This is a genomic window from Bowmanella denitrificans, assembly GCF_039522935.1.
Classification (GTDB): Bacteria; Pseudomonadota; Gammaproteobacteria; order Enterobacterales; family Alteromonadaceae; genus Bowmanella; species Bowmanella denitrificans.
Genome location: NZ_BAAAEI010000031.1, coordinates 287676 through 345132 on the forward strand (window position 1 = coordinate 287676; position 57457 = coordinate 345132).

57 protein-coding genes (2 of these 57 only partly in view) are annotated in these 57457 nt (G+C 50.9%); 43 read left to right on the forward strand and 14 right to left on the reverse strand.

Going from position 1 to position 57457, the window contains the following annotated elements; all coding sequences use genetic code 11:
• The 7 genes from argC to ABD028_RS22585 all read left to right on the forward strand — a co-directional run.
• Positions 1 to 683, forward strand: partial view of an N-acetyl-gamma-glutamyl-phosphate reductase gene (argC, locus tag ABD028_RS22555; protein ID WP_343847591.1) — the 3' portion only. 343 nt of this gene lie to the left of the window's left edge; only the last 683 of its 1026 coding nucleotides appear in the window; its start codon lies off the left edge, out of view; its stop codon occupies positions 681 to 683.
• Entirely contained in the window at positions 680 to 1450 is a 771-nt protein-coding gene (gene argB, locus ABD028_RS22560; RefSeq protein WP_343847593.1) for an acetylglutamate kinase, read from the forward strand. Before argC ends, argB begins: the two co-directional genes overlap by 4 nt.
• Before the next feature lie 32 nt (positions 1451 to 1482).
• Complete coding sequence (locus tag ABD028_RS22565) at positions 1483 to 2397, forward strand: ornithine carbamoyltransferase (RefSeq protein WP_343847594.1); 915 nt, start codon at positions 1483 to 1485, stop codon at positions 2395 to 2397.
• 144 nt (positions 2398 to 2541) lie between these two features.
• The gene (locus ABD028_RS22570; RefSeq protein ID WP_343847595.1) at positions 2542 to 3759 is read left to right on the forward strand and encodes an argininosuccinate synthase; all 1218 of its coding nucleotides are present in this window, start codon (positions 2542 to 2544) and stop codon (positions 3757 to 3759) included.
• On the forward strand, positions 3759 to 5144 hold the full coding sequence (gene argH, locus ABD028_RS22575) for an argininosuccinate lyase (protein WP_343847596.1): 1386 nt from the start codon (positions 3759 to 3761) through the stop codon (positions 5142 to 5144). The genes ABD028_RS22570 and argH overlap by 1 nt, the downstream gene beginning before the upstream one ends.
• A gap of 13 nt (positions 5145 to 5157) precedes the next feature.
• On the forward strand, positions 5158 to 6468 hold the full coding sequence (gene argA, locus ABD028_RS22580; RefSeq protein ID WP_102794839.1) for an amino-acid N-acetyltransferase: 1311 nt from the start codon (positions 5158 to 5160) through the stop codon (positions 6466 to 6468).
• 46 nt (positions 6469 to 6514) lie between these two features.
• Complete coding sequence (locus tag ABD028_RS22585) at positions 6515 to 7435, forward strand: pentapeptide repeat-containing protein (RefSeq protein WP_343847597.1); 921 nt, start codon at positions 6515 to 6517, stop codon at positions 7433 to 7435.
• Between the two features lie 32 nt (positions 7436 to 7467).
• Here ABD028_RS22585 and ABD028_RS22590 read toward each other — a convergent pair whose 3' ends face one another.
• On the reverse strand, positions 7468 to 10041 hold the full coding sequence (locus ABD028_RS22590) for a penicillin-binding protein 1A (RefSeq protein WP_343847598.1): 2574 nt from the start codon (positions 10039 to 10041) through the stop codon (positions 7468 to 7470).
• A 132-nt stretch (positions 10042 to 10173) separates the two neighbouring features.
• On the opposite strand from ABD028_RS22590, the gene pilM reads away from it, so the two are divergent.
• The 9 genes from pilM (at position 10174) to ABD028_RS22635 (ending at position 18908) form a co-directional block, all read left to right on the forward strand.
• The gene (gene pilM, locus ABD028_RS22595) at positions 10174 to 11244 is read left to right on the forward strand and encodes a type IV pilus assembly protein PilM (protein ID WP_343847599.1); all 1071 of its coding nucleotides are present in this window, start codon (positions 10174 to 10176) and stop codon (positions 11242 to 11244) included.
• Positions 11232 to 11822 (forward strand): PilN domain-containing protein, encoded by a 591-nt coding sequence (locus tag ABD028_RS22600; protein ID WP_343847600.1) that lies wholly within the window; start codon positions 11232 to 11234, stop codon positions 11820 to 11822. Before pilM ends, ABD028_RS22600 begins: the two co-directional genes overlap by 13 nt.
• The gene (locus tag ABD028_RS22605) at positions 11819 to 12427 is read left to right on the forward strand and encodes a type IV pilus inner membrane component PilO (protein ID WP_343847601.1); all 609 of its coding nucleotides are present in this window, start codon (positions 11819 to 11821) and stop codon (positions 12425 to 12427) included. The genes ABD028_RS22600 and ABD028_RS22605 overlap by 4 nt, the downstream gene beginning before the upstream one ends.
• On the forward strand, positions 12424 to 12963 hold the full coding sequence (locus tag ABD028_RS22610) for a pilus assembly protein PilP (RefSeq protein ID WP_343847602.1): 540 nt from the start codon (positions 12424 to 12426) through the stop codon (positions 12961 to 12963). Before ABD028_RS22605 ends, ABD028_RS22610 begins: the two co-directional genes overlap by 4 nt.
• Positions 12956 to 14716 carry a type IV pilus secretin PilQ gene (locus ABD028_RS22615; protein ID WP_343847603.1) on the forward strand — a complete coding sequence of 587 codons (1761 nt, stop codon included), beginning with the start codon at positions 12956 to 12958 and terminating at the stop codon, positions 14714 to 14716. Before ABD028_RS22610 ends, ABD028_RS22615 begins: the two co-directional genes overlap by 8 nt.
• Before the next feature lie 210 nt (positions 14717 to 14926).
• Positions 14927 to 15442: a shikimate kinase AroK gene (aroK, locus tag ABD028_RS22620; protein WP_102794256.1), complete on the forward strand. Its 516-nt coding sequence runs from the start codon at positions 14927 to 14929 to the stop codon at positions 15440 to 15442.
• Between the two features lie 26 nt (positions 15443 to 15468).
• Positions 15469 to 16542, forward strand: coding sequence for a 3-dehydroquinate synthase (gene aroB / locus ABD028_RS22625; protein WP_343847604.1), 1074 nt, complete (start codon positions 15469 to 15471; stop codon positions 16540 to 16542).
• A 9-nt stretch (positions 16543 to 16551) separates the two neighbouring features.
• Positions 16552 to 17952: an SPOR domain-containing protein gene (locus ABD028_RS22630; protein ID WP_343847605.1), complete on the forward strand. Its 1401-nt coding sequence runs from the start codon at positions 16552 to 16554 to the stop codon at positions 17950 to 17952.
• 65 nt (positions 17953 to 18017) lie between these two features.
• Complete coding sequence (locus tag ABD028_RS22635; RefSeq protein ID WP_343847606.1) at positions 18018 to 18908, forward strand: Dam family site-specific DNA-(adenine-N6)-methyltransferase; 891 nt, start codon at positions 18018 to 18020, stop codon at positions 18906 to 18908.
• On the opposite strand, the gene ABD028_RS22640 is transcribed toward ABD028_RS22635, so the two are convergent.
• The 3 genes from ABD028_RS22640 to ABD028_RS22650 form a co-directional block, all read right to left on the reverse strand.
• A complete protein-coding gene (locus tag ABD028_RS22640; protein WP_343847607.1) occupies positions 18825 to 19016 on the reverse strand; it encodes a DUF2970 domain-containing protein in 192 nt (63 codons plus the stop codon). The genes ABD028_RS22635 and ABD028_RS22640 overlap by 84 nt on opposite strands.
• A complete protein-coding gene (locus ABD028_RS22645; RefSeq protein ID WP_216362483.1) occupies positions 19016 to 19333 on the reverse strand; it encodes a hypothetical protein in 318 nt (105 codons plus the stop codon). Before ABD028_RS22645 ends, ABD028_RS22640 begins: the two co-directional genes overlap by 1 nt.
• Before the next feature lie 185 nt (positions 19334 to 19518).
• Complete coding sequence (locus tag ABD028_RS22650; protein ID WP_343847608.1) at positions 19519 to 20199, reverse strand: TorF family putative porin; 681 nt, start codon at positions 20197 to 20199, stop codon at positions 19519 to 19521.
• 284 nt (positions 20200 to 20483) lie between these two features.
• Here ABD028_RS22650 and rpe point away from each other — a divergent pair, with 284 nt between their 5' ends.
• Both rpe and trpS read left to right on the forward strand, forming a co-directional pair.
• The gene (gene rpe / locus ABD028_RS22655; RefSeq protein WP_343847609.1) at positions 20484 to 21161 is read left to right on the forward strand and encodes a ribulose-phosphate 3-epimerase; all 678 of its coding nucleotides are present in this window, start codon (positions 20484 to 20486) and stop codon (positions 21159 to 21161) included.
• A 47-nt stretch (positions 21162 to 21208) separates the two neighbouring features.
• Complete coding sequence (gene trpS, locus ABD028_RS22660; RefSeq protein ID WP_343847610.1) at positions 21209 to 22219, forward strand: tryptophan--tRNA ligase; 1011 nt, start codon at positions 21209 to 21211, stop codon at positions 22217 to 22219.
• Positions 22220 to 22244: 25 nt separating this feature from the next.
• Here the strand turns inward: trpS and ABD028_RS22665 are convergent, their stop codons facing one another.
• From ABD028_RS22665 to ABD028_RS22695, 7 genes are all read right to left on the reverse strand, one after another.
• Positions 22245 to 23786 (reverse strand): alkaline phosphatase D family protein, encoded by a 1542-nt coding sequence (locus tag ABD028_RS22665; RefSeq protein WP_343847611.1) that lies wholly within the window; start codon positions 23784 to 23786, stop codon positions 22245 to 22247.
• A 314-nt stretch (positions 23787 to 24100) separates the two neighbouring features.
• Positions 24101 to 25498, reverse strand: a complete 1398-nt coding sequence (locus ABD028_RS22670) for an alkaline phosphatase family protein (RefSeq protein ID WP_343847612.1) — start codon at positions 25496 to 25498, stop codon at positions 24101 to 24103.
• 2 nt (positions 25499 to 25500) lie between these two features.
• Positions 25501 to 26676: a metabolite traffic protein EboE gene (eboE, locus tag ABD028_RS22675; protein ID WP_343847613.1), complete on the reverse strand. Its 1176-nt coding sequence runs from the start codon at positions 26674 to 26676 to the stop codon at positions 25501 to 25503.
• Complete coding sequence (locus tag ABD028_RS22680) at positions 26673 to 27557, reverse strand: TatD family hydrolase (protein WP_343847614.1); 885 nt, start codon at positions 27555 to 27557, stop codon at positions 26673 to 26675. Before ABD028_RS22680 ends, eboE begins: the two co-directional genes overlap by 4 nt.
• A gap of 12 nt (positions 27558 to 27569) precedes the next feature.
• A complete protein-coding gene (locus tag ABD028_RS22685; protein ID WP_343847615.1) occupies positions 27570 to 28223 on the reverse strand; it encodes an EboA domain-containing protein in 654 nt (217 codons plus the stop codon).
• 7 nt (positions 28224 to 28230) lie between these two features.
• Entirely contained in the window at positions 28231 to 29124 is an 894-nt protein-coding gene (locus ABD028_RS22690) for a UbiA family prenyltransferase (protein ID WP_343847616.1), read from the reverse strand.
• Positions 29121 to 30326, reverse strand: coding sequence for a 3-dehydroquinate synthase (locus ABD028_RS22695; protein ID WP_343847617.1), 1206 nt, complete (start codon positions 30324 to 30326; stop codon positions 29121 to 29123). The genes ABD028_RS22690 and ABD028_RS22695 overlap by 4 nt, the downstream gene beginning before the upstream one ends.
• 136 nt (positions 30327 to 30462) lie before the next feature.
• On the opposite strand from ABD028_RS22695, the gene ABD028_RS22700 reads away from it, so the two are divergent.
• From ABD028_RS22700 to ABD028_RS22745, 10 genes are all read left to right on the forward strand, one after another.
• Complete coding sequence (locus ABD028_RS22700) at positions 30463 to 31053, forward strand: anthranilate synthase component II (protein WP_343847618.1); 591 nt, start codon at positions 30463 to 30465, stop codon at positions 31051 to 31053.
• A gap of 77 nt (positions 31054 to 31130) precedes the next feature.
• Positions 31131 to 32033, forward strand: a complete 903-nt coding sequence (locus ABD028_RS22705) for a GGDEF domain-containing protein (protein ID WP_343847619.1) — start codon at positions 31131 to 31133, stop codon at positions 32031 to 32033.
• A gap of 84 nt (positions 32034 to 32117) precedes the next feature.
• Positions 32118 to 33278, forward strand: coding sequence for an HDOD domain-containing protein (locus tag ABD028_RS22710; protein WP_343847620.1), 1161 nt, complete (start codon positions 32118 to 32120; stop codon positions 33276 to 33278).
• 315 nt (positions 33279 to 33593) lie between these two features.
• Positions 33594 to 34799, forward strand: coding sequence for an aspartate aminotransferase family protein (locus ABD028_RS22715; RefSeq protein WP_343847621.1), 1206 nt, complete (start codon positions 33594 to 33596; stop codon positions 34797 to 34799).
• Positions 34800 to 34943: 144 nt separating this feature from the next.
• Positions 34944 to 35972 (forward strand): arginine N-succinyltransferase, encoded by a 1029-nt coding sequence (astA, locus tag ABD028_RS22720; RefSeq protein WP_102794244.1) that lies wholly within the window; start codon positions 34944 to 34946, stop codon positions 35970 to 35972.
• A 2-nt stretch (positions 35973 to 35974) separates the two neighbouring features.
• The gene (gene astD / locus ABD028_RS22725; RefSeq protein ID WP_343847622.1) at positions 35975 to 37444 is read left to right on the forward strand and encodes a succinylglutamate-semialdehyde dehydrogenase; all 1470 of its coding nucleotides are present in this window, start codon (positions 35975 to 35977) and stop codon (positions 37442 to 37444) included.
• Between the two features lie 230 nt (positions 37445 to 37674).
• Positions 37675 to 38475: a DUF1338 domain-containing protein gene (locus tag ABD028_RS22730; RefSeq protein WP_343847623.1), complete on the forward strand. Its 801-nt coding sequence runs from the start codon at positions 37675 to 37677 to the stop codon at positions 38473 to 38475.
• 103 nt (positions 38476 to 38578) lie between these two features.
• Positions 38579 to 39505 carry a chemotaxis protein gene (locus ABD028_RS22735; RefSeq protein ID WP_102794241.1) on the forward strand — a complete coding sequence of 309 codons (927 nt, stop codon included), beginning with the start codon at positions 38579 to 38581 and terminating at the stop codon, positions 39503 to 39505.
• Positions 39506 to 39665: 160 nt separating this feature from the next.
• Positions 39666 to 42014, forward strand: a complete 2349-nt coding sequence (locus ABD028_RS22740) for a zinc-dependent metalloprotease (protein WP_343847624.1) — start codon at positions 39666 to 39668, stop codon at positions 42012 to 42014.
• A 131-nt stretch (positions 42015 to 42145) separates the two neighbouring features.
• Complete coding sequence (locus ABD028_RS22745) at positions 42146 to 43741, forward strand: esterase-like activity of phytase family protein (protein WP_343847625.1); 1596 nt, start codon at positions 42146 to 42148, stop codon at positions 43739 to 43741.
• Positions 43742 to 43994: 253 nt separating this feature from the next.
• Here the strand turns inward: ABD028_RS22745 and fusA are convergent, their stop codons facing one another.
• On the reverse strand, positions 43995 to 46088 hold the full coding sequence (gene fusA, locus ABD028_RS22750; protein WP_343847626.1) for an elongation factor G: 2094 nt from the start codon (positions 46086 to 46088) through the stop codon (positions 43995 to 43997).
• A 360-nt stretch (positions 46089 to 46448) separates the two neighbouring features.
• Here fusA and trhP point away from each other — a divergent pair, with 360 nt between their 5' ends.
• The 3 genes from trhP to ABD028_RS22765 all read left to right on the forward strand — a co-directional run bounded on the left by trhP (position 46449) and on the right by ABD028_RS22765 (position 48446).
• On the forward strand, positions 46449 to 47723 hold the full coding sequence (trhP, locus tag ABD028_RS22755; RefSeq protein ID WP_425542146.1) for a prephenate-dependent tRNA uridine(34) hydroxylase TrhP: 1275 nt from the start codon (positions 46449 to 46451) through the stop codon (positions 47721 to 47723).
• A gap of 4 nt (positions 47724 to 47727) precedes the next feature.
• Positions 47728 to 47973 carry a YfhL family 4Fe-4S dicluster ferredoxin gene (locus ABD028_RS22760; RefSeq protein ID WP_343847627.1) on the forward strand — a complete coding sequence of 82 codons (246 nt, stop codon included), beginning with the start codon at positions 47728 to 47730 and terminating at the stop codon, positions 47971 to 47973.
• A gap of 83 nt (positions 47974 to 48056) precedes the next feature.
• Positions 48057 to 48446, forward strand: coding sequence for a GFA family protein (locus ABD028_RS22765; protein WP_343847628.1), 390 nt, complete (start codon positions 48057 to 48059; stop codon positions 48444 to 48446).
• Positions 48447 to 48481: 35 nt separating this feature from the next.
• On the opposite strand, the gene ABD028_RS22770 is transcribed toward ABD028_RS22765, so the two are convergent.
• Both ABD028_RS22770 and ABD028_RS22775 read right to left on the reverse strand, forming a co-directional pair.
• Positions 48482 to 49495 (reverse strand): GGDEF domain-containing protein, encoded by a 1014-nt coding sequence (locus tag ABD028_RS22770; RefSeq protein WP_343847629.1) that lies wholly within the window; start codon positions 49493 to 49495, stop codon positions 48482 to 48484.
• Positions 49496 to 49580: 85 nt separating this feature from the next.
• A complete protein-coding gene (locus ABD028_RS22775) occupies positions 49581 to 51734 on the reverse strand; it encodes a GspE/PulE family protein (protein WP_425542147.1) in 2154 nt (717 codons plus the stop codon).
• A gap of 403 nt (positions 51735 to 52137) precedes the next feature.
• Between ABD028_RS22775 and rpsJ the strand changes: the two genes are divergently transcribed.
• The 12 genes from rpsJ to ABD028_RS22835 form a co-directional block, all read left to right on the forward strand.
• Entirely contained in the window at positions 52138 to 52449 is a 312-nt protein-coding gene (gene rpsJ, locus ABD028_RS22780; protein WP_010179497.1) for a 30S ribosomal protein S10, read from the forward strand.
• A gap of 18 nt (positions 52450 to 52467) precedes the next feature.
• Positions 52468 to 53106: a 50S ribosomal protein L3 gene (gene rplC / locus ABD028_RS22785; RefSeq protein WP_102794235.1), complete on the forward strand. Its 639-nt coding sequence runs from the start codon at positions 52468 to 52470 to the stop codon at positions 53104 to 53106.
• Positions 53107 to 53123: 17 nt separating this feature from the next.
• Positions 53124 to 53729, forward strand: a complete 606-nt coding sequence (gene rplD, locus ABD028_RS22790; protein ID WP_102794234.1) for a 50S ribosomal protein L4 — start codon at positions 53124 to 53126, stop codon at positions 53727 to 53729.
• Positions 53726 to 54028 carry a 50S ribosomal protein L23 gene (gene rplW, locus ABD028_RS22795; RefSeq protein WP_102794233.1) on the forward strand — a complete coding sequence of 101 codons (303 nt, stop codon included), beginning with the start codon at positions 53726 to 53728 and terminating at the stop codon, positions 54026 to 54028. Before rplD ends, rplW begins: the two co-directional genes overlap by 4 nt.
• Before the next feature lie 15 nt (positions 54029 to 54043).
• Positions 54044 to 54868 (forward strand): 50S ribosomal protein L2, encoded by an 825-nt coding sequence (gene rplB, locus ABD028_RS22800; RefSeq protein WP_102794232.1) that lies wholly within the window; start codon positions 54044 to 54046, stop codon positions 54866 to 54868.
• A gap of 15 nt (positions 54869 to 54883) precedes the next feature.
• Entirely contained in the window at positions 54884 to 55159 is a 276-nt protein-coding gene (gene rpsS, locus ABD028_RS22805; protein ID WP_102794231.1) for a 30S ribosomal protein S19, read from the forward strand.
• 11 nt (positions 55160 to 55170) lie between these two features.
• On the forward strand, positions 55171 to 55503 hold the full coding sequence (gene rplV / locus ABD028_RS22810) for a 50S ribosomal protein L22 (protein WP_102794230.1): 333 nt from the start codon (positions 55171 to 55173) through the stop codon (positions 55501 to 55503).
• Positions 55504 to 55512: 9 nt separating this feature from the next.
• A complete protein-coding gene (gene rpsC / locus ABD028_RS22815; RefSeq protein WP_102794229.1) occupies positions 55513 to 56223 on the forward strand; it encodes a 30S ribosomal protein S3 in 711 nt (236 codons plus the stop codon).
• Positions 56224 to 56226: 3 nt separating this feature from the next.
• Positions 56227 to 56640, forward strand: a complete 414-nt coding sequence (gene rplP / locus ABD028_RS22820) for a 50S ribosomal protein L16 (protein WP_102794228.1) — start codon at positions 56227 to 56229, stop codon at positions 56638 to 56640.
• Positions 56640 to 56831, forward strand: coding sequence for a 50S ribosomal protein L29 (gene rpmC, locus ABD028_RS22825; protein WP_102794227.1), 192 nt, complete (start codon positions 56640 to 56642; stop codon positions 56829 to 56831). The genes rplP and rpmC overlap by 1 nt, the downstream gene beginning before the upstream one ends.
• Positions 56831 to 57091, forward strand: a complete 261-nt coding sequence (gene rpsQ, locus ABD028_RS22830; protein ID WP_102794226.1) for a 30S ribosomal protein S17 — start codon at positions 56831 to 56833, stop codon at positions 57089 to 57091. Before rpmC ends, rpsQ begins: the two co-directional genes overlap by 1 nt.
• A gap of 223 nt (positions 57092 to 57314) precedes the next feature.
• Positions 57315 to 57457 carry the 5' end (the start) of a hypothetical protein gene (locus tag ABD028_RS22835; protein WP_343847631.1) on the forward strand. Its footprint extends 409 nt past the window's final position, so 143 of the gene's 552 nt are visible here — the first part of the coding sequence; its start codon is at positions 57315 to 57317; the stop codon falls past the right edge of the window.

Sequence of the window (57457 nt, forward strand, 5' to 3'; positions counted from 1 at the left end):
TCTTTGCCCGTTTTTACGGTTTTGCCCATGAACAACCGCAATTGTTGCAGGAAGCGGTATATGGTCTGGCGGACTGGCATGCAGACAAGATTGCCAAGGCCAGGCTGGTGGCCGTTCCGGGTTGTTATCCCACCGCGTCACTGACAGCGTTAAAGCCTTTGCAGGTAGCCGGGCTGCTGGATGAACAACAATGGCCGGTGATTAATGCGGTATCCGGCGTCAGTGGCGCAGGGCGCAAGGCCGCCTTAAACAGCAGTTTTTGTGAGGTCAGCCTGCAAGCCTATGGTGTGCTTGGGCACCGCCATCAACCTGAAATTTCCGCCGAACTGGGGCGTCAGGTGATCTTTACCCCGCACCTGGGTAATTTTAAGCGTGGCATTCTGGCCACCGTCACGGTCAAAGTAAAAGCCGGTGTTACTGCCAGCCAGGTTGACGAAGCCTATCAATCTGCCTATCAGGGCAATCCTATGGTGCGGATACGCAGTGCCTGGCCAAAAATCGATGAAGTGGCCGGCACCTGTTATTGCGATCTGCACTGGAAACTGGATGAAGCGTCTGGCCATTTAGTGGTGACCAGTGCCATCGACAACTTGCTCAAAGGTGCCGCAGCGCAGGCGCTGCAATGCGCCAATATCCGTTTTGGCTTTGCACCCGAAGCCGGTCTGGCGGAGAAGGCCCTATGAAGCCATTAATTGTTAAAGTCGGCGGTGCCTTTATTGGGGATGCCAAGGCCGCCAAGGCGTTACTGGATGTGCTGGCGCAGTTACAAAAAAGTCGTCCGGTACTGCTGGTGCATGGCGGCGGGCCGATTGTTGAAGAGTGGATGCAGGCACTGAATCTGAAAACCGTCAAAATTGACGGTTTGCGGGTCACTACTCCTGAACAGATGCCTTATATCGTCGGGGCACTGGCGGGCACCGCCAATAAGCAACTGGTGGCCCAGGCCATTGCCTGTGGACTGAATCCGGTGGGCCTGGCTCTGACCGACGGTGCCATGGTCAATTGCCAACCCATGGATGCCAAATATGGTGCGGTGGGGTCGGTGACGCCGGGCAATGCCACGTTACTGAAGTTATTGCTGAGTCAGGACTTCCTGCCGGTAATCAGCTCCATTGGCGCCGATCAGAGCGGGCAACTGTTAAACGTTAACGCCGACCAGGCCGCCACTGTGATGGCGCAATTGCTACATGCTGAATTGCTGCTGTTGTCTGATGTGGCCGGGGTGCTGGATGCCGATAAACAACTGCTGAGTGAACTTAGCGCCGCACAAATCCGCGAGCTGATTGACGCTGGCGTTATCCGCGACGGTATGACGGTCAAAGTGGAAGCGGCACTGGCCGCCGCCAAGGACATTGGTCTGCCGGTAACCATCGCCAGTTGGAAACAACCTGAATCTTTGTTGCGGCTGGCCGACAATCAGTCGGCCGGCACGCGTATTTATCCTGACTGAACACCCAATCCGGGGAAACTGGGGACGTACCTATGAAAAAGGATCTGCTGACTTTTGCTGATTGGAGCAAAGCAGAACTACTGAGCCTGCTGAAGCTGGCTCAACAGACTAAGCAAAATCCAGCCGACTATCGCAAGGCACTGGATGGCAAAGCGGTTGCGGCGCTGTTTGAAAAACCTTCGTTGCGAACCCGGGTCAGTTTTGACATAGGTATTAATAAACTGGGTGGCCATATGGTGTACCTGGACAGTCAGGCCGGTAAATTGGCCGGGCGTGAGGATGCCCGCGATATGGGGGCCAATCTGGCCTGCTGGGCCGACGCGATTGTGGCCCGGGTATACAGCCATAACACCCTGGTGCAAATGGCTGAAACGGCCAAGGTGCCGGTCATTAATGCGCTGTGTGACTTGTATCACCCCTGCCAGGCGCTGGCAGATTTTCTGACCGTGCAAGAGGTGCTGGGGGATGTCAGTCAGTGTCGCCTGGCCTATATTGGTGATGGCAATAATGTCAGTAATTCATTGTTGCTGATGGGGGCCATACTGGGGGCGGATATCCGCGTGATTACGCCAAAGGGCCACGAGGTGAAAGGGCAAATTCTCGACCAGGCGCATAGTCTGGCGCAGCAAAGCGGCGCTAAGATTGTTGCCAGCACTGATTTGGATGCCGCCAGAGGTTGTCAGTTCCTGTATACCGACACCTGGTTGTCCATGGGCGACACCACGCCGCTGGCTGAGATTAAAGATAAGTTCCAGCCGTTCCAGTTAAATCGGCAACTGATGGACAAGTGTGGGGCGGATTACGCCATGCATTGCCAGCCTGCCCATCGGGAGTTGGAAATTACCAGTGAACTTATTGATGGCGAGTGTTCACTTTTGCTTCAGCAAGCAGAAAACAGAATGCACGCCCAGAATGCGATTTTAATCAGCCTGCTGACTGCACATTAATTTGCTGCAGTGAATGCGTATATTCGATATCTGAAAAGATATTGAATAGGGCAGGAAAATCATCATCGCACTTTTTATTTTCCGTCCCAGAATAAGGGCATCAATCCGGGTCTGGGCGGTGGCTAAAATTAAAGGAAAAACAGAATGTCAAAGTCTCAAGTGAACAAAGTGGTATTGGCCTATTCTGGCGGTCTGGACACCTCCGCCATCATTCCTTGGCTGAAAGAAAACTATGACTGTGAGGTCGTGGCCTTTGCTGCCGATGTAGGGCAGGGGGATGAAGAGCTGGAAGGCCTTGAGCAAAAGGCCCTGCGCAGTGGTGCCAGCGAATGCCATATTGTTGATTTGAAAGAAGGCTTTGTTGCCGACTACATCTACCCCACTGTGATGACCGGTGCGGTTTACGAAGGTCAGTACCTGCTGGGCACGTCTATGGCCCGCCCCATCATCGCCAAGGCTCAGGTGGAAGTGGCGCTGAAGGTCGGTGCCGATGCGCTGTGCCATGGTTGTACCGGCAAGGGTAATGATCAGGTGCGCTTTGAAGGCGCGTTCGCCGCACTGGCGCCGCAATTGAAAGTGATTGCACCCTGGCGCGAATGGGATATGCATTCCCGTGAAGATCTGCTTGCCTATCTGGCTGAGCGCAATGTGCCAACCAGCGCATCCGCAACCAAAATTTACAGCCGCGATGCCAATGCCTGGCATATCAGCCACGAAGGTGGTGAGCTGGAAAATCCCTGGTGTGAACCAACCAAGCAGGTCTGGACCATGACAGTGGATCCGGAAGATGCACCTAATCAGGCCGAGCGTGTGCAACTTAGCTTTGAACAGGGCCGTCTGGTTGCTGTCAACAATGACAAGCTCAGCCCTTATCAGGCACTTATCAAGCTAAACCAGTTGGGTGCTGCCCATGGTGTAGGGCGTCTGGATATCGTCGAAAACCGTCTGGTGGGCATGAAGTCCCGAGGCTGCTATGAAACGCCGGGAGGCACGATTCTGATGGCCGCCTATAAGGCTCTGGAGCATCTGGTGCTGGACAAGAGCGCGCTGAAATTCCGTGAACAGCTGGGCCTGGAATTTTCTCACCTGGTATATGACGGTCGCTGGTTTACACCGCTTAAGGATTCTATTCTGGCCGGCGCACAGGCTTTTGCCGCGCAGATTACCGGTGATGTGGTGGTGAAGCTCTACAAGGGGCAGGCCACTGTCGTGCAGCGTCGTTCACCTAACTCTTTATATTCCGAAGATTTTGCCACTTTTGGTGCGGATGATGTGTATGACCAGAGTCACGCCGAAGGCTTTATTCGTTTGTACAGCCTGGCCAGCCGGATTAAGGCGCTGAAAGACAAGGGCCAAGCCTGATGGCTTTGTGGGGCGGACGCTTCCAGGGCGGAAGCAGTGATATGTTCCGGCAGGTGAATGACTCCCTGCCCTTCGATCAACAGCTGGCCAGCCAGGATATTCGTGGCTCTATCGTCTGGTCGCGGGCTATCGCCAAAGCCGGGGTGTTAACCACGAGCGAGCAGCAGCAATTGGAGCAGGCTTTAAACGGCCTGCTGGCTAAAGCCGAGGCCGGTGAACTGGATTTTGCCGCCAGCAGCGAGGAAGACATTCACAGTTTTGTTGAAGCCGCGCTAACTGAAGAGCTGGGTGACATTGGCCGTAAATTGCATACCGGCCGCAGCCGTAATGATCAGGTTGCGACAGATTTTCGTTTATGGGTGCGTGAACACTGCCAACAGTTGCAGCAGGATCTGCTGCAACTGAAAGCCGCGCTGGTCAAATCGGCCGAACGCCATAAACAGGTGATTTTGCCCGGCTACACCCATTTACAGCGCGCGCAGCCGGTGCGCTATCCGCACTGGTGCCTGGCCTATGTGGAAATGTTTAAGCGTGATATCAGCCGCATGGCAGATTTGCTGGCGCGTATGAACCAATGCCCGTTGGGCAGTGGGGCGCTGGCGGGTACAGTGTATGCCATCGACCGCCAGGATATTGCCGAGCAACTGGGTTTTGACAGCCCCTGCCACAATAGCCTGGATGCGGTGTCTGATCGTGACTATGTGCTGGAACTGCTATTTTGCGCCAGTACCAGCATGATGCACCTGTCGCGAATGGCTGAGGATATGATCTTCTTCAATTCCGGCGAAGCCAGCTTTTTGCGCCTGGGTGACAATGTCACTTCTGGTTCTTCACTCATGCCACAAAAGAAAAACCCGGATGCGCTGGAGCTGATACGCGGCAAATGTGGTCGGGTATTTGGTAGTCTGCAGGCGTTGCTGGTCACCATGAAAGGCCTGCCACTGGCCTACAATAAGGATATGCAGGAAGATAAAGAGGGGGCATTTGACGCGGTAAATCAATGGCATATCTGTCTGATGATTGCCTGCGAAGTGGTAGACAGCGTTGAACTGAACACCGAGCGTTGTGCTCAGGCGGCCCGGGAAGGCTATGCTAATGCAACTGAACTGGCGGATTATCTGGTGGGCAAAGGGGTTCCGTTTCGTACTGCGCATGATATTTCTGGTCAGGTGGTGCTGGCCGCCCTGGCCCAGGGTAAAGCCATTGAAGAACTGAGCCTGGCAGAATTGCAGCAGCATTCGAAGCTTATTGGTGACGATGTATACCCCGTGCTGCAACTGGACTATCTGGTGGATAAGCGCAATATTCTTGGTGGAACCGGTAAAGGGCCTGTGTTTGCAGCCTTGGACAGGGAACTGGCCGAGCTTGCCAAGGCGCGCGATTAAGGGAGACTATCTGGTGGTGCTAGCTGAATCCGACAATGTAAAACTGTTCCGTCAATCGGCGCCTTACATCAATTCGCACCGGGGTAAAACCTTTGTGCTGATGTTTGGCGGCGAAGCGGTGGAAAACCCTAATTTTGCCAATATCATCAACGATATTGCCCTGCTGAACAGCCTGGGCGTGAGGTTGGTGCTGGTACACGGGGCCAGACCGCAGATTGATCAGCGCGAAGCCCTGCGCAATCGCCCGCTGCGCTTCCACAACGATGTGCGCATTACCGACAAGGAAACCATTGAGTCGGTCAAAGATGCGGCCGGCTCGGTGCGTTCCCAGGTGGAAGCCTTACTGACCATGGGGCTGGCCAATTCACCCATGCATGGTGCGCAGATCCGGGTATGTTCAGGCAATCTGGTGGTGGCCATGCCCATGGGCGTACGTGAAGGGGTGGACTACGAGCTGACCGGACTGGTTCGTCGCATTGATGTCAGCGGTATTAACGATCATCTTAACGACGGGTCGATTGTGTTGCTTGGACCCATGGGCTATTCACCCACGGGTGAGGTGTTCAATCTGTCCCATGAAGATGTTGCCACTCAGGCCGCCATTCATATGAAGGCAGAAAAGCTGATCGTGTTCACCGAAGAAGATGGCCTGCTGGATGAAAACGGCACCCTGATCCGCAACCTGGATCGTAACCGTTTGCAAAAACAGATGGACAGGCCACACGAAATCCGCACCACCAATATTCTGGCGGCCATTGCTGCCAGTTTGGATGCCGGAGTCAGTCGTTGTCATTGTGTCAGTTATCAGCGCGACGGGGCCCTGTTGCAGGAATTGTTCACCCGTGATGGCGTGGGCACCTTGGTATCCCATTATTACTATGAGCAATTGCGTCAGGCTACCATTGATGATGTGGGCGGTATTCTGAAGCTGATCAATCCGCTGGAAGAAAAAGGGGTGCTGGTCAAACGTTCCAGAGAGTTACTGGAAAGCGAAATAGACAGGTTCACTATTATTGAGCGCGACGGCATGATTATCGCTTGCGCCGCCCTTTATCCTTACGCCGATGAAGGGGTAGGTGAACTGGCTTGCGTGGTAACCCATCCGGACTATCGCGGCTCCAACCGCGGCGAACGTATGATGAACGCCATTATCGAAAAAGCCAAGGACTTGGGGCTGAGCCGGATTTTCGTGCTGACCACCGTCACCGGCCACTGGTTCCGGGAACAGGGCTTTTTGCCTTCCTCGGTGGATGAACTGCCAGAAGGTAAAAAACGCTTATATAATTACCAGCGAAACTCCAAGGTATTGATGCTGGGGATTTAATCTGCCCGTAAGTTGTCGGGCCACCGATTATTGTGGGGGCTGGACGATGACCAATACAGCTTCGCCTGTGAATGATGAGGCGTGGAAAAGTGGCGAGCTTGCCAGCGCGCCACAGGTTAAAACAATGCTGGAAGCCAGGGCCAAAACCGGGCAGACCATGCAGGGATTTAAGCTGGCCAGGGCTGACCTTGAAGGCCTGGATTTGGTTAACGCCGGGGCAAAAACCGGTTTTCGACTAATCCAGGCTGATCTTTATCGCGCCAATCTGCGCAATGCACACTGTTTTATGCTGGATTTGTCCGGCTCCTCGCTGATGAAAGCCGACTTACAGCATGCCAATCTGCACTATGCAGATTTACGCGATTGCAATTTATTAGGTGCCAGACTATCCCACGCCCGCATCGAACAGGTGAATTGGGGGATGGAAATTATTCAGGAGCGCCAGGCCCGTCAGGCTAAGAGCAAAGACATTGCGCGGGACTACTATCAGCAAGCCGAAGAAACCTATCGCAATCTGCGCAAGGTCTGCGAGGAACAGGGCCTGTTTGAAAATGCCGGGCGTTTCTTTCAGCGTGAAATGGTGGTGCGGCGGATGCTGATGCCGAGATACTCTGCCAAACGCCTGGTTTCCAAACTAGTGGACCTGTTTTGTGGTTATGGAGAACAGCCAATACGGGTTATGTTGTTCTCGCTGTTGGTGATTTTTACCTTCAGCCTGTTGTTTGTGATGCTAGGAATACATAATGGTGAGCATCTGATGGCATTCGCCTGGCAGCAGGACTGGCGCACCAACCTAAACGCCTATTTCACCAGCTTATATCTGAGTGTGGTGACGTTCACGACACTGGGCTATGGTGATGTCACGCCATTTGGCATCACCCGTACCCTGGCCGCCATTGAAGCCTTTATTGGCAGTTTTACGTTGGCTTTGTTTGTTGTGGTATTTGTTAAGAAGATGACCCGCTAGGCTAATTGCCATACCCAGAAGGTCAACAGATCCTAGAAGATATCTTCACTCTCCTGCACCGGCGTATCCTGTTCAAAGGGATCGATAAATTCCTCATCATCCACATATTGAGTGGGTTCGGTGCCCTTAATGAAATACTCGAATCTGGACGTATGATCGGTGCGCTGGGTGAGTTTTCCGCTGGTGCGGTCTATGCGCACAGTGACTATGCCCTCTGGTACCGGTGGGTAATTCTCTGGCACACCTTCCAACGCTTCGCGCATAAAACGGATCCAGGCGGGTTGCGCCACTCTGGCGCCGTCTTCGCCACCTACCATGGCATTGCCCATCCAGTTAAACTTCTGCGGATTCAAGTTGATAAGATACTGGTTGCGGCTGGTACGGCCCAGTGAGCGACTCATATCGTCAAAACCGACCCAGGCAGTAGCAACCAGATTGCCTCCCATACCACTGAACCAGGTGTCCTTGGAATCGTTTGTGGTACCGGTTTTTCCAGCCAGATCATCCCGCGACATCAAATTGTTGGCTCGCCAGCCCGTTCCCTGCCAGTAGGTCTTCTTAGACCAATTGCCCCCACCACTGATGGCGGTGCTCATCATTTCGCGGGTTAGAAAAGCGTTCTGGCGGGAAATTACCGCCGGGGCATAATTAGGTTGCGGAGGCGGTTCAAGCTGCTCTGTTTGCTCAGCAGCAGTGACAGACGCGTCCTGCACCGGTGCGCTTGGCAGAATAGCGGGTGGTGCAACGACAGGGGCAGCCTGCCAGAGTGTTTCCCCAAACTCATCGTCAATCCGCTCAATAACATGGGGGGTGACCAAAAAGCCACCATTGGCAAATACCGAGAAGCCGGTCACCACTTCCATTGGCGTCAGGGATGCACTGCCAAGGGACAATGACTCATCGCGGGGCAGGTCGTTGGGATTAAAACCAAATTTGGCCATATGCTGAATGACATTATCTATGCCTACGCCACGCAACAAACGTACCGATACAACGTTCTTAGATTTGCCCAGGGCGACCCGCATACGAATGGGGCCGTCATACACTTCTGGCGAGTTTTTCGGCCGCCACACAACGCCTGACTTTCTGTCCCATTGGTTAATGGGCGCATCATTCATAATGCTGGCCAGAGTAAAACCATTATCCAGGGCGGCCGAGTACACAAAGGGCTTAATATTAGAGCCCACCTGGCGCTTGGCCTGCGTAGCCCGGTTGAACTGGCTCTGGTAAAAACTATAGCCGCCAACAATAGCTCTGACCGCACCGGTGATTGGGTCCAATGCCACAAAAGCACCGCTGGCATCGGGGAATTGTGACAATTGCCAGATAGCCGTTTCCTGATTAAACCGTATCCATACCAATGCGCCCGGCTTAACAATGTCGGCAGCGGTTTTAGGTTCATCGCCCTGACTGGTGTCACTGACAAAAGGTCTGGCCCAGGCTAAGCCATCCCAACTGATGTCCAGGTATTGGCCCTGCTGGTTAAATACCCGGATCTGTTGTTCTTCTGTTGCCGTGACAATGGCCGGTTGCAGCGGCTTAAAGCTTGGCTGAGTGGCTAAAAATTCCAGCATCTGCGCCTCTGTCCAGGCAGGATTCTGGCCCTGTTCCTGATCTTGGGTATCATGTTGCCAAAGCTGTTGTTGCGGACCACGGTAGCCATGTCGTTCATCGTAATCGTGCAGGTTGCGAATGGTGGCCTGCTGAGCTAATCGCTGAAGGTTGGATGGTACAGTGGCATAAACCTGGTAGCCGCCGGTTTCTGCTTCTTCCTTACCGTAGCGTGCCACCATCTCGCTATAAATCATGTCGGCCAGGTACGGTGCATCCAACTCAATTTCAGCGCCATGCTTCTTGGCCTGGATATCTTCATTAGCAGCCTGCTCAAATTCTGCGCGGTTGATATAGCCTTCGTCCAACATCCGCGCCAATACCACGCGGCGACGCTCTCTTGAGCGGCTGGGGTTACTGATGGGGTTTAACACCGACGGTGCCTGGAACAGTCCGGCAATCGTGGCTAGTTGGGCCAGGCTTAAGTCGCGAATATCTTTACCGAAGTAAACCTGAGCGGCGGCGCCGACCCCAAAGGAGCGATGGCCCAGCTCAATTTTATTTAAATACAGCTCGAGGATCTCATCCTTGCTCAGCAGTTGTTCGATATGCCAGGAAATAAAGGCTTCTTTAATCTTGCGCATCCAGGCTTTGTCGCGGGTCAGGAAGAAGTTTCTGGCCAACTGCATGGTGATAGTACTGGCACCCTGGCCCTTTTCACCCGTCAGCACCAGATTGACAAAAGCACGCATTACGCCGATGGGGTCGACGCCGGGATGTTCATAAAAACGCGAATCTTCGGTAGCCAGAATGGCCTGCTTCAGACCTTCAGGTATGTCTTTTAATTCCAAAGGTATGCGACGTTTGACCCCGTACTGTGAGATCAACTGACCATCCTGTGAATATATTTTCATCGGCGTTTGTAGCCTGACATCCTTCAGAATGGCAACACTCGGTAGCTCGGGTTTGATGTAAAAGTATAGCGCTGTCAAAGAGATAGCTCCCAACACCGCCGAGCAACAGATAAATAAAATAAATGGTTTGAGGTACTTCACAAATTTATGCTTTCAGAGCATTTCCAAAGAAATGGCTTATATTTTATACCTATGTACAGTTATTAGAACCATTAACTATTTAATTTTAGTGAATAATGGTTTCGGCTAGTTTAACAAAAATAGGAAGCCCGCGTGCTTAATAATCTGTTCAGCAAAAAAATGCCTGCCATGTTGGGGTTAGATATAGGCACGCGCTCGGTTAAGGGCGTGTTGCTGAACAGCGTGGGGGGGCAGGTGCAGATTGTGGCTCATGCCTGTGAGTCCATTGCCGGTAATGCCTTTGCCGACCGGGAAATAAAAGATTTCGATGCGGTCAGCAATGCCATACGCAAAGTTAAAATGTCGCTGAAAAGTAAATGTAGAACCGTGGCGGCAGCAGTCTCCGGCTCATCTGTGATCACAAAAGTGGTGTTTATGGACCCTGACCAGTCTGATCACGAACTGGAAACTCAGATCGAAATTGAGGCCGACAGCCTGATTCCATACCCCCTTGATGAAGTCTATCTGGATTTTGAAGAATTGGGGCCCAGCAAGTTGCACCAGGGCAAAGTCGACGTGCTGCTTAGTGCCGCACACCGGGATATGCTGGATTCCAGAGTGACACTGCTGCGCGAGCTGGAACTGGAACCTAAAGTGATCGATGTGGAAGGTTATGCATTGGGAACAGCGCTGCTGCAGTATGGCCCGGCAGTGGAAGAAGATGTGCCGCTTTGTTGCATTAACCTGGGAGCCAGCCAGCTGTTACTGACAGTGATAGAAAACAGTCAGGTGATTTACAGTAAGGAACATGCTTTTGGTATGGACACCTTAGTGCGCGATCTGGCGCTGGTATACGGTATCGAACTGGCCGAAGCCGAGCGCCAGTTGATGGACAACAGTCTGCCCGATGGCTGGCGGCAACAAAATGGCGCGATGTTTCTGGCTAACCTGCAACAGCAAATCAGTCGTTCCCTGCAAATGTACGTGGCATCAACCGGCCGTCAGCGCCCGCAAACCTTGCTGATCAGTGGTGGCGGTGCCAATTTGCCGGGTATTGCAACTGACCTGGAGCAGGAGTTGTCGATGGAAGTGAAGATCTTTAATCCCTTTGACACTATGCAAAATAAAGACAGCAAAGGGGAGAGTGAATTGAACCGGCTGGCGCCGCAGTTGGCTATTGCCGTCGGTCTGGCGCACAGGAGTTTTACCCCATGGCACATATAAACCTTTTGCCCTGGCGCGAAGTTCAGCGTCAGAAACATAAGAAAGAATATGTGGCGACGCTGGCTATGGTGGCGCTGTGCGCACTGGCATTGTTTTGGGGGATTGGTGCGGTGGTGGACAATATGATCACGGCCCAGCAACAACGTAATGACTTCCTGAATCAGCAAATTGCCGTGCTGGATGGGCAAATCGCCAAGATTAAGGATATTAAAGAGCAAAAGAAACAGGTTGAGCAGCGCATGGCCCTGATAGAGCAACTGCAGGCGAATCGCAATGCCGCGCCGCATGTCTTGGATGAACTGGCCAGAATACTACCACCTGGGGTGTCATTTATTACCCTGAGCCGCAAAAACAATCGGATGGATGTCACTGGCATCAGCGAATCCAACAATAGATTATCCGAATTTATGCGTCGTCTGGAAGAGTCGAGAGTCTTTACCAATGGTGACTTGTCGTCCATTGTTGCTGATACCAGCAAATCTGACGCAGTAAGTGAGTTTAAGCTGACCTTTAATATCAGTCCCAGTGTTGCTCCTGAGTTGCTGGCAACTGGCACGGCTGAAGGTAAAAAGAAATGAAGTTCGATTTCAACAAACTTAAGGAAATGAATGAACTGGACTTCGAACAAGTGGCAGTCTGGCCATTTGAAGTAAAGGCTGTAGTGGCCCTGGTGGTGGCCATACTGGTTAGTGTACTGGGCTATTATATGCTGGTGAATGACAAGTTGCCGGTATTAACCAGCGCCGAGCAAAAGGAAATTGAGCTGAAGCAAACCTTTGAAGCCAAATATCGTATTGCCGTCAATCTGGACGCCTATCAGGAACAGTTAACCCGGATTCAGCAGGACTTTTCTTCCATGCTTAAATCCCTGCCTACCAGCAATGAAACGCCGGGATTACTGGACGATATTACCTTTGTTGGCACCTCTGCCGGCCTGAATTTCAAGTTGCTGAATTGGCAAAAGGAAATTCCCAAAGAGTTTTACACTGAATTGCCGATACAGATGGAAGTCAGTGGCAGTTATCACGAGTTTGGGCAATTTCTGGCTAACGTGGCAGGTTTACCGCGTATTGTGACTGTGCATGATTTTGATATGAGCCAGGAAGGGAGCAGCCTCAAGCTTAGCCTGCAAGCCAAGACCTACCGGACTTCTAATACTGGGTTGCAAGGGGGCAGTAAATGAAACGCTGGTTGTTGAGTTTGGCTGTGGCCACAACCTTGCTGGGTTGTCAGCCCAATATGCAGGATTTGCAGGAATTCGTGGTACAGGTAAAACAGACCACGCAAGTGAATATTGAGCCTTATCCCACCTTTAGCAAAACCCCGCCCTTTCAGTATCAAGTGGCGGATATACGCAGTCCGTTTCAACGGTTGTCGGGTATCACCCCGGAAACCTTGCAAACAGCCAAGGCAAATTGCTTACAACCCGATTTTGCCAGGGCTAAACAGCAGCTGGAGCACTATGGTACTGACGCCTTATCAATAAAGGGCTTTTTTACCCGTGAACAGCATACCTGGGCACTGTTCCAGGCCAATGATGGCAGTTTACACAAAGCCAGAGCCGGGGATCGGCTGGGGCTGTTTTTTGGACGTATTATATCCATCAGGGAAGGTCAGGTAACTATCACAGAAATGCTGCCCGACGGCACCGGATGCTGGCAGGAAAAACAGGCCACGCTGACGGTGTCCGAAGCGGCAGGAGAACAGAAGAATGTCTGAGCGGTTTATATTCAACAAGAAACTCAATAAGCGTAGGCGGTTACTACCTTGTATGCTGGTTGTTCTGGCTGGCGTGCTTGGCGTCAAGTCTATCTCGGCCCAGGCTCAGGACATGCAGCTTGTCGACCCGGATGCCAATAAAGCCTTGCCTTACAGGTTAACAGCGCTGGATTTTAAACGCAGCCAGGCAGGTGGAGCCCGGATACAAATGCAATTTGACCGGGAAGGCTTTGATGCTGCATTGGCGAAAGGCAAAGACGGTTTGGAATTGATGTTACCAGGCAGTCAGTTAGCAGAAGACCTGCTGTATAAGCTGGATGTCACAGATTTCGGTACGCCGGTACAATGGTTGGAAACCTTTCAGGGTGAAAAAGGCAGCAAAGTGCTATTTGCCGTGGAAGGTGACATGCAGTTCCGCCATCAGAAGAATGCCGCCAGCCTGGTGGTGGAAATTGACCCGCCTAAGCAGACCACCAGGGTAGAAACAGTGACCGATACGCAATACAGTGGCGCGCCAATTTCACTGGATTTCCAGGATGTACCGGTTCGTCAGGTTCTGCAGGTGATTGCCCAAATTAACGGTTTCAACCTGGTTACCACCGACACCGTGTCCGGTAATGTCACGATAAATCTGGATAATGTTCCCTGGGACCAGGCCCTTGGCATGATTCTCAAGATCAAGGGGTTGGATAAGCGTATGGAGGGCAACATCCTGCTGGTGGCTCCGGCAGAAGAACTGGCCTCCAGAGAGACCCAACGATTGCAATCCCAGCAGCAAGTGGCAGATCTTGCGCCATTAAAATCCGAAACCATTCAAATTAATTACGCAAAAGCCGCAGAGATGGCCACTATTCTGAAGTCTGGAGAAGGAGGTATTCTCAGCGCTCGTGGCACCGTTACGGTGGACAATCGTACTAATTCGCTGTTGATCCGCGACAGTCAGGAATACATAGAAGAAGCCAAAATAATGGTCAAGCAACTGGATATCCCTATCAAACAGGTGCTGATTGAGTCGCGCATGGTAACGGTAAGGGACAATGTGGACGAGCAGTTGGGAGTTCGCTGGGGGTTCAGTGATCAGCAGGACACCGATGGTGTATCGGGGTCACTTGAAGGGGCGCAGGCCATTGCCAGTGGGCAGATCCCAGCTCTTGCCAACCGACTGAACGTTAATCTACCGGTGGCGGGTACATCGGCAGGCCGAATTGGTTTTCATATCGCCAAGCTGGCCGATGGCACCATATTGGACCTTGAACTGTCAGCCCTTGAACAGGAAAACAAAGGCGAAATCATTGCCAGCCCGCGCATCACCGTGGCCAACCAGCATGAAGCCTATATCGAGCAAGGTACGGAAATTCCTTACGTGCAGGCCACATCCAGCGGTGCTACGTCGGTTGAGTTTAAAAAGGCAGTACTTAGCTTAAAAGTGACACCGCATATCACGCCGGACAACAGGATTATTTTAGATTTGGTTGTCACCCAGGATACCCGCGGCGACACTGTACAAACATCTACGGGCCCTGCGGTGGCCATCGACACCCAGGAGATTTCCACTCAGGTGCTGGTGGAAAATGGCGAAACCGTAGTGCTTGGCGGGATCTTTCAACAGAATCTGATCAAAGCTGTCAGCCAGGTGCCATTACTCGGAGATTTGCCGCTGGTAGGCAACTTGTTTAAGAATTCCAGAGATTTTAATGAAAAGCGCGAACTGCTGATTTTCGTCACGCCGCGAATTATGACTGAGCAACTCTAGTCCGCATCGGGAGGCACACTTGCCTCCCTTAGTCGTTTTTTACTACCTTTTATTTGCTGTATCGCAACAGACCATCTGTAGATAGGCTGAGACTAAAAGGTGATCAAAACTTGCATAAATGGCGAATTAACTGAGATAATCCCGCCCCTGAAATTCGACCGGGGGTTGAGTTTATCCATTTTCAATTTTAGTTGTGTGACATAAGCAGAGATGGCCGAAAAACGTAATATCTTTCTAGTTGGACCTATGGGTGCCGGTAAGAGCACCATTGGTAAACACCTTGCAGATGAACTTCACTTGGAATTCTTCGATTCTGATCAGGAAATCGAACGCCGTACTGGTGCCGATATTGCCTGGGTATTTGATATCGAAGGTGAAGAAGGTTTCCGTCAACGTGAAGAAGACGTCATTAATGACCTAACTGAAAAGCAGGGCATCGTTCTGGCAACAGGCGGTGGCTCGGTAATCAGTAAAAATGTTCGCAACCGTCTGGCGGCCAGGGGCATAGTGGTATACCTGCAGACTACTATCGACAAGCAGGTTGCCCGCACACAGCGTGACAAACGTCGTCCGCTGCTGCAAAACAATGATCCAGAAAAGGTACTGCGCAACCTGGCTGACGAACGTAACCCGCTGTATGAAGAAGTGGCCGATTACGTGGTGCAAACCGATGACCAGAGTGCCAGGGCTGTGGCTACCCAGATTATTGAGAAAATCGGACTGTAACGCTTTCCTACCGCGAGGCTACGCTCATGAACCAATTGAATGTTGAACTGGGTGAGCGTAGCTACCCCATCTATATCGACGCCAACTTATTGCGTCAGCCCGATGTGCTTAAACAGCATTTAAAAACCGATAAAGTGGTGGTGGTCACCAATCAGGTGGTCGAAGTCCTGTACGGTGCTCTGATGCGAGAGCTGTTGGACGGTATGCAGGTCGAAACCATCGTACTGCCGGATGGCGAGCAATATAAATCACTACAGAGTTTTGAAGCGGTATGCAGCCGTTTGCTGGAGATTCAGGCGGCCCGCGATACGACCCTGATCGCGTTTGGCGGCGGTGTGATTGGCGATCTGACCGGCTTTGTAGCAGCCTGCTATCAGCGTGGTATTCCTTTTATTCAGGTGCCAACAACCTTGCTTTCCCAGGTTGATTCTTCGGTCGGCGGTAAAACCGCAGTCAATCACCCTCTGGGTAAGAATATGATTGGTGCATTTTATCAGCCCCAGGCCGTGGTGATCGACACCATGACCTTGTGCAGTCTGCCAGGCCGCGAGTTCGCAGCTGGCATGGCCGAAGTGATTAAGTATGGCGTTATTTATGATGCTGAGTTTTTCGCCTGGCTGGAGAACAATCAGCAAGGCCTTAAAGCCAAACGTCAGGACTTATTGCAGCAAGTCATCAGGCGCTGTTGTGAAATTAAGGCCGAAATTGTTGCCAAAGATGAACGTGAGAGCGGATTGCGGGCATTACTGAACCTTGGCCACACTTTTGGTCATGCTATCGAAGCTGAGCAGGGTTACGGTAATTGGTTACATGGTGAGGCTGTTGCAACGGGCATTGTTCTTGCTTCTGAGGTAGCACAGCACAAGAATTGGTTGTCGGCGTCAGATCTTTGTCGTATTCGTGATTTATTGGTGTTTTTTGACTTACCTGTGCAGGCACCGGAAACCATGGGCTATGAAGATTTTATGCGGCATATGCGTCATGACAAAAAGGTGCAGGCCAGCCGTATCCGTTTTGTGATCCCAACCAGTATTGGCAGTGCTGTGGTAACTGACGATGTTGACGAGGCGCTGCTTAAACAATTGCTCGACGCCTCCTAAGAAGGCGCTGTGCATAAGGCATATCAGGACTTACATAAGAGACTGTCACACCTGACCAGCTTCGTGTCGGGTATGATTGTTTTGGCTGCAGAGGGGGAGGGGCACCAACAGGCCTTTGCCGGAGAATTTCTGGCCAGCCAGGGCTCTGACTGCAATTTGGCTTACATTAAGGCCACAGCCGGCAAAGAGGCTGCCAGTTATCGTCAGCAACTGGCCAGTCAGCTAATGGGCAATATCAGCCTAGACGCCCGTCGACCTCTTAACCACAGTTTGATGAAATTGCTGGAACGGGATCCGCAACCCGTGCTGATTTTTATTACTGGTGCAAATCATCTGCCAGTCGAACTTATCCTGGAGCTTTGGAATACAGTTCAGCAGCTTAGTGAACAGCAGTTTTGTGTGGTACTGGTTGGCAGTAATGACTGGGCCAGCTATGCACAACAGAAATTACCGGGTCCCGGCCAACCTGTTTTGTTAACCCATGACTTTGCCGGATTAGAAAGTGTCAGCGGCTCTGAACTGGACCGGCTGATTGCTGAAAAGCGTAAGGCTTTTAATGCCAGGCTGGCGGCCAGAAATGCGCCACCCATGGAAAAAGCGCGTAGCGCTTTACAATCTGGTTGGATGAAAGTCGCGTTGAGTCTGATATTTGTTGTTTCTTTTGTCGGGTTGATGGCGTTTTTGTACCGGGATTCATTGAGTTCCATTTGGCTGCAATCGTCGCAAATTGTTAAGGATAGCAGTGCGCCAATTGATAAGGCTCAGAAGGATAAGCAAGCCACTTCAGATGCATTATCAGACTCTGTAACTACTGATGTTCCGGTTGCAGAAGATATCCAGCTCGCCTCTGTGTCTGCTGTTGAGACATTGCCAGATAAAAGCAGTCAGGCGGATGAGTTGGTCAGTGACTGGCAAAGCCAGCTTGAAAAGATGCAGCCTGCTGAGGAGTCTGTCGAATCAGAGCCGCCGGGCATTCAGCCCGAATCAGATGCATCCTTAACAGAGCCTGTTCAGGTCGTTGCGCCACCCGTGCAGCAGCCTGATATGGAATCTGCACGGATTGCAGACCAAGCCGGGTCTGTCCCGGCTCAGTCAGCTTTTGCCTGGGATGAGGAAAAATTACTGGCGTTGCCCCCTGACACTTACCTTTTGCAGCTTTCTGCTGCCAGTGATGTGACTGTGTTAAATGGCTTTATTCAGGCCAATCAACTGGCGCCGAGCACCTGGCGATATCAAACCCTTCGCTATGGTGGTCCCTGGTATGTGTTGTTGGCCGGTGAGTCGTTTGCCAGCCTTGCACTAGCCCGCGCTGCGGTGTCAGGATTGCCTCAGGTTGTGCAGAGGGAAAATCCCTTTGCCAAAACGGCAAAGCAGGTACAGGAAGAAATTCAACGCACCGCAGCGCAATAAATTTAATCCAATTGAGCGGCGCTTTCAGTTACAATCCTGCCTTTGTATCGTAGCTTTCAGCCTGAATGGATAATAAGAAGTGTCGCGCCTTTTTGAAGTGGGCAGGCGGCAAATACGCACTGGTTAATGAGATCCGTAGTCGCTTGCCCGATGGACAGCGGCTGATAGAGCCTTTTGTCGGGGCCGGCTCGGTATTTCTTAACACCCATTACACTGAATATTTGCTCAATGACATTAATCCGGATCTGATTAATCTTTATAAAGTTCTGCAACAAACACCAGACCAATATATTCAGGATGCGCGTGAATTCTTTCGGGCCTCAGGCAATCAGTCAGATACCTACTATCAGTTGCGCGACGAGTTCAATCAAAGTGACGACAGCTATTATCGTTCCTTACTGTTTTTGTATCTGAATCGCCATGGTTACAACGGCCTTTGCCGCTATAACCTATCCGGAAAGTTCAATGTGCCTTTTGGCCGATACAAGCAGCCCTATTTTCCAGAGACTGAACTGCGTTTTTTTGCCGCTAAAGCGCAATACGCTACTTTTGTTTGCATGCCTTTTGCGGAAGTATTTGCATTAGCCTCAGAAGGTGACGTGATTTATTGCGACCCGCCCTATGCGCCTATCAGCCGTACTGCCAATTTTACCAGTTACGCGGGAAGTGGCTTTCCTCTTGCTGAGCAGCGCAGTTTGGCGCAACACGCCTTACAGACTATGCAAAGCAGCAGTGTGCCAGTGTTGATTAGCAACCATGATACAGAGCTCACCAGGGAAATTTATGCCCAGGCAAGTTTGTCTGAGCTAAAGGTGGGCCGTTATATCAGTCAGAAAGGGCATAAACGCAAGAAAGTGGATGAGTTGCTGGCTTTATTTCACCAGCCAGTTGACCAACACCGCCAGGCTGACAACAAATATCGCGACAAACACAACACCGACAATCAGGTAGGGTAAAACGCTGGGGCTGCTTTCAAAGTCTTGTTGGCGGTTCTTGGCACTCTGCACGCCAAAGGCACTGGCTACCACGCTCTTCAAAACCTGAGTCCAGCTTGGTTGGCTCATTAGCTGGCAGTGCGTTGATCTTTACCTGGCTCTGCGTGCCTGGACAACAGCTCAAGTAAATCAAGAAAATGGAACTGAACTGATTGGTTGCCGCCCTTAAGCCAGGACAGCCAACTGACATCCTGCTGTTGCCCGGTGGCACAGCGATTAGTGGGATGACTAAGTGGCAAACTGTTATCCAGCTCAATACCGGAATCACAATTGCATGAGCCGTAACTCTGCACGTACTCCTGCTGAGCGGCGGGCACCATAAACACCATAAGCAGGAGCGTGGCTCCCGCTGCGGTTGAGTACATCATCCTGATTTTGCTGGTCATGATAAATCCAAATCTATCTGCTTCCCGACATTATACGCCAGAAGAAAGTTTGAACAACCAGCCTTATCCCATTGAGTGGTTCATTTGTCGCAATTTTAGACAACAATTGGGAATAGGCCAGCACGGCCAACAACATCGGTAAAATCAAGCTGCTGGCAAACTATGCTGACCTAAGAGTACCTCAGTTAGAAACTGGTTCCCCAACTCACCACAAATTTAGTATCGTCATCGCCGGACTCCTCATCTGCCTTGGACAAGGTAAAAGTAAAATCCCCTTTACTCAGATCTAACTGAAAATGTCCGTAATCCTTATCACCATGCACGGCTTCGTCAATGTCGAAACTGTAGTAGCCGTAGGTCAATCCCAATGAAAAGTCTTCGGGCAGGGCAAAGCTATAACTGACATGATAATACATATCGCCCTTGCCAAAAGGGGCGTCGTCATCGGCGTCGCTATTGGCTGTGTAAGCCAGGCCAAACCCCAGGTCACCGAATGAGCCGTTGAAATACAATTCACCGAAGTTGGAATCATCATATTCTTCTTCAGGGTAAGCATAATAAATGTAACCCACATCATAACCAAAATCGCCAGCTTCACCGCTGTATCCGGCATACCAGTCTGTTTCCACGCCATTGCCATTGCCCCAATCGATAGAGCCGACCCAGGTGCCTGCGTAGAAACCACTTTCATGGCTGTAATCCAGACCGCCAGAAATGGACGGACCATCAGAGCTTTGTGTGACACCACGCCACAGGTAATTGCTGGTGACACCGATATTCGCGCTGACTTCAGCCAGGCATACCGGGCTGGCCAGCGACAAACCCAACAGGGCAGTGATTAGTGACAACTTGTTGTGTGTTTTCATGTGTGTGCTCCGTTTTTTGATGTTGACTCTGTCTATCTGTTGAAAACCTGAGCAAGCTTGATGCCGCCCTGTGCAGAAAAACACACTGACCATTAATTTCTTCTTAAGGTATTGATTATTATTGATTAATTTTTGTTACTTGGATGGTTGGTCGGAAACTGGAGACCAAGACCGTAGGACATGCAAATACCCGTTGCACCATAAATGGGCGCAGGTGCAGCTGTTGGTGCAAGCCGACGGCTTTTTTTGTATCTTAGGCGTTACTGCAATCAGCTGGATCTGTCATGCAACCATTCTTAATCGCACCGTCCATACTTTCTGCCAACTTTGCCAAGCTTGGGGAAGAGGTCGACAAGGTGCTGGCCGCCGGTGCCGACCTGGTGCACTTTGATGTGATGGACAATCACTACGTGCCCAATTTGACCTTTGGCCCCATGATTTGCAGTGCGCTGCGCAAACATGGCGTGACCGCCGATATTGATGTGCACTTAATGGTGCAGCCGGTGGATACCCTGATAGGTATGTTTGCCGATGCCGGGGCCAGTATGATTAGTTTTCATCCTGAGGCCTCATTGCATATTGACCGAAGTGTGCAGTTGATTCATCAGGCGGGTTGTAAAGCTGGCCTGGTACTAAACCCGGCCACACCGCTGCATTATCTGGACTATATGCTGGACAAGCTGGATTATGTGCTGCTGATGTCAGTCAACCCAGGTTTCGGCGGGCAAAGCTTTATTCCGTCGGTACTGGATAAACTGCGGGAAGTAAAGTCTCGAATCAAGGCTAGTGGTCGTGAAATCCGTGTTGAAATTGACGGCGGCGTAAAAGTCGATAATATTCGCGCCATTGCTGAAGCGGGGGCAGATATGTTTGTAGCCGGTTCAGCCATATTTAACCAGCCTGATTATGCCAAGGTAATAGACGCTATGCGTCAGGAGCTGGCCAGGGCAAATATTGAGTAACAGTAACGGCGCATCAGCGTTTGCGAACACAGCAGGAATTTTTTGTTATGCATAAACCCATTGTATTAAGTGGCTGTCAGCCGTCCGGACAACTGACCATTGGTAACTATATGGGTGCGCTTAAACAGTGGGTGGGCATGCAGCAGGAGTACGATTGTCTGTATATGCTGGTGGATTTGCATGCCATTACCGTGCGCCAGGATCCATTGGCCCTGCGTAACGCCACCTTAGACGGGCTGGCCTTATATCTGGCCTGTGGCATCGACCCCAACCAGAGTACTCTGTTTATCCAGTCTCAGGTTCCGGAGCATGCTCAACTTGCCTGGGTGCTGAACTGTTACACGCAAATGGGCGAGTTGAATCGCATGACGCAGTTTAAGGACAAGTCGGCAAAAAACGTTAACAACATCAATGCCGGGTTGTTCACTTATCCAACACTGATGGCCGCTGATATTCTCATTTATCAGGCCGAACAGGTACCGGTCGGTGATGATCAGAAGCAACACCTGGAACTGACCCGGGATGTGGCGATTCGTTTCAACAATCAGCATGGTGAGACGTTCAAAGTGCCAGAGCCCTATATTCCCGAGTTCGGCGCACGTATTATGAGTCTGCAGGATCCGGCCAAGAAAATGTCCAAGTCTGATGACAATCCCAACAACTTTGTCGGCCTGCTGGAAGATCCCAAGAAGATCGCTAAGAAGATCAAAAAGGCCGTTACCGATTCAGATGAGCAGGCGCGTATCTATTTTGATCCTAAGGAAAAGGCTGGAGTGTCTAACTTACTGACCCTGCTAAGTGGCGCTACCGGCAAGTCTATCGAGCAATTGGTTCCTGAGTATGAAGGCAAGATGTACGGCCATCTGAAAGGCGATGTGGCCGATGCGGTGGTGGCTCTGCTGGAGCCCATTCAACAGCGCTTCCACCAACTGCGTGATGACCAGGCCGAACTTGACCGCATTATGTTGGAAGGGGCTGGGAAAGCCAGCGCCAGAGCGGCGAAAACTCTGGCGGCGGTTTATGAAAAGGTAGGCTTTATTGCCCGCCCGATAGGTTAGTTGAAATCCAACTGTTACTGACCTCTCAGGTCGGTAACAGTTGGGTGTGCCACAGTCGTTCTCCTTTGCGATTAAAGTGACTGACAGTAAGGGCACCACTTTCTCCATCAATGTCCATCTGCCCAAAGAACTGATAATCCTGTGAAGGCTCTGCCCCTTGTTGCAAATCATCAGGAATACCTTTAAACACCAACTGCGGGCCAAAGGTATTATCCAGTTCACCCGGACCAAAGGTACCGGCATGTAAGGGGCCACTGACAAATTCCCAAAATGGCATAAAATCCTTGAACTGCGCCTGTTCGGGGGCGTAATAATGCGAAGCGCAATAGTGCACATCGGCAGTAATAAAGTGCACATTGTAAATGTGGTTGTCGCGAATGTGCCGCAGCAGTTCTGCCATTTCCAGTTCACGTCCCAGTGGCGGTCCGTCGATATTGGCCATATTTTCCGCTATCTCTGTGCCCCAATCGGTAACCTTCAGGCCAATCGGCATATCTGCCGCGATAATTTTCCAGGTGGCATCAGAACGGCTCAGACTCTGCTTCAACCAGGCGAGTTGCTGAGCACCCAGAAAAGCGGTTTGCGCACTGGATTCTGTTTGCCGATTCAGGTTGTTGGGGCCACGGTAACTGCGCATATCCAGCATAAAGATATCCAGGTGCGGACCATAGGCAATTTTGCGGTAAATCTGCCGCTCGTCCAGGCTGTTCAGGCGTATCGGGTTGCATTCCAGCATGGCCCGGCGTGAATGCTCCGCAAGTAACGATATGCTTTTTTGTGTATACCTTGGGTCATCCAGTATCTGGCCAGGGAACCAATTGTTGCGCACCTCGTGATCGTCCCATTGTTGGAAGGTGGCGACCTGGCTATGCAGTTTTGCCACATGCTCATCGAGAAAGTTGTAGTAATAGTGCTCGCGAAATTCCTGTACGCTTTCGGCGACTTTGCTGACCCCCTCCGTTTGCAGGTTTTGCCATTGACTGCCGTCGCTTAGGGTCTTGCTTGACTCGATAGGATTATCGGCATAAATCAGGTCGCCACAATGGACAAAAAAATCCGGTTGCTGCCGCAATATCGCCGCATAGGTTTGCATGCCGCCACGATTTTTATCTATACCAAAGCCTTGTCCTGCGGTATCGCCGGACCAGCAAAAACGCACATTGCCTTTCAGTACCGGAGCCGTTTTGAAATGCCCCTGCCAGATATCACTGACGGCACCCGGATTTTCCAGGCTGGCAAAGCTGACCCGGTAATACCAGATTTGACCGGGCAATAGGCCATGCAACAGGGTTTTGGCATTAAAGTCAGTGGGAGCCAGTGCCGCTCCACCGACAAACCTGCTTGCCTTGGTAAAGGTCTCATCAGCGCTCACTTCTACTTGCATCAAGGCCGGTTTATCGGTGCGTCCCCAAATGACGGCACCGTCATAACTCACATCTCCGGCGCTGATTCCGGTAATTAGTCTGGGACGCTGTGGGTCGGCTGACAGGGAAAATACCATCGGACTGGCCATCATGCCGACCGTCGCCAGACCAACTTTAAGAAAATCTCTGCGTTGCAAAAACATTGTACCTTACTTAGCTGAGTAAGCTCATTCTACCCGCAGTATGTGGCAAATAGGTGAATGAGTTTGTGTTGTGTCTGAGACGCAGCCTATGTTCATGGGTGAAGCCATAAACTCTTCGCCAAAGTAGCGAATCTGTTTGTCGATTTGTACCAATATCTTGCTTGTGCACAGTATAGGGGATGCAACTACTTTGATTCACTTAACGAAAAGTGATGAAACATTGTCTGATGTAAGTCAGGCTGTATCTTGGCACCGACAGACATTTAAAGTGCTTAATACGGCCCAGCCATAGGTGTGCCTGGGCCGAGTGCCTCTCAGTCGGGGAAGCTGATGTGACTGCTGAGAAAGTGCTTTAAAATCACGTCCCGTACACCCGTCATAGGCATTTGCCGGGGCAGGTTATAAGGTTGGCTGGTAATCAGCAAGGGACCCTTTTCCGGGCTGGCTGCCGGTCGCCCGTGGCTGCCTTTTATCAGGCTGGGGTCCAGTGGAATCAAATCCATCAGCATGCGCATGCCCAGTTTCTTTTTCAGCAGGCGCTGGACAATTTTCAGCTTGGGAAAGCGGATAGCCGGGTCAATAAACATTTCCACCGGGTCATACCCAGGTTTACGATGGATATCTACAGTGCGGGCGAAGTCCGGGGCCAGCTTGTCATCCAGCCAGTAATAGTAATTAAACCACCATCCTGACTGAGCCACAGCAAGCAGTTCACCACTGCGCTCATGGGCCAGTCCCTGCTCCTGTTGGGCTGCCTTGTCCAGAACCTGCTCAACACCTTCCAAGCCTTCCAGCAACGCTTTCACCTGGGCTATATCCGCCGGGTCTTTGACATAAATATGGGCTATCTGGTGGTCCGCCACCGCAAAGGCCTGGCTAGCACCAGGGTCCAGCAACTCCCAGCCCAATGACTGGCGCACGGCGACATAACCGGCCTGGCGTAGATGGCGGTTCAGCGACAGAGAATACTGCACATCTTCAATGCCGTATTCAGATACCAGCATCACCACCGTGTTAGCGGACTGGGCGTAATCCAGCAAGCGGCCTACTTCCTGGTCAATGGCCCGGATATCTTTGGCTGTGTCGGGGTGAGATGGCCCCAACTTTTGCAGGTTGTAGTCCAGATGCGGCAGGTAGACTAATTGCAAATGTGGCTGATTCAGTTTGTGCTCGGCAATCGCGCAATCCACTATCCAGCGGCTGGAGGCGATGCCCGCCCCAGGCCCCCAGAAGGTATGGAAAGGAAAGGTGCCAACTTGTGCTTCCAGTTGCTTGTGCAGGTCGGCTGGCTGGGAGTACAGACCAAATTCCTTGCGACCATCCGCCGGATAATGTGGGCGGGGCGTGACTGCCGCATCGACATCCGCATACATGTTGTACCACCAGAACAACTGCGAGCAGCGAAAGCCTGGCAACTGGCGTTTCAGGGTCTGCCAGACTTTCTCACCCTGCATTAACTGGTTTGGCTGCAGCCAGAATTTGACCTCCGCCAGTTCGCGAAAATACCACCCATTACCCACTATGCCATGCCCGGAAGGTGGGGTGCCGGTCAGCATCGAGGCTTGAGCTGTGGTGGTCAGGGCCGGAAAGGTGCCCTGCAAATGGCAAAGTTCGCCATCGTTTAAGAGCCTGTTGATGTTTGGGGTGTTGTTCCCCAGCATGCTGGCAGTTAAGCCGACAACATTGGCGACAATTAGTGGTGTTGATTGCATTATTACTCCAGCAAACCTCTGGCCTGCATTTGCGATTCCAGCCAGCCGAGCTCCTGGCACAAGCTGTCGGTCAGTCCTTGCTGATCGACAGGACGCAGTTCAGATGGCATCACCTGCCAGGTGTATGTTTCAGACTCCAGATGAGGTCGGCAGTCTGGGTGGTCAGATAAGAAATCCAGGGTGCGCAACAAACTGTGCTGGGTGCTTTGTAAGCTCTGGTCTTCATTTCCATGCCAGTGCAAGGGGACGTGGAAATGCACCCTAAGTTCCTCGCAGTCATCCAGAGTGGGCAAGGTATTGAACAGTGCCGGCAGATCAGGCCAAACCACAATTTGCTTACCTGTGGTGATTGCCTTGCATTGATGCAGATAGGTAGACTCGGCAAATTGTTGCAGAAACCTCATACCCTGTTGCGGCTGACTGTTGTGTAATGGCAGCCGTATCGCATTGGACAGCTGTATTTTGCCGATGTGAATACCGGCCTGATGCAAACGCTGCAGTGATTGATAGGCGTCCTCGAACATAACGGCCTGGTGGCAGACGTCGTAGCAGATCCCCAGATAGCGCATATTCGCACCTTGCGCCTGCAGCAAGGTAAAGAAGTCCAGGCATTGCTGACTGGACTCCAATACACAATCGGGCTCCATTTCCAGGCATACCCGGATAAGCTTGCCGCTGCGCTGTTCTAGTGCTGCTAACGCCTGGCTCAACACAGTCAGTTGGCGGACCGCCGACTCATGCTTTTCAGCTGACCAGGTTTGAGCATAACCAAGTGGCAAGGTTGAGATACTGCCGGTGCTTTCATCCGCTGGCAGGCAATCGGCCAGAAGCTCCGCCAGTGCCAGAGTATATTGGCGGCGACTATCCTGGCTCCAATCCGGTAAATAGACCTTTTCTTTTACCCGGGTAAGGTGAAACTGGCCAAATGGGAAACCGTTTAAGGTGGTAAGACGTAACTGCTGATCATGCAGAGTTTGAATAAAATCCCGCCTGCAAATAGGGTCTTGCAAGGTGTTGGCGGCGTCAGCGCTTAACCATAGTCCGCAGTGCATCCGTTGCAGGCCTCGCTGGCGTTTTACCGCTAGCAATCCCTGATCCAGATTACAAAGGATCTTCGCCAGTGATTCGCCAGGATGCACATTACTGCAATAACCTATCTGCTCGGTGCGATACCTCATTGCACTATGGGATCCTGTCCGCGTAAGGCGGAGTTTTCCTGCCACAACTGACGTTGGTCAATCGGTAGTGGCTGGCGCAACTGTTGCTTGTCCAGGCGCCCACTTTGAGCAAAAAAGTCAATGGGGTTGTCAAACAACACTTTTTCGATATCTGCTTCACTAAAACCTGCATCACGCATGGCCTGGCCGGTTTTGGGGACTTTCAAAGGATCACTGACGCCCCAGTCGGCAGCACTGTTAACAATCATCTTCTCTGTACCGTACTGTTTTAGCAGCGCCACCATGCGCTGTTCCGACATTTTGGTGTTGGGGTAAATGGAGTGGCCACGCCAGCATTCTGTTTCCAGTACCAGCGGCAGCGTCAACTCATTCAGATGGTCCACTACCACCATAGATTCTTTTACCCCGACCTCTTTAATTAGCGCCAGAGTGCGTTTAGTGCCGCCAATTTTATCCCGGTGCGGGGTATGCACTAATACCGGTAAATCAAACTCTTTGGCCAATTCGAGTTGGGCCGCAAAACAATGTTCTTCCTGAGGGGTGATATCGTCGTAGCCGATCTCTCCCACCGCCAGCACGCCGTCTTTAGCCAAATAACGGGGTAACACGGCCAAGACTTCCTCGGCCAGGGCTTTATCATTGGCTTCCTTGGGATTTAGCCCCATAGTACAGAAATGATGAATACCAAACTGGCTGGCGCGAAAGCGCTCCCAGCCGATCAAACTGTCATAATAATCAATGAAGCTACCCACGTGGGTACGGATCTGCCCCTGCCAGAATGCCGGTTCAATAACGCCGGTAATACCGGCAGCCGCCATATTTTGGTAGTCATCTGTAGTGCGGGAAATCATATGAATGTGGGGATCAAAATATACCGTCATAGACAAAATCCTTTATGGGTGCTGAGTTAATAGCCAACAAATACCAGGGGTCTCACTGCGCCCGGCAGCCAGACGTTCTTCCCGCAAATCTTCTACCAGAGCCTGCATGCGTGCCGTCCGCCTTGGCAATATGCCGAGGATCTGACGCACATCCAGCTCCATAAACAACGACTTCAGCACTAATTGCTCAAAGGCCTCGTCGTCATAATGTAGGGCCGGGTAGGGGTTATTCAGGGCAATGGCAGCGAAGCATTGATGGCTGTTGGTGCGGGCTGCATGGATGACAAAATCCCGCATCTCGCCTTGCGCATCCAGTAGCTGGATGGCTTTCAGCCAGGCCAATCGCTCCTGCTCGTCACCTTGCTGATATACCTTAACAAAAATTGCGGCACGATCGGTAATGTTATTCTGTAACAATAACTCCGCCAACAACAACACCCGGGCCAGTTGCGCGACATCCCAGTCTCCGTCCAGATCGCATTCCACTATCTTTGTTTCACCTAGCTTGCGCCTGGCCATGGCGGAATTAACAGAGAAGCTGTCAAAAGATGAAGGGGACTGGCGAATCTTCTCCAGCATTGCTGTCAGTTGCAGGCCAACCTGTTCGTCCAACTGTTGGTATAGCTGTGACTGAAGTGATGCAAGCAGGTTCTGTTGCAAGTGCATAATAATCCTAAGTCGCGGCAACCCAGCGCTGTAGTCTGGGCATCAATAAGAAAGCACCGACGCAGGCCAGGCTGGCAATTGGGTGGTTTAACGCCGCCAGTATCAGGGCATCTATCAGGCTGATAGCGGCCAGCAGTGCGCCAATCAATTTACGCAGGGGCGCTTGTTGACTCAACAAACTCAGCTTCAAGTGCCAGATAACCCAGCCGCAAAACAGTAGTAACAGCGGATAAAGCAGCCAGTGGGGATGAGAAAAAGTGAGCACCCCAAGTGGCGCAGTCAGCAGCAATAACGGCCAGTGTTCACGGGGGCTTAGGCTGATATTGGCCAGATGTTCGTTTCTGGCCAGGTAAGTTACTGAGGCAATATAGGCCGCCAGTATGGCCGCACAGCCAGCTAACATCCAACTGAATTGTCCCAGCATACCGGCTGCCAGCAAATAAACCTGGACCCGGCAAAGACCCATCAGCCAGGCGCAATGAGGCTGCTGTTTGTGCCAGCGATTGTAACTCCAGATAGTGAACAGTAGCGCAGCGGCCAATAACAGAATCAGTGCGGGCTGCGCATGCCCAGACCACCAGGCCTGAATCATCAGCAACACCAGTGCGCCAGCAAGAAACAGCTTGGCAAGCAGCGCAACCGTAGTTTGCCGGGCTAGTCCCAATGCAATAGGGCGCCGATTTTGATGATGTTTGTCCCAATCAGCATCAAAGGCATCATTTTGCAGCATGCCGCCCATATAGATGGCCGACATAGCAACCAACAAGGTTAACCACTGCCATAGCGGCGCGTGGACCTGGATGCCGGCAACCAGCCCAAGGCTACCGCCGACTAGTAAATTAGTCCATACGGAAGGTAAGTTAGAGGCTCTGGTCAGAGTTAAAAAAGTATGAGGTGTCATGATTCAGCCTTTGTGCCTGCCGATTCCGTTTCTTGTAGCAGCATTAATGCGCGACGCATTTGCGCGGTGTCTATGTGTTGCACATCCCTGGACTGGCCAATACTGGTCAGCAGGGGAATCGACAAGCGTCCCCCCAAATGTTGACGGAAGTCTTCCAGTCCTTGCAATAAGCCATCCTGGCTGGTTAATTCTGGATACCAGAGCTTAAAACCCAGTGTGCGCAGTAAAGTTCGAATGCGCTCTACCGAGCTTTGTTCCAACATGCCATTCAGATTGGCATAGATGGCATCCAGCAACATGCCCACCGCGACCGCTTCACCGTGGCGGATGCGATAATCTGATAATATTTCCAGTTTATGGGCGCTCCAGTGACCATAATCCAATGGCCGACCGTTACCCCGTTCAAAAGGGTCGCCACCCAGGGTGATTTTATTCAGATGTAATTGAGCGCAGCGCCAAATGGCATACTGGCTGGGTTCGGCATCAAAGTTGGCCAGTCTTTGTGCGTGTTCTTCCAACCAGAGGAAAAACGCCTGATCCTGAATAAGTGCCACTTTCACGGCTTCAGCAAGACCGGCGATTTTGTCCCGCGCTGCCAGACTGCTTAGCAGTGAGAAGTCATTAATCACCGCTCTTGGTGGGCAGAAATTTCCAAGCAGGTTCTTGTGCCCCAGTGCATTTACGCCGTTTTTGACACCAATGCCGGCATCGTTTTGTGCCAGTACCGTGCTTGGGATTCTCACCAACGGGACGCCGCGGTGAAAACTGGAGCAAACAAAGCCAATCAGGTCCAGCAATGCACCACCACCAACGGCACAAACCAGATTGTGACGATCGACTCTTAAGTTTAACAAGGTCTGATGCAAGGCCTGCCACTGGGTCAATTGCTTACCGGCTTCACTACCCTGTACTTCGATACATGGAGCAATAAGGCTAAAGTGCAGAGGATGAGCAGCACAATAGTCTTCAATTTGCCGGATGAGGTTAGGCTGCGCGGCAGCGAGGTTTGCATCAATAAAAAAAAGCAGCTTGATTGGTTGATCTGTATCCGCAGTGAGGGTTGTTAACAGAGTATCATTGTCTGGACTGAACAGATTCTGGGTAAAGCGCACCTGAAAGTGGTAAGGCATATGAAAACTGGCATTTAAGTCGGTCGTCTCCAATGTCAATTTTTGTATGTCTTTGCTGTTTGCCAGGTTCATGTTACGCCCTATCTCTAATCGACCGACAATATTTGGTGCCAGACGATACCAGAATTTTTAATCGGATGCGTGTGGTTCTGTTCTCTGCCAAGTTCCGCTATTATCCCTGCCCGGTTTTTTCCTGCTGACTGGCTTCATGCTGCTGTTGATTGACAATTATGACTCCTTTACCCATAACCTGGCCCGATACTTTATGGAACTGGGGCAGGAAGTGCGGGTGGTGCGCAATGATCGGATCGATATTGCCGGGATAGAGGCGCTCGCCCCTGATTATCTGGTTTTTTCGCCAGGTCCTTGTACGCCGGATGATGCCGGTATTACCCTGAGTGCCATTGCCTATTTTGCCGGCAGGTTACCCATTTTGGGCGTGTGCCTAGGTTATCAGGCTATTGGTCAGGTGTTTGGTGCTAAAGTCATCAGGGCGGCGAAGGTCATGCACGGCAAAACATCCATGCTAAGACACAATGAGTCGCGGCTTTTTGCCCGGGTAGACAATCCCTTTGTGGCGACCCGCTATCATTCTCTGGTGCTGGCGCCTGAGTCTATCCCTGAAGATTTTACCGTTAGTGCCTGGGTAGAGGATGAAATGGGGGCCTCTACGGCAATGGCGATCGAACATAAAAGCCTGCCACTCTGTGGGGTGCAGTTTCATCCTGAGTCAGTGATGACTTTGGCAGGCCATTGTATTCTTAAGAATTTTCTCGAGTTATATAAGGCAAAAGGCTGAAACTGGTCCATATTTACTGACACAGCAGCAGAAGTAAAAAGCCCCCTTTATACATGCAACAGCGACCAGCAACTAATTTGCGCTTTCTGATCCTGTCAGCCCACTACTCTGGTCGGCCTTTCTTTGTTGGCGTTGGCGTTGGCGTTGGCGCTTGGCTGATAGTCAATGCCCTGGTGACTTGCTTGATAACTGTCTGGGTGCTGGCCGACGCGGATAAGCAAATTGCCTCTGACTGGTTAGGTGCGAGTCTGGCTTGGGTATCAGCTTTGGCTATTGGTTTTAGCTACGTGCTGGTTAGTTTTATCTTGCTCAAACGGCACATTAAGGTAACAGTGCTACTTGGTCTTTTGCTGCTTCAACAAGCCCGCTATCTGGATGGTTTGGACCAGGTATTACTGTTGCGGGGACAAGGGATGGACTTAGCTGAAGATGTGCTGTTCCTGCTAGGGGCGCTGATTCTGGCAAGTGGCATCACCTTGTGGGTGATTTTTACATACCGGCTGTCCACACTGGACAAGCTCACCCGGGTACACAACCGACGCTATTTTGATACAGCCTTACAGCAACACCTATTGTTTCGTCGGCAGGAGCCTCATCGGGGTTGTTTGCTGGTGATGGATGTAGATGACTTTAAAAAAATTAATGATGACTTTGGCCATGCCATGGGTGACAAAGTACTAAAAATTCTTGGCGCAGTATTAAGTGAAAGCGCCAGACGCGAAGACATAGTATGTCGCAGTGGTGGAGAAGAGTTTGAAATTCTGTTGGTCCGGGTCGCTCCGGATACTGCGATGGACGTTGCCAGACGCCTGATGACAAAGATTGCGGATGCCACCCCACATTCATTGCCTATACTCACTGTCAGTATGGGGCTGACCGCAATTCGCGCGCAGGACAGTGTGGATAGCCTCAGACGTCGTGCTGATAAAGCCATGTATCAAGCCAAGGAACAAGGTAAAGCCTGTATTGTTCAGATTTAGAATTCGCTCAACCCGCTTCATCTTTTCCTATATGATGCATCTTTCATTCCGATAAACCCGATAGAAGAAACTCGAATAAAACTAATGACAGAGCAGCAAGACGTCTCACAACTCATCACACACAGATTCAGCAGCCTGCTGATTGGCCTGGATATGGCCAAACAAACTGTAATTGAAGACAAGGACGTCGAACTACCTGCATTTCTTGATCAGGACAGGGATGGACGTCAGTTATTGCGCGTAGAAAAACAGGCGCAACGTGACAAAAAACTCAATGAACGCTACCAGCAGAATTTTCTGGATAAACTGCAAGGCCAACTGAACGAAGAGCTGAAGCGCCGTATTGCCGAACAGTTGGTGGATACTGATACCTTATACAATAAACTCATTGGTATTCCACCACAGTTGCCTGAGGTATTGGATATTATGCCGGTCAAGGCCGCCTCTATTGGCCGCATTGAACCCTTAGTGGCAACGATTCCCTGGCTGGTTAATGACCTGATCAAAATGGTCAATATGCCCAAGTACCGGCGCACAGACAAAAAAGGCAAGGTCATTCCGGTTGAGAGCTTGCGCATGGCATTGAGCTTTTTGGGACTGGAAAACCTGAAACTAGTGATTCCGGCACTGGCATTCAGGCGCTGGCTTCCGCAGATCACGGATCCCTATCCCAATATAAAAGTGCGTTTATGGGAACATGCCATGGGCAGTGCCCTTTCATGCAAAAAGGTGGCTGAAGTGGCTGGGGTTGATGCGGCGTCGGCATTTACCCTGGGCATGTTGCATGAAATTGGCCGTATTGCTGTTATCCGTCTGTATTTCCGTTTGTTTGAGGAGGTTCGGCGCGATGCGATTACCGAGGCGCATGAAGCAAAGATGAAGGAAGAGCATGCCGCTTTAGGGGAAATTGAACCCTCAGGGCAATGCCTGAGCGATGTAATGGAACAGTATTCGCTGCAGACCAGCAATTGGCTGATCGAACGCATGGATCTGAAAAGAGTCATGATCGCTCCAGCCATGTCAGAGGTGGCGCAATTCCTGCCAATCAGGAATATGCAGCCTTTGGCCAGAGTATTGATGCAGGGCCGCAGCTACAACCAGTACCGCATGCTGAAAAATCATCGTCTGATTAATATGGATGAAGCCAAATTGTTCTTACGGGGTATACAAATGCCATCCGGTGCCCTTGCGGCACTGAAGGATGCGGATTTACGCCATCTGAATCTGACTTTTGAAGAAAATTAATTTGTTGTTGGCCGATTTGAGCGGCCAGACGATGGATTTCAGCCATTATCGCTAAATTTTTTTTTACATATTCATGCACGCCCCGTTTCGGGGCTAAAATGTCAGGCTCGTTTCTTTGGTGGTAACAGACAGCGTTGGCTTTTTACAACAGTTACCAAATATAGTTATTCAGAATTCCTGCAAACTTAGGCCAATGCCTTGTATTCTGGGCGTTTGCGTCAAGTTGACGGGAAGACACTGACGAGCAGTTCTGCAATAATGGCGGCAGATTTTTTCGCCATTGCCCTTCTACAAGCAAAGCAAGAGGTATCAAGAATGAAAGTGACCAGAGCATTATTCGACGACGTTATGGCCCCCAATTATAACCCAGCCGCCATGATTCCGGTTCGCGGTGAGGGTTCCAGAGTGTGGGACCAGGAAGGTATCGAATATGTGGATTTTGCTGGCGGTATCGCGGTGAATTCTCTGGGGCATTGTCATCCAGCCATGGTTGCCGCACTGAATGAACAGGGCAGCAAACTGTGGCACCTGAGCAACGTATTCACTAACGAACCTGCTTTGCGTCTGGCTAAAAAGCTGACCGAGATGACTTTTGCCGAGCGCGTTTATTTTGCCAACTCCGGTGCGGAAGCCAACGAAGCCGCCTTGAAACTGGCGCGTCGCTGGGCGCTGGAACACCATGGTGAAAGCAAAAATCAGATAATCGCTTTTAAACAAGGTTTCCATGGCCGTACTTTCTTCACCGTTACCGTGGGCGGTCAGCCAGCATACTCTGACGGCTTCGGACCAAAACCTGCTGCGGTTGATCATGCCGTATATAACGACCTGGACAGCCTGAAAGCGCTGATTTCAGACAACACTTGTGCGGTAATGCTGGAACCACTGCAAGGTGAAGGTGGCATTATCAGTCCCACTAACGAGTTTATCCAAGGCGTGCGCGAACTGTGTAATCAACACAATGCCCTGCTGATTTTTGATGAAGTGCAATCAGGCGTAGGCCGTACAGGGGAACTGTATGCCTATATGGGCCTGGGTGTCACGCCAGATATTCTGACTACCGCCAAGGCGTTGGGTGGTGGCTTCCCCATTGGTGCTATGCTGACGACCAAAGACATTGCTGCCAGTTTGAAAGTGGGTACCCACGGCAGTACTTATGGTGGTAACCCGCTGGCCTGTGCTGTGGCAGAAGCTGTGCTGGATGTTATCAACAGCAAAGAAGTGCTGGATGGTGTTAAGCATAAGGAACAACTGTTCCGTGACGGCCTGAATGCCATTAATGCCAAATACCATGTATTTAGTGAAATACGGGGTAAAGGCTTGTTGTTGGGCGCAGCATTGAACGACAAGTACCTGGGCCGTTCCAGAGATTTTCTGGTGGCCGCCGTGGCTGAACATCTGATGTGCTTGGTGGCCGGTGCAAACGTCGTGCGTTTTGCCCCTTCGCTGATTATTTCTGACGAAGACATCAAAGAGGGTCTGGCACGTTTTGAACGCGCCGTGGCCAAAGTCGTACAAGGATAAATTAGCGGGCAGGACGATGTCCTGCTTAATCCAGGATGGATGATTGACCGGTGCCGCAGCCTGGCACCGGTTTCTGTTTGCCGGATATTCCGGTTTCCCAAAGAGTGTTAACAAACCGCCTCAGTAACAGCGGAGTAAGCGACTATGATGGTGATTCGCCCAATCCAAGCCAGTGACTATGGGTCACTGCATGATATAGCCGTGGAGTCCGGTATCGGCTTTACGTCCCTGCCGGTTAATGAAACCTTGCTGCGTAATAAGATTGCCGGTTCGGAGGCATCTTTTGCCCAGGATGTGGATGCGCCCGGTGATCAAAGTTACCTGTTTGTGATGGAAGACAGCGAGACGGGTAAGGTGGTTGGAACCAGTGGTATCCAAGCCTCTGTCGGACTGGATGATGCTTTTTATCATTACCACCTGAGCAAGGTTGCACACGCTTCCAGGGAGCTGGATATCTATAATCTGGTGGATATTCTGACCTTGTGTAACGATTACACCGGGGTTACGGAAATCTGCACATTGTTTTTACGTGAACAGGCGCGTAAAGGCAACAATGGCCGCTTTTTGTCTAAGTTTCGCTTCCTGTTTCTGAAAGAGCATGCGTCACGCTTTGCTGAAACCGTGATAGCTGAAATGCGCGGGGTGTCTGATGAGCATGGCAATTCACCATTCTGGCAGTGGTTGGAAGAGCATTTCTTCTCTATGGACTTTCCTACCGCTGATTATCTGACGGGAATTGGCCAGAAGGTGTTTATTGCCGAGTTGATGCCGAAGTATCCTATATACGTCAATCTGCTCAGCAAAGAAGCCCAGGCGGTGATCGGCAAGGTACATGATAAAACCCGACCAGCGCTGCAATTGCTGGAGTCGGAAGGCTTCCGTAATCGTGGTTATGTGGATATCTTTGATGCCGGTCCGACAGTTGAAGCTGATCTTCAACATATTCGTACAGCCCGTATCAGCCGCAAACTGGCGGCGGCAGTCGGTGATCCCGAGGGGGCAAAGTTGCATATGGTGATTAATACCAAGTTGCAGGGCTTTCGCGCCGTGGTGACCCCCTTGCTGGTCAGTAAAGACGAACAACGGGCAATTATTTCTCAGGCCGCTTTGACGGCATTGCAAATTGATGAAGGCGACCAGGTGCGTTTTGCATCCTTGTTGCTAAAGGGGTAGAAATGAGCAAAGCACAATTTATCGCAGGCCAATGGCTGGAAGGCCATGGCCACCCAATGAGCTCCACAGATCCGGCTAAGAAGCAGGTGATTTGGCAGGCCCAGTCAGCGACTGCTGAGCAGGTTGAACAAGCCATTAACGCAGCCCGTCAGGCATCTTTACCCTGGGCGGAATTCAGTTTTGAAGAGCGCCTGGTTTTTGTTAAGCGTTTTGCTGAGCTTTTGGGTGAACATAAAGATGAACTGGCACTGGTGATCGCCCGTGAAACCGGCAAACCGCTGTGGGAAACTGCGACAGAAGTCGCGGCCATGGTCGGAAAAGTGGCAATCTCCGAACGAGCCTATCAGGAGCGCACCGGCACGGTAGAAAACCCCATGCCGCAAGGTCGAGCCTTTATCCGTCATAAGCCTCATGGTGTGGTGGCGGTGTTTGGGCCTTATAACTTCCCCGGTCACCTGCCAAACGGGCATATTGTACCAGCGCTGCTGGCCGGTAATACGGTCATATTTAAACCCAGTGAACTCACTCCCTTAGTGGCGCAGAAGACGGTCGAACTGTGGGAAAAAGCCGGCTTACCGGCTGGTGTTATCAATCTGGTGCAAGGGGAAGTGGAAACCGGTAAGGCGCTGGCTGGTCACCCTGGTATCGACGGTCTGTTTTTCACCGGAAGTTCGCGCACTGGCAAATTACTGCATGAGCAATTTGGCGGTCATCCGGGTAAGATCCTGGCCCTGGAAATGGGCGGCAATAACCCGTTACTGGTAAAGAGCGTTTCTGACATCGACGCCACGGTACATGATATTGTGCAGTCTGCCTTTATCACATCCGGTCAGCGCTGTACTTGCTCGCGTCGCTTATTTATAGAGAAAGGCGAGCTGGGCGACGCCATTCTGGCCCGTTTGCTGGAAGTGACCCGCCAGATTAAAGTGGGCGACTACGACGCCCAGCCACAGCCCTTTATGGGCGCAATGATATCTGCCCGCGCAGCCGCACAGATGCTGGCAGCTCAGCAACAATTGCTGGATTTGGGTGCTACTTCGTTACTGGCAATGCAACACCTTGATGTGGAGTCAGGCTTTGTCACCCCTGGTATTGTCGACGTGACCGGTATTCTTGCCAGCCTGCCTGATGAAGAGCATTTTGGTCCGTTGCTTAAAGTCATTCGTTACACGGATTTTGATCAGGCTATCGACGAAGCAAACAATACGGTATTTGGTCTGTCAGCCGGTTTACTGTCTGATGATACCGAGCTATATCAGCACTTCTTCCGTCGCATCCGTGCCGGTATTGTCAACTGGAACCGGCCGATCACCGGTGCCAGCAGTGCCGCCCCCTTCGGCGGTATAGGCGAGAGCGGGAACCATAGAGCCAGTGCATATTATGCGGCTGACTACTGTGCTTACCCGGTTGCCTCGGTGGAACTGGATAAGTCCGTTATGCCGACCAGCCTGAGCCCAGGCCTGTCGTTCTGAATGAGTCTGGCCGGGTAACGCCCGGCCATGATCTCTGATCTGAATCAAAGCCGTCCGAGCGAAAAATTGCTACGCTTTTTCTGACAAATACATCACTGTCTGTTTTTTGTTCGAAAGTGCTGTATAATACGCCGCCGCAAGAAGCTGCCTTGGCCCAATGGCGTAAAACCCTAGGCCAAAAAGCATTGAATTTACGTTTTTCAATCCCTTAGGACTGAGTAAGAAGCATCATGCACAATAACGTTGAGACCCTGTTTGCAAACCTTTGGCAAGACTACGTTGCCATGACCCCTTCCGCCTTAAAAGTTCACCAATTACTGGGTGATGGCGATGAACTGATCAATGACCATGTCGCATTCCGTACCTTTAATATCGATAAAGTCGGTCTGGAAAAACTGGCGGCGCACTTCCTGGCATTGGGTTACGAAGAAAAGGGTCAGTACAACTTTGAACAGAAAAAGCTCAAAGCGAAACACTTCGAACATGCTGACGACACTAAGCCTAAAGTCTTTATCAGCGAACTCTTGGTTGAGGAGTTTTCTGCGCCAGTTCAAGCCATAATCCGTAAAATGGTTGACGCAGTACCTGCTGATGCGGTGAACAAGGAAAACTTTTTGTACTCTGGAACGCATTGGCAGGTCAGCAGTGAAGAGTACCAAACACTGCTGAATGAGTCAGAATATGCCGCCTGGGTTTCGGCCTGGGGATTCCGTGCCAATCACTTTACCGTCAGTCTGAATCACCTGAAACGCTACACTCTGTTGTCAGATGTGAATGACAAGCTGAAAGAAGCTGGTTTTGAACTGAACACCTCCGGCGGTGAAATTAAGGGCGGCCCTGAAGTGCATCTGGCCCAATCTTCTACCATGGCGGATAAAATGGAAGTGCGTTTCAGTGACAAGAGCCTGGTGATACCCAGCTGTTTTTACGAATTTGCCCAGCGTTACGCCATGCCCAATGGAAAGTTATATACAGGCTTTGTGGCTGCCTCGGCAGATAAAATCTTCGAAAGCACCAACGTAGGTATGTAGTACCTGCCAACTGATTTATTAAAGCCCGCTTTTATGCGGGCTTTTTGTTGGTATTATCTTTGTACCTGCTATTGTTTAGCTTAAGTAGCCAATCGGAGCGATTATGAGCAAGTTGATTGCGTCAGTGGATCAAAGAACCAATATTGTTGGCCAGAATCGTCTGGAACTGTTGATCTTCCGCCTTATCGGCGAACAACCTTTTGGTATTAACGTATTTAAGGTCAGGGAAGTTCTGCAATGCCCTGAGCTGACTGAGATGCCCGGTGCCAGTAATTGTGTTCGCGGCATTGCTCATTTACGTGGTGTGCCCATCACCGTGATTGATCTCAGCGAAGCAACAGGCGGTAAGCGCATTGAAAATCTGAAATCGGCCTTCGTATTGGTAACGGAATATAACCGTACCACCCAGGGCTTTTTGGTCGGCGGCGTTGACCGCATCGTCAATATTAACTGGGAGCAGATTATGCCACCGCCCAAAGGCGCTGGTGCTAATCATTATCTGACGGCAGTCACCAAGGTCGACAATAAGCTGGTACAGGTGATAGATGTAGAGAAGGTCTTCGCCGAAATCTCACCCATTGATGAGGAAGTCAGTGAGGATGTGAAAAAGCAGGCATCGGAAGTGGATTTATCAGAACTTACCGTGCTGGTGGCGGATGATTCATCGGTGGCACGTAATCAGGTTAAACGGGCACTGTCGTCGGTCGGGGTCAATGTGGAGCTGGTGAATGACGGACGTCAGGCATTGAAATGGCTGGAAGACAAGGCCAAAGAAATGGGCGGTGATATTACCGCAAAAGTGCCACTGTTGATTTCAGATATTGAGATGCCGGAGATGGATGGCTATACCCTGACGACGGCTGTTAAAGCGCATCCCGATTTGCGTAAAGTCCATATTGTTTTGCACTCATCGCTGAGTGGCGTATTTAACGAAGCCATGGTGCGCAAAGTAGGGGCCGACCAGTTTATTGCCAAATTTCATCCCGACGAGCTGGCCTCTGCGGTGCGTAAGTGGATGGCGAGCGACTGAATTAGATTTCTGCAGCCATTGAATATATCAGCCCGCTTCTGCGGGCTTTTTTGTTTGCGCTTCAACAGTAAATCTGGCGAATTCGACCGACTTGCAGTTTATCTGTCAATCCGGCTGGGATATGGTAAGTGCAGGAAAAACAACAATATCCGAGGCAAGAATGAAAAGATGGGGAATATTACTTTGTCTGTTAGTCAGCCCACTCACCCTGGCAGCAGGGATTAAGGACTTTACTAAAGGCATGGAGCATCGTCAGGGCTATTTTGATTTTTACTATCAGCCCAGTGAAGGCAAGCTGTTTCTGCTGGTGGACAAACTAGAGCAACCTTTTATTTTCCAGAGTTCTCTGCCGCGGGGAATTGGCTCTAATGATATTGGTCTGGACCGCGGTCAACTGGGTGAAACCCGCCTGGTACAGTTTGAGCGCTTTGGCAACAAGCTGATGCTCAAACAACTCAATACCTATTATCGTGCTGACAGTCACAATGCAGCGGAACGAGCCAGCATCGACCAAGCTTTTGCCAGTTCTGTATTAGCAGGCTTGCCTGTGGTAGCCAGTGACGCAGATAAATGGCTGGTGGACTACAGTGATTTTCTACTCAGCGATATTCATCAGATAGGGCCACGCCTGGCGGCACAAAATCAGGGCAGCTATAAGGTCGACCCTAAGCGCAGTGGTGTTTACCTGAAGCGTTCCAAAGCATTTCCCCTGAATACCGAGCTGGAAGCGTTGGTCACTTACGCAGGAAGCAAAGCCGGTGAGTTTGTCCGCCAGGTTACCCCAGAGCCGGATGCCATCAGTGTGCATTTACATCATTCGTTGGTGGCATTGCCCGACGCTGGTTATCAGAGCCGTGAGTTTCACCCCTATTCAGGTTATTGGAAAGTGGAATACATGGATTATGCAGCCGCCATTGACGAGCCAATGGTAAAGCGTCTGCTGCCGCGCCATAGATTGCAAAAGAAGAACCCTGATGCTGCCATCAGCGAGGCCATAGAACCTATTGTCTATTATCTTGACCCTGGGGTGCCAGAGCCTGTGCGCACCGCTTTGTATGAAGGGGCCATGTGGTGGAACAGTGCTTTTGAGCAGTTGGGTTACAAGAATGCCTTTGTGGTAAAAACTTTGCCTGCAGATGCTGATCCTATGGATGTGCGCTACAACGTTATTCAATGGGTGCACCGTGCCACCAGAGGCTGGTCATATGGTGCGGGTGTGACCGATCCCAGAACCGGTGAGATTATTAAAGGGCATGTCACGCTAGGCTCTTTGCGAGTAAGGCAGGACTTTCTGATCGCTTCCGGTTTAACCGGGCCATTTAAGGGCAATCAGGGCGATGTGGAGAAGCAGAAAGCCATGGCGCTGGCCCGTATTCGCCAGTTATCTGCCCATGAAGTAGGGCATACCATTGGCCTTATTCATAACTTTGCTGCCAGTGCTAACGGGCGTGCTTCGGTGATGGATTACCCCCATCCTTTGGTGGAACTGAAAGACCAGCAAATCAGTTTGCAGCATGCCTATCGGGAAGGGCTGGGAGAATGGGATATGTACGCCATACAATATGGCTATGGCGACTATTCAGACCAGCAATTGGCTGCATTGGTGGCCAAGGCCAAAGCCGACGGGCTGGAATATATGGCTGATGAAGATGCCCGGCCTGCCGGTGGTGTCAGTGCCATTGGCCATTTATGGGATAATGGCGCTGACCCGGTGGAAGAGCTGAAGCGTTTGATGCGGGTTCGACAGACTGCCTTGAGCCACTTTGGCTTGGACAATATTGCCAGCGGGCAACCGCTGTCCAGTTTGCACGAAGCGCTGGTGCCAATCTATTTGTTACACCGTTATCAGATTGAGGCCGTTAGCAAAATGGTGGGTGGGGCCTTTTATGAGTATGAACTTAAAGGTGAACACCCCCAAGCCAAGGGGTTCAAGTGGGTGGAAACTGAAAAGCAACAGCAGGCAGTAAAGGCGCTGCTCGACACAGTGCAACCGGAGTTTCTTGCATTGCCTGACAATCTGTTGGCGTTAATTCCGCCTAAGGCCTATGGCGACAGTGACGGCCGCGAGAGTTTTAAAGGGCGCATGGGGCTGGCGTTTGACCCATTATCGGCAGCGGAAGCGGCGGCCAATCATAGCCTTAGTATGTTGTTACACCCGCAACGTCTGAACCGATTATCGTCGCAGGGACAACTGACTGAGGTACTGAGTCAGTTGCGACAGTCGGTTATACAAGGGAAAGACCACAAGGGAAAACGGGCGTTAATTCAGCAAAGAGTTCGCCATGTAGCTTTTTATCAATTGATGAAAAGCCTGACCAGTCAGGATTTAGCCCCAGAAGCACGTGCGGCGTTATACCTGCAGATGGATGACCTGGCAGACTGGCTGGATAAGCATGACAAAGATGCCAATCTGAAGATGCTGCTGCAACAATGGCAAGCATTCGAAGACAATGGTGAATGGCAACCTGGTTTTAAACCCCTGGCCTTACCACCAGGGTCGCCCATATAAGTTTGACCGGTGCGCGGTGACTGCCGCGCATTTTTCTCAGGCTTGCAATAAATCCTTCATTAATCAGTCACTAAAGTGACGTATTCGAACCCTACTCTGAGTTGTTTACAACCTTTGTAGGGACTCGAATAATGAAAAAGTTGGTGATTTCTGGATTAAGCCTGGCGGTGATGTTGGCGCTGGGAGGCTGTGACGACGGCGATGATGGTGCCCAAGGTGCGGCAGGCGAAAAAGGGGCGAGCGGTCTGAATAGCCTGGTCGTGCAAACTGAATTGGCTGCAGGAGATACGCAGTGTTGGATGGGCGGTGTACGCATTGACTCCGGCTTGGATAAAGACAGCAATGGCACATTGGAAAGTGCCGAAATCACTGATACGTCCTACGTTTGCCAGCCGGACAATTTCAGTGCCGCCGGTGTAACTTTGCCTTATTCTGTACTGCGCAACGATTTGCAAAATGGTGCCATTCCCGGTTCTACATTCGAGATCCGCAATGGTGGCTTTGGTTCTGACATGGACGGCCATCCCACCAACCCTATGCAGTTTTATGCGATTACTGACCGTGGACCCAATGCCAATTTCACCGGTGAGCAGGGCAGTGGCAAAATGTTCCCCACGCCAGATTATGTGCCACGTATCGGTTTGTTTGAGATTCAGGCCACGGGCAATATCCGTCTGCTAAAAACCATTCTGCTTAAAGACCGTGATGGCAATCCTATCAGTGGTTTACCCAATACAGCAGCGTTGGGAGGCACAGGTGAGACCCCTTACGATGCACAGGGTAATGTGATTCGGATAAATCCGGATTTACCTTATGATGCCAACACCAACCCCATCAAACTGGATGATTATGGTCTGGACTCGGAAGGCCTGGTTGCCATGAGTGATGGCAGCTTCTGGGTAAGTGACGAGTATGGACCGCATATGGTGCATTACAATGCCGACGGTGTGGAAATAGCGCGGATTAACCCTTTTGCCACGGACAGCCGCAATCTGTATAGCCTGCCAGCAGAGTTTGGCCATCGCTGGGCCAACCGTGGTATGGAAGGCCTGACTATCACCCCGGATGAGAAAACCCTGGTGGGTATTATGCAGTCCAGTCTGGACAATCCCACTAAGCATCGTACTGACCTGACTCGCATCGTCACGATTAATCTGGAAAGCGGAGCCGTGAGCCAGTACTTATATCGCCAGGAAAAAACCCAGAATTCAAACTCGGCCATCAAAGCGCTGAGTGATACTAGTTTCCTGGTACTGGAGCGCGATGGCGCGTTTTACAACACCAATCCCAATGCCATGAAGCATGTGTATAAAATTGACATCAGCCAGGCGACGGATTTGGAAAGCATCACTGGCGGTGAGCTGGTTCAGGATGCTGAAGTCGGCTTATCGCTAAATGGTAAGAGCCTGGAGCAACTGATAGATGAAAACAGGCAGGATGGTAATACCGATGCCGGGTGGCAGTTACTGGCCAGTCATAATATTCAGCCTGTTGTAAAAAGCAGTCTGGTCGTGGATATGGTGGCCGAAGTTGGCTACCCTCACGATAAGATGGAAGGGCTATGGGTCATAGACGGACAACGTCTGGGGGTGATCAATGACGACGATTTTGCTACCTGGTCGAGCAATGGCGTGCTGGAACAAAAGTATCTGGACAGCAATCAATCCCAGATAGATGGCAACACCTTATATATTATTGATGGCCTGGATTTAGCCCCGGTGCAATAATTTCCCTATACCAGTCATGACTGGCGGCATAATATTGCTGTGGAGATTAATTGTTTTCCGATGAACTGCCAGCAATAGCGTCCATCGCAAACTGGTTGTGCTTGTCGGAGTGATTCAGTATGCCAGCACGGAACTGGTAGATTTCGTCAAGCAAGCAGAATGGTCAAACGGCAGTGAGTGCGTTTCTATTTTGCAGATTTGCATAAAAAATGCCGCTCAATTGAGCGGCATTTTTGTGTCAGCGTCAGCCTGATTATTTCTTGGCTGCGGCTTTACGGGCTTTGGCTTCTTCGATGACTTTCTCAGACACGTTCTGCGGGCATGGCAGGTAGTGTGAGAATTCCATGGAGAACTGACCACGGCCAGATGTCATAGTACGCAGAGAACCGATGTAGCCGAACATCTCGGACAGAGGCACGTCTGCTTTGATACGCACGCCAGTTACGCCAGCTTCCTGGTCTTTGATCATACCGCGACGACGGTTCAGGTCACCGATAACGTCACCTACGTGATCTTCAGGAGTGAATACGTCAACCTTCATGATCGGCTCCAGCAATTGAGGACCCGCTTTTGGAATGGACTGACGGAAAGCGCCTTTAGCTGCGATTTCAAACGCAATGGCTGATGAGTCAACCGCGTGGAATGAACCGTCGAACAGTTCTACTTCCAGGTCCAGTACCGGGTAACCGGCCAGGGTACCTTCGTCCAGCATGCTCTTGAAGCCTTTGTCGATGGCAGGCCAGAATTCCTTAGGAACGTTACCGCCCACAACAGTGGAGCTGAACTTGTAACCTGTGCCTGGCTCACCAGGACGGATACGGTAATCGATCTTACCGAACTGACCAGAACCACCAGACTGCTTCTTGTGCGTGTAGGAATCTTCAACGGCCTTGGTGATGGTTTCACGGTAAGCAACCTGAGGTTTACCTACAACCAGCTCAACACCGAAAGTACGCTTCAGAATGTCTACTTTGATATCCAAGTGCAGCTCACCCATACCTTTAAGGATGGTTTCGCCGGAATCTTCGTCGGTTTCAACGATGAAGGTTGGGTCTTCTGCGATCATCTTGGACAGTGCGTTACCCAGTTTCTCGGAAGCGCCTTTATCTTTTGGTGCAACGGCAATAGAGATGACCGGCTCAGGGAAGATCATGGGTTCCAGTGTACAAGGATGATCAGGAGAACACAGGGTGTGACCTGTCTTCACGTTTTTCATACCGACGAAGGCCAGAATGTCACCAGCCTGGCAGCCAGTCAGTTCGTTACGGTCATTGGCGTGCATTTCCACCATACGGCCGATACGTTCGGTTTTACCTGTCGCAGAGTTCAGGATGGTGTCACCCTTGTTCAGCTTACCTGAGTAAACACGTACGAAGGTCAGGGCACCGAAACGGTCATCCATGATCTTAAATGCCAGGGCACGGAAAGGCTCATCAACAGATACAGTAGCGGTTTCGCCGGTAGGCTCACCGGTTTCTGAATCAGTCATATCCTGAGGCAGTACTTCGGTTGGGTTAGGCAGGTAGTCAACTACTGCATCCAATACCAACTGCATACCTTTGTTTTTAAAGGCAGAGCCACAGAAAGTGGGGAAGAATGCCAGGTTGATGGTACCTTTACGAATACAACGCTTCAGGTCTTCAATAGAAGGCACTTCGCCATCCATGTAAGCCATCATCAGGTCATCGTCCTGTTCAACAGCACTTTCTACCAGTTGCTCATGGTACTCATTAACCTGGTCAACCATGTCAGCAGGTACATCTTCTACCTTGTAGTTTTCTGGCAGACCTGTGTCGTCCCAAATATAGGCTTGCTTGGTCAGTACATCTACCACGCCAACGAAGTCATCTTCGCGGCCGATAGGCAAAGTCATCACCAGAGGGTTCGCGCCCAATACGTTTTTGATCTGCTTAACGACGCGATAGAAGTCTGCACCCATACGGTCCAGCTTGTTTACAAAGATCAGACGAGATACTTCTGAATCGTTAGCATAGCGCCAGTTGGTTTCAGACTGAGGCTCAACGCCGCCTGAACCACAGAATACACCGATACCACCGTCCAGTACTTTCAGTGAACGATATACTTCAACAGTGAAGTCAACGTGTCCGGGAGTGTCGATAACGTTAAAACGGTGACCTTTCCAGAAGCAGGTGGTCGCAGCGGACTGGATAGTAATACCGCGCTCGGCTTCCTGTTCCATGAAGTCCATGGTGGATTCACCATCATGCACTTCACCTGTTTTATGGATTTTACCGGTGAGCTTCAGGATACGTTCAGTAGTGGTAGTTTTACCCGCGTCAACGTGGGCGAAAATACCAATATTTCTGTAGAGGGATAAATCTGCCATGGTTTCCTTCACAAAGTTTTAAGGGAAAAAAATCGCGCGCAAGTATACAGGAAAACGCAGTTAAAAACCCGTCTTCTGCTAAATAATTGCGCAAAAGTTATCGAATCCGTCAATGTCGACCGTCAAATATGCGCTTTGCACTTGTTTTGCCTGGTTTTAACCACCCTGCTTGTGTAACGGCCGAACCGGCTCATAGAGTTTAACCCAAGTTTATTGATCCGGATTAAATACTGCTACGGAAATCTGCTTTAGCATCCCCTGTAATTACAACCATTCATTTAATTGTTGCCAAAGGAGCCTTGTATGACGGCCTGAAAAGGCAAGCCCGAGCTTCTCAGCCCGGCTGGCAGTTTAAAGAATATGCGCTTTGCCCTGGCCTACGGTGCCGATGCTGTGTATGCCGGTCAGCCCCGCTATTCTCTGCGGGTCAGAAATAATGAGTTTAATCATGCCTTGCTGGCCCAAGCCATCGAAGAAGTGCACGAGCAAGGTAAGAAGCTTTACGTGGTGAATAACATTGCCCCGCATAACAGTAAACTGAAAACCTTTTTAGCCGATTTGCGCCCGGTGGTGGAAATGCAACCGGATGCACTGATCATGTCCGATCCCGGACTGATTATGCTGACCAGAGATACCTTTCCAAATATTGATATTCATCTGTCCGTGCAGGCCAATGCAGTGAACTGGGCCACGGTCAGGTTCTGGCAACAGGAAGGGATTAAACGGGTGATACTGTCTCGTGAGTTGGGGTTGGAAGAAATCGAAGAGATTCGTCAACGCTGTCCGGATATTGAATTAGAGGTGTTTGTGCATGGCGCCTTATGTATGGCGTATTCGGGGCGATGCCTTTTGTCCGGTTACATCAATAAGCGTGACCCCAATCAGGGCACCTGCACCAATGCCTGTCGCTGGAAATATCAGGTGCAGGGTGTGCAACAAGGTGGTTGTGCAACTGACGCTCAAGGGCAGTTTGCACAGGCATTCTTGCAGGAAGAGTTGCGCCCGGATGAACTGATGCCGGTATTCGAGGATGAACACGGCACCTATATTATGAATTCCAAGGATCTGCGCGCCATTCAGCATGTGCACAAGCTTGCCGAAATTGGCGTGGATTCGTTAAAAATAGAAGGGCGTACCAAGTCTTTCTATTATTGTGCTCGTACCGCACAGGCGTATCGTCGTGCCATAGACAGTGCGGTCAGTGGTCAGGCCTTTGATCCTGGGCTGATGTCTGAACTGGAGAAGCTGGCTAACCGCGGCTATACCGAAGGCTTCTTGCGCCGCCATACACATGACGAATATCAGAATTACGTCGAGGGCAGTTCAATCAGTGATACGCAGCAACTGGTGGGCGAAGTACTCAAGCAGTTGGGTGACGGCCAACTGCTGATTGAAGTAAAAAACAAATTTATGCTGGGCTGCAGTCTGGAATTAATGACACCAGGCGGTAACTGCGACTTTGTGCTGACCCAGATGCAATCCGAGTCAGGCCTGCCGATGCAGGTTGCACCCGGCGCAGGTTACAGAGTTTGTATCACAGCACCTAAAGGCATGGATGTTGGTTACGGTATATTAATGCGTAACTTGCCGCAGCACAGTTCCACCAGGCAGCCCTTTTACCAGCTCGGGAGTTAATCTTATGGCGCTACTTATAACTCAGGAATGCATTAATTGTGATATCTGTCCGATGGAATGTCCGAATCAGGCCATCAGTATGGGGGCCGACATCTACCAGATAGATGTGAATCGTTGCACGGAATGCGTCGGACATTATGATGAACCACAATGTGTGGCTTGTTGCCCGGTGGATTGTATTGAACCTGACCCAATCCATAAGGAAACTCAGGAACAGCTTTACGATAAGTTTCTGGCTCTGCACAGTTAATATGTTTGTCTCTGGCTGAAAGGCCATGGCGCTTGTGCGGGTCTAATGTGTTTCCTATTGCATGTTAAATAAAGGAAGGGATGGTGATTAAAGGCAGTTGTTTGTGTGGGCAGGTCAGTTATCAGATCAATGGCCCGGTCGGCGAGATTGTGCATTGCCATTGCCGAACCTGTCGCAAGGCCCATGGCGCGGCTTTTTCCAGCGTGGCGTCGGTACAGGACCGGGATTTTCAGCTCAATGGCGGGGCGCTGCTTAAGTCATTTGAATCATCACCAGGCAAGCGCCGCTTTTTTTGCACAGAATGTGGCACGCAGATTTATGCCAAGCGTGACAACACTGAACATGTGATTTTACGCCTGGGGTCACTGGATGACGATCCGGGCAGTCGGGAAGCTAAGCATATCTGGGTGGCGGATAAAGCCAGTTGGTATGCACTCAGGAGTGATATTCCCTGTTTCGGGACGTTTGAATAAGCAGGCCGAAGCAATGCGGCACTTCGTCAGTGCGGTTAACCCAGCGGCATTACCCTGTTGCGTCCCAGGGTCTTGGCCTGGTACAACTGCTTGTCTGCCTGTTCAAGTAAGTCACTTCTACGCATGGCGCCGCTGAATTCCGCCACACCAAAGGATGCACTGATACCGTCCAGGCTCTTGCCGGTGCGTCTGTCCACCACACTGACCTTTTCAATGGCGCGGCGCATCACTTCAGCCTGGTGAATGGCCTGTTTGAGCTTACTGTCTTTCAGCAATACAGCAAATTCTTCGCCACCAAAGCGGAAAGCACTGGCATTGTCCCTGCAACTGTCTTTCAGTTTCTTGCCAACCGCTTTTAATACCCGGTCGCCCATTTGATGGCCAAACTGATCGTTAATGGACTTAAAGTGGTCGATATCCACCATCACCAGACAGGTGCCTTTATCGGGCTGCATCACTTTTAATTCTTCATCCAGATAGCGCCGGTTGTAGAGGCCGGTCAGAGCATCAAATAATGCGTTTTGTTGGCTGTCTTTCAATTTAGCCCTGAGTTCGCTGATTTCCTTTTCAGCGCTACTCAGAGCGGCCGTAAAGTCCAGCGTACTGCGTTTGACATGCTGGGTTTCCTTTACCAGGGAACGCACCAACTGCATCACTTCCTCAACCGACCAGCCTTCGCGTTCCACTTTGTCTAAATCTGACAAGCGATTGTCTATAGCTTGCTTAAAGTTCTGCGTATCGCTGCGGGTATCGCCAAGTGATTGCGACAATTCAATCAACATGGCCTCTACCGTCTGGCGTAATTGCCAGGCTTCTACTTCCTGTGTATCCGCCAGATGCTGGCGATACAGTTCCTGAATCTTTGCCGCAGAAATTGGCTGATTGTTTACCGTCAGTTTGTCTACTTCCGCGTTCAGCGGCGCAGACTGATTGCTGGCATAGGTGTACCAAAGCGCATAATTGGTGGGGATGGCGGAAATCTGATGTTTAATCAGCAGTGGGATGGTTTGTTTAAGTACCTGAAAAGACTTTTCCAGCTCGTCCGCCATTTTTTATTCTCAGTTGGGCGCCTTGGATAAGGCTAGTGTAGCAGAGACATTGCCTTCAGATCGCCAAGCCATGAACAACTTGGGGTCATTCGGTGCCACTGATAATCTGTACCTGTGCAATATCTGTGTCGCCTTTAAGTACCTTATAAATACCGTCCTGGGTTAAGGTGCGCATACCGTCTTTCATGGCCTGCTCCTTCATGGCCGACACTGCCGCTTCCTTATATACCAAGGCGCGTAGTTCCGGGGTCATAGCCAGCAATTCATGCACGCCAGTACGACCTTTGTAGCCAATATCGCCACAGGCTTCGCAACCCTTGGCCCTGAACAGTTTCAAGGGTTTTGGCAGGTTTAATTCATCAAGATATTCCTCGCCATACTGCCTGTGAATAAAGCCCAGGTCGGCGTCGGTTGCTTCATACTCTTCCTTACAATTCGGGCATAAGGTCCGGATCAAGCGTTGCGCCAGGATCCCCACACAGGCATCAGAGAAGTTCACCGGGTCCAGTCCCAAATCCAACAAACGAGTAATGGTTTCTGGCGCTGAGTTGGTGTGCAAAGTGGATAACACTAAGTGACCGGTTAGCGAAGCTTCAATACCGGCATGGGCGGTTTCTTTATCCCGCATTTCACCGATCAGAATTATATCCGGGTCGGCCCGCAAAAATGCACGCAAGGCATTGGCAAAGGTAAAACCAATTTTAGGGCTGACCTGTACCTGTTGAAGGCCGGCCTGGGTGATTTCCACCGGGTCTTCCGCGGTCCAGATTTTCTTTTCCGGGGTGTTCAAGTCACCCAGCACCGCGTGCAGCGTGGTAGTTTTACCTGAGCCCGTGGGTCCTACCACCAGAATGATACCGTGGGGTTTTTTAATCATTTCCTTCAGGCGGGCCGCATTACCTGGTGCCAGATTCAGTTTGTCCATGGGCATCGCGCCGCCGGATGCCAGGATCCGCATCACCACCCCTTCACCGGCGACAGTGGGAATTGTGGCTACACGCACTTCCACCAATTGCCCTGACATCTTGACGGCCAGCTTGCCGTCCTGCGGGACCCGCTTCTCGGCGATATTCAGATTAGCCAGAATTTTAATTCGCGCTACCACCGCATTGTGGTGTGAAGCAGGGATTTGGGTAATGTCGCGACACACACCATCAACCCGCATTCTTACCCGGGTTGGGCCATTCTTTTCAGCATCTACGTGAATATCTGAGGCATTCAGTCGCTTGGCATCATGCAGGATACGGCTAACCAGCCTGACCACCGCTGGAGCATCGTCTGACAAATCTTCCTGCTGTTCTTCCAGGTCATCGCCACCGCCGCCGATTTCGTCAAGGATTTCATCCATCTCCCCTGGTGCCACTGCGCCACCGCCGCTTTCGCCGAGATATTGCAACACCTGATTAGGCAGAGACACATGAATATCATAACTGTCGATACCCAAAGCGCTTTCAATCTCCATCAGCAGCGCAGCGTTGTTGGGTTCTGCCATCAAAATAATGGGATTGTCTGAGACGTCGGCCACCACCGCCACGTAATTGCGCTTAAGGTAAGACAGATTCAGCTTACTGTTGCCCTGATAGACATGGTACTTATCTGGTAAGTAGGGTAAGTAGGGGACCTGATAATGTACAGACAGAGCGTGCCCCAATTCATTCTCGGCGATTCGATGTTCGCTGATTAAACGCTGTACCAGTTGCTTGGGGTCTTTACAACTTTCCAATAGCGCATCAAGGTTGGCGTCCGAGATCAATTCCTTGTGCACCAGATATTGGAAGGGTTTGTTAGTACCGCCCAGTTCAAAGCGGAACTTTTCCCCTATCATACCGCCCAGTTGATTGGCCAGTTCCAGATCATCAGAATTAAAGTCGCCCTGGCGTTTATTAATAATCTGCATAACGCCCAACAGAACGCCGGCATTCATGACCGGCACACAGATAATATTGCGGGTAATAAAGGAAGAAGACTTGTCGAATTTGTCGGCAAAGCGCAAACGGGGGTGGATAGCGGCAAGCTCTTCGGCGTTATAAGGGTCAGAAATCAGCAGAGGCAATTGGCTTAGTGCCACATAACCGGCGATGGACTGCGGTGTAATAGGTACTTTAATTTCACGAATTTCACGGCCGGTTTTAAAGCGCGCGACCAAATCCTGATGTTGCCGGCGACGTTGGAAAATACTCATGCGCTCGGCATCAAACATGCCCAGTACGATAGGCTCGAGCTTTTCGTAGGCGTCCATCAGCCCGATATTATCGTCCAGCAACTGGCGAATCTGGGTTAGCTGGCGGTCGGATTTATTCGTGATCATGTTTTACAAAGTTATCATGGACTTACTATCTTAATGCTACTATAGCCGACAGCTATGGCGCTGAATATAGCGAAGCGGCATTTTATCCCGATGGGCTGCGACTGATACGGCCATCAAAATAGTGATTTTTTGCATGATTGAGGTTGCATAAAAATCCCGCATAGGTATAATTCGCGCCCACTGCCAAAAAGGCATGCGTCTTCAAATTGAAATTTTCGGTTCGAAGATGAATACAAGACCCTAATTTTGGGTCGGCGGTTTACACCCATCCTCCCCCTGGTTATTCAGGTTGGTGAGGGTGAATTTTTTTGTTCTTTTGATTGGAGCTTGGTCGATGCCAAATCAAAGAATTCGCATTCGTTTGAAAGCGTTTGATCACAAGTTGATCGATCAGTCTACGGCTGAAATCGTTGAAACTGCCAAACGCACTGGTGCTCAGGTTAGCGGTCCTATTCCTCTGCCTACCCGCAAAGAACGCTATACGGTTCTGATTTCTCCTCACGTAAACAAAGATGCGCGTGACCAATATGAAATCCGTACCCATAAGCGTCTGGTGGACATCATCGAGCCTACTGATAAAACAGTAGACGCGCTGATGAGGTTGGACTTGGCTGCCGGCGTTGATGTTCAAATCAGCCTGGGCTAACAAGAGAGGGTTTTAACAATGGCGATTGGTATAGTCGGTCGTAAAGTAGGTATGACCCGCATCTTCACTGAAGATGGCGTGTCCATCCCTGTGACTGTTATCGAAGCAACGCCTAACCGCGTCACTCAGTTGCGTACTGAAGAGAAAGACGGTTATCGCGCATTGCAAGTCACTGCAGGTACCAAGAAAGCTAACCGCGTTACTAAAGCTGAAGCAGGTCACTTTGCTAAAGCTGGTGTTGATGCGGGCCGTGGCCTGTGGGAATTCCGCCTGAATGACAATGAAGGCGAAGGCATTGAAGTCGGTAGTGAAATCACTGTTGAAATCTTTGCTGAGAATGCCAAGGTTGACGTAATCGGTACCTCTAAAGGTAAAGGTTTCGCCGGTGCGATTAAACGTTGGAACTTCCGTCACCAGCGTAACTCGCACGGTAACTCTTTGTCTCACCGTGCCCCTGGTTCTATTGGTCAGAACCAGTCACCTGGTAAGGTTTTCAAAGGCAAGAAGATGGCTGGTCACTTAGGTGACGAGCAGGTCACTGTGCAGTCTTTGGAAGTTGTACGTGTTGACGCTGCCAACAACCTGTTGTTGGTTCGTGGCGCAGTACCCGGTGCAACAGGCGGCGATCTGATCGTCAAGCCTGCGGTTAAAGCGTAACGTCTGGGAGAATAGTGATGGAATTAGTATTGAAAGACGCGAACAGCGCTCTTGAAGTATCCGAAGCTACCTTTGGACGTGAGTTTAACGAAGCTCTGGTACACCAGGTAGTTGTAGCTTACGGTGCAGGCTCTCGTCAGGGCACTAAAGCGCAAAAAACGCGTTCTGAAGTTAGCGGTGGCGGTAAGAAGCCATGGCGTCAAAAAGGTACTGGCCGTGCCCGTGCCGGTACTATCCGCAGCCCAATCTGGGTTGGTGGTGGTCGCGCCTTTGCAGCCAAGCCTCGTGACTTTGATCAGAAAGTTAACAAGAAGATGTACCGTGGTGCTATCAAAAGCATCCTGTCTGAACTGGTTCGCCAGGAGCGTCTGATTGTTGTTGAGAAATTCGGTGTTGAAGCACCTAAGACCAAGGAACTTTTGGCTAAGCTGAAAGCTTTGGATCTGAAAGACGTGCTGATCGTGACTGCAGAAGTAGACGAGAACCTGTTCCTGTCTGCCCGCAACCTGTACAAGGTTGACGTGCGTGATGTAGCCGGTATCGATCCTGTCAGCCTGATCGCGTTTGAAAAAGTGTTGATCACTGCCGATGCAGTGAAACAACTTGAGGAGGCGTTGGCATGATAAACGAAGAACGTCTACTGAAAGTGGTTTTAGCGCCACACATCTCTGAAAAGTCCACCATGGCTGCCGAAGGCGCCAACACTGTGGTTTTCAAAGTTGTGAAAGACGCGACTAAAGCCGAAATCAAACAAGCGGTTGAGAAACTGTTTGAAGTTGAAGTCGATGCAGTTCGTACCGTTAACGTGAAGGGTAAAACCAAACGTCACGGTATGCGCATGGGCAAGCGCAGCGACTGGAAAAAAGCTTACGTACAGCTGAAAGAAGGTCAGGACATCGACTTCGTCGGTGGCGCTGAATAATAGGGGGATTTAGACATGCCATTATTGAAAGCGAATCCAACTTCAGCCGGTCGTCGTCACGTTGTTCAGGTTGTTAACCCTGATCTGCACAAAGGCGCACCTTACGCCCCATTGCTGGAAAAAAACAGCAAAACTGGTGGTCGTAACAACAATGGTCGCATCACAGTGCGTCACATTGGTGGTGGTCATAAGCAGCACTATCGTGTTATCGACTTCAAACGTAACAAAGACGGTATCCCTGCTGTAGTTGAGCGTCTGGAATATGATCCAAACCGTTCTGCCAACATCGCACTGGTATTGTACGCAGACGGTGAGCGTCGTTACATCCTGGCTCCTAAAGGAATCAGCGCTGGCGATCAACTGTTGTCTGGCTCTGCTGCGCCTATCAAGGCGGGTAACAGCATGCCAATGCGCAATATGCCTGTGGGTACCACTGTACACGCAGTTGAAATGAAGCCTGGTAAAGGCGCGCAGTTGGCGCGTTCTGCTGGTGCTTATGCTCAGATTCTGGCCCGCGACGGCGGTTACATCACTCTGCGTTTGCGCAGCGGTGAAGTACGCAAAGTCCTGGCTGATTGCCGCGCCACCATTGGTGAAGTAGGCAACGCCGAGCACATGCTGCGTCAGTTGGGTAAAGCGGGTGCACAGCGCTGGCGTGGTGTTCGTCCGACCGTTCGTGGTGTTGCCATGAACCCGGTTGATCACCCGCACGGTGGTGGTGAAGGCCGTACCTCTGGTGGTCGTCACCCAGTTTCTCCTTGGGGTAAACCTACCAAGGGTAAGAAGACCCGTAGTAACAAGCGTACCGATAAACTCATCGTACGTCGTCGTAATAAGTAATAGCGAGGATTCACCATGCCACGTTCTCTCAAGAAAGGTCCATTTATTGACCTGCACTTGTTGAAGAAGGTAGAGACTGCGGTGGAAAAGAACGAGCGTCGTCCAATCAAAACTTGGTCACGCCGTTCCATGATCATCCCAAATATGATTGGGTTGACCATTGCAGTCCATAACGGTCGCCAACATGTTCCAGTACTGGTTACTGATGAAATGGTCGGCCACAAGTTGGGCGAATTTGCGCCAACGCGTACTTACCGCGGCCACGTCGCGGATAAGAAAGCTAAACGTTAAGGGGTAGGATAATGGAAGCATTAGCTAAACACCGTTTTGCCCGTACGTCGGCTCAAAAAGCACGCCTGGTTGCGGATCAAATTCGCGGAATGCACGTTGAGAAAGCTCTGGAGCTTCTGACTTACAGCCCTAAGAAAGCGGCTGGTCTGGTCAAGAAAGTTCTGGAGTCTGCCATCGCCAATGCTGAGCATAACGAAGGTGCAGATATCGACGAGCTGAAAGTCGCGAAGATCTTCGTCGACGAAGGCCCGACCATGAAGCGGATTAAGCCTCGTGCTAAAGGCCGTGCGGACCGTATTTTCAAGCGTAGCAGTCACATCACTGTTGTTGTGGCTGATAACTAGGAGTAGATAATGGGACAGAAGGTACATCCTACAGGTATACGCCTGGGTATCAGCAAACCATGGACTTCTACCTGGTACGCTAATACTAAAGAATACGCAGACAACTTGTTCAATGACCATCAGGTACGTCAGTTCCTGACCAAAGAACTGAAGAATGCGTCAGTTTCCAAGATCGTCATCGAGCGTCCAGCCAAGAGCATCCGTGTGACTATTCACACTGCGCGTCCTGGCGTGGTTATCGGTAAGAAAGGTGAAGACGTAGAAAAACTGCGTAAGTACGTTTCTAACCTGGCCGGCGTTCCTGCACAGATCAACATCGCTGAGGTTCGTAAGCCTGAGCTGGATGCGCAGTTGGTTGCCGACAGCATCTCCAGCCAGCTTGAGCGTCGTGTTATGTTCCGTCGCGCTATGAAGCGTGCGGTACAAAACGCCATGCGCATCGGCGCTAAAGGTATCAAGGTAGAAGTAAGCGGTCGTCTTGGCGGCGCCGAAATTGCCCGTTCTGAGTGGTATCGTGAAGGCCGTGTGCCGCTGCACACTTTCCGTGCTGACATCGATTACGCCACCTCTGAAGCCGGCACTACCTACGGTATCATCGGCGTTAAAGTGTGGATCTTCAAAGGTGAAGTTCTGGGTGGTCTGCCAGCAGCCAACGCTGTAGAGCAAGCACCAGCTCCTGCACCTAAGAAGAAAGGCCGCAGCGCGAAGCAAGGGGGCTAAGAGATGTTACAACCAAAACGTACGAAATTCCGTAAGCAGCATAAAGGTCGTAACCGCGGTCTGGCGATTGCAGGCGGTAAGGTAAGCTTCGGTACTTTCGGCTTAAAAGCCACTGGCCGTGGTCGCATGACTGCTCGTCAAATCGAAGCAGCCCGTCGTGCCCTGACTCGTCACGTTAAGCGTCAAGGTAAGATCTGGATCCGTGTATTCCCTGACAAGCCAATCACTGAGAAGCCTCTTGAGGTTCGTCAGGGTAAAGGTAAGGGTAACGTGGAATACTGGGTATGTCAGATTCAGCCTGGTCGTGTACTTTACGAAATTGAAGGTGTGCCTGAAGAGTTGGCCCGTGAAGCTTTCGAGCTGGCCGCTGCTAAGTTGCCCTTCAAGACAACCTTTGTAACTCGGACGGTGATGTAATGAAAGCTACTGAACTGAAAGATAAAAGCGTAGAAGAGCTGAACGCAGAGCTGCTGAACCTGCTGCGCGAACAGTTCAACCTGCGCATGCAACACAGCACAGGTCAGCTGGAAAAAACTCACCAGTTGAAGATTGTGCGTCGCAGCATTGCGCGTGTTAAAACCATTCTGACTCAGAAGGCAGGTGCCTAATGACTGAAAAAAATACACGTACACTGCAGGGCCGTGTCATTAGCAACAAAATGGACAAGTCCATCACTGTAGCTATTGAGCGCAAGGTGAAACACCCAATTTACGGTAAGTTCATCAAGCGTACTACTAAACTGCATGCACATGATGAAAACAACGAGTGCAGCATTGGCGATATCGTCACTGTAAAAGAGTGTCGTCCTCTGTCTAAGACAAAGAACTTTACTCTGGTTGCCGTTGTTGAGAAATCCACTGAGGTTTAATCCTCTCGGGATTTTGTAAAAAAGCGCCTTCGGGCGCTTTTTTTATGTCGTATTCCGACGTAGCAGGAGCACTCACCGGCGATGTCTCATCAAAAAAACACAGCCAATACAAGCACAAAACTGGGTCCCATAATAAGGTATGGCTTGGCTTACCTATTGGTCAGCTTAAAGGCGCTATGCTGGTAACAGGTCGGGGGCTTTTCCCCAATGCGGAGGCCTGGTTATGCGATGTACAGCTTTGCTCTATTTCTGCTCGGTAAGCGCGTTAGCGCAGCCTCTGGATTTTGCCGCGCAACTGATCCAATGGCATAAACCAGAAGATCCCTGGCGCTATCAGCGCCTGGATATAGGAAATCAAGACTTCCG

Coding starts and splice junctions, on each gene's coding strand:
- argB (WP_343847593.1), top strand. CDS start 680: ATGAAGCCATTAATTGTTAAAGTCGGCGGTGCCTTTATTGGGGATGCC.
- ABD028_RS22565 (WP_343847594.1), top strand. CDS start 1,483: ATGAAAAAGGATCTGCTGACTTTTGCTGATTGGAGCAAAGCAGAACTA.
- ABD028_RS22570 (WP_343847595.1), top strand. CDS start 2,542: ATGTCAAAGTCTCAAGTGAACAAAGTGGTATTGGCCTATTCTGGCGGT.
- argH (WP_343847596.1), top strand. CDS start 3,759: ATGGCTTTGTGGGGCGGACGCTTCCAGGGCGGAAGCAGTGATATGTTC.
- ABD028_RS22585 (WP_343847597.1), top strand. CDS start 6,515: ATGACCAATACAGCTTCGCCTGTGAATGATGAGGCGTGGAAAAGTGGC.
- ABD028_RS22600 (WP_343847600.1), top strand. CDS start 11,232: ATGGCACATATAAACCTTTTGCCCTGGCGCGAAGTTCAGCGTCAGAAA.
- ABD028_RS22605 (WP_343847601.1), top strand. CDS start 11,819: ATGAAGTTCGATTTCAACAAACTTAAGGAAATGAATGAACTGGACTTC.
- ABD028_RS22610 (WP_343847602.1), top strand. CDS start 12,424: ATGAAACGCTGGTTGTTGAGTTTGGCTGTGGCCACAACCTTGCTGGGT.
- ABD028_RS22615 (WP_343847603.1), top strand. CDS start 12,956: ATGTCTGAGCGGTTTATATTCAACAAGAAACTCAATAAGCGTAGGCGG.
- aroK (WP_102794256.1), top strand. CDS start 14,927: ATGGCCGAAAAACGTAATATCTTTCTAGTTGGACCTATGGGTGCCGGT.
- aroB (WP_343847604.1), top strand. CDS start 15,469: ATGAACCAATTGAATGTTGAACTGGGTGAGCGTAGCTACCCCATCTAT.
- ABD028_RS22635 (WP_343847606.1), top strand. CDS start 18,018: ATGGATAATAAGAAGTGTCGCGCCTTTTTGAAGTGGGCAGGCGGCAAA.
- ABD028_RS22640 (WP_343847607.1), bottom strand. CDS start 19,016: ATGAGCCAACCAAGCTGGACTCAGGTTTTGAAGAGCGTGGTAGCCAGT.
- ABD028_RS22645 (WP_216362483.1), bottom strand. CDS start 19,333: ATGACCAGCAAAATCAGGATGATGTACTCAACCGCAGCGGGAGCCACG.
- ABD028_RS22650 (WP_343847608.1), bottom strand. CDS start 20,199: ATGAAAACACACAACAAGTTGTCACTAATCACTGCCCTGTTGGGTTTG.
- rpe (WP_343847609.1), top strand. CDS start 20,484: ATGCAACCATTCTTAATCGCACCGTCCATACTTTCTGCCAACTTTGCC.
- trpS (WP_343847610.1), top strand. CDS start 21,209: ATGCATAAACCCATTGTATTAAGTGGCTGTCAGCCGTCCGGACAACTG.
- ABD028_RS22665 (WP_343847611.1), bottom strand. CDS start 23,786: ATGTTTTTGCAACGCAGAGATTTTCTTAAAGTTGGTCTGGCGACGGTC.
- ABD028_RS22670 (WP_343847612.1), bottom strand. CDS start 25,498: ATGCAATCAACACCACTAATTGTCGCCAATGTTGTCGGCTTAACTGCC.
- eboE (WP_343847613.1), bottom strand. CDS start 26,676: ATGAGGTATCGCACCGAGCAGATAGGTTATTGCAGTAATGTGCATCCT.
- ABD028_RS22680 (WP_343847614.1), bottom strand. CDS start 27,557: ATGACGGTATATTTTGATCCCCACATTCATATGATTTCCCGCACTACA.
- ABD028_RS22685 (WP_343847615.1), bottom strand. CDS start 28,223: ATGCACTTGCAACAGAACCTGCTTGCATCACTTCAGTCACAGCTATAC.
- ABD028_RS22690 (WP_343847616.1), bottom strand. CDS start 29,124: ATGACACCTCATACTTTTTTAACTCTGACCAGAGCCTCTAACTTACCT.
- ABD028_RS22695 (WP_343847617.1), bottom strand. CDS start 30,326: ATGAACCTGGCAAACAGCAAAGACATACAAAAATTGACATTGGAGACG.
- ABD028_RS22700 (WP_343847618.1), top strand. CDS start 30,463: ATGCTGCTGTTGATTGACAATTATGACTCCTTTACCCATAACCTGGCC.
- ABD028_RS22710 (WP_343847620.1), top strand. CDS start 32,118: ATGACAGAGCAGCAAGACGTCTCACAACTCATCACACACAGATTCAGC.
- ABD028_RS22715 (WP_343847621.1), top strand. CDS start 33,594: ATGAAAGTGACCAGAGCATTATTCGACGACGTTATGGCCCCCAATTAT.
- astA (WP_102794244.1), top strand. CDS start 34,944: ATGATGGTGATTCGCCCAATCCAAGCCAGTGACTATGGGTCACTGCAT.
- astD (WP_343847622.1), top strand. CDS start 35,975: ATGAGCAAAGCACAATTTATCGCAGGCCAATGGCTGGAAGGCCATGGC.
- ABD028_RS22730 (WP_343847623.1), top strand. CDS start 37,675: ATGCACAATAACGTTGAGACCCTGTTTGCAAACCTTTGGCAAGACTAC.
- ABD028_RS22735 (WP_102794241.1), top strand. CDS start 38,579: ATGAGCAAGTTGATTGCGTCAGTGGATCAAAGAACCAATATTGTTGGC.
- ABD028_RS22740 (WP_343847624.1), top strand. CDS start 39,666: ATGAAAAGATGGGGAATATTACTTTGTCTGTTAGTCAGCCCACTCACC.
- ABD028_RS22745 (WP_343847625.1), top strand. CDS start 42,146: ATGAAAAAGTTGGTGATTTCTGGATTAAGCCTGGCGGTGATGTTGGCG.
- fusA (WP_343847626.1), bottom strand. CDS start 46,088: ATGGCAGATTTATCCCTCTACAGAAATATTGGTATTTTCGCCCACGTT.
- trhP (WP_425542146.1), top strand. CDS start 46,449: ATGCGCTTTGCCCTGGCCTACGGTGCCGATGCTGTGTATGCCGGTCAG.
- ABD028_RS22760 (WP_343847627.1), top strand. CDS start 47,728: ATGGCGCTACTTATAACTCAGGAATGCATTAATTGTGATATCTGTCCG.
- ABD028_RS22770 (WP_343847629.1), bottom strand. CDS start 49,495: ATGGCGGACGAGCTGGAAAAGTCTTTTCAGGTACTTAAACAAACCATC.
- ABD028_RS22775 (WP_425542147.1), bottom strand. CDS start 51,734: ATGGACGCCTACGAAAAGCTCGAGCCTATCGTACTGGGCATGTTTGAT.
- rpsJ (WP_010179497.1), top strand. CDS start 52,138: ATGCCAAATCAAAGAATTCGCATTCGTTTGAAAGCGTTTGATCACAAG.
- rplC (WP_102794235.1), top strand. CDS start 52,468: ATGGCGATTGGTATAGTCGGTCGTAAAGTAGGTATGACCCGCATCTTC.
- rplD (WP_102794234.1), top strand. CDS start 53,124: ATGGAATTAGTATTGAAAGACGCGAACAGCGCTCTTGAAGTATCCGAA.
- rplW (WP_102794233.1), top strand. CDS start 53,726: ATGATAAACGAAGAACGTCTACTGAAAGTGGTTTTAGCGCCACACATC.
- rplB (WP_102794232.1), top strand. CDS start 54,044: ATGCCATTATTGAAAGCGAATCCAACTTCAGCCGGTCGTCGTCACGTT.
- rpsS (WP_102794231.1), top strand. CDS start 54,884: ATGCCACGTTCTCTCAAGAAAGGTCCATTTATTGACCTGCACTTGTTG.
- rplV (WP_102794230.1), top strand. CDS start 55,171: ATGGAAGCATTAGCTAAACACCGTTTTGCCCGTACGTCGGCTCAAAAA.
- rpsC (WP_102794229.1), top strand. CDS start 55,513: ATGGGACAGAAGGTACATCCTACAGGTATACGCCTGGGTATCAGCAAA.
- rplP (WP_102794228.1), top strand. CDS start 56,227: ATGTTACAACCAAAACGTACGAAATTCCGTAAGCAGCATAAAGGTCGT.
- rpmC (WP_102794227.1), top strand. CDS start 56,640: ATGAAAGCTACTGAACTGAAAGATAAAAGCGTAGAAGAGCTGAACGCA.
- rpsQ (WP_102794226.1), top strand. CDS start 56,831: ATGACTGAAAAAAATACACGTACACTGCAGGGCCGTGTCATTAGCAAC.